This is a genomic window from Hellea balneolensis DSM 19091 (assembly GCF_000428525.1).
Lineage (GTDB): Bacteria > Pseudomonadota > Alphaproteobacteria > Caulobacterales > Maricaulaceae > Hellea > Hellea balneolensis.
Map to the genome: position 1 here is coordinate 1 of NZ_AUAC01000010.1, position 57671 is coordinate 57671.

The 57671-nt window shown below is 46.0% G+C and carries 38 protein-coding genes, 3 tRNA genes and 2 pseudogenes (1 of these 43 running past the window's edge); 11 read left to right on the top strand and 32 right to left on the bottom strand.

Annotated elements, in window-relative coordinates; genetic code table 11:
• Both F569_RS18260 and F569_RS0114030 read right to left on the bottom strand, forming a co-directional pair.
• Nucleotides 1-474, bottom strand: a pseudogene (locus tag F569_RS18260) (hypothetical protein); the annotation flags it as partial.
• A 130-nt stretch (nt 475-604) separates the two neighbouring features.
• Nucleotides 605-6295 carry a calcium-binding protein gene (locus F569_RS0114030; RefSeq protein ID WP_162143788.1) on the bottom strand — a complete coding sequence of 1897 codons (5691 nt, stop codon included), beginning with the start codon at nt 6293-6295 and terminating at the stop codon, nt 605-607.
• A gap of 620 nt (nt 6296-6915) precedes the next feature.
• Between F569_RS0114030 and F569_RS0114040 the strand changes: the two genes are divergently transcribed.
• The gene (locus tag F569_RS0114040) at nt 6916-8265 is read left to right on the top strand and encodes a DUF6538 domain-containing protein (RefSeq protein WP_034389094.1); all 1350 of its coding nucleotides are present in this window, start codon (nt 6916-6918) and stop codon (nt 8263-8265) included.
• Between the two features lie 7 nt (nt 8266-8272).
• Here the strand turns inward: F569_RS0114040 and F569_RS0114045 are convergent, their stop codons facing one another.
• The 3 genes from F569_RS0114045 to F569_RS0114060 form a co-directional block, all read right to left on the bottom strand.
• Nucleotides 8273-10882 (bottom strand): DEAD/DEAH box helicase, encoded by a 2610-nt coding sequence (locus F569_RS0114045; protein WP_026942721.1) that lies wholly within the window; start codon nt 10880-10882, stop codon nt 8273-8275.
• Nucleotides 10883-11114: 232 nt separating this feature from the next.
• On the bottom strand, nt 11115-11636 hold the full coding sequence (locus F569_RS19135) for a hypothetical protein (RefSeq protein ID WP_051279916.1): 522 nt from the start codon (nt 11634-11636) through the stop codon (nt 11115-11117).
• A gap of 114 nt (nt 11637-11750) precedes the next feature.
• Nucleotides 11751-13682 carry a DUF3363 domain-containing protein gene (locus tag F569_RS0114060; protein WP_084169043.1) on the bottom strand — a complete coding sequence of 644 codons (1932 nt, stop codon included), beginning with the start codon at nt 13680-13682 and terminating at the stop codon, nt 11751-11753.
• A 353-nt stretch (nt 13683-14035) separates the two neighbouring features.
• Between F569_RS0114060 and F569_RS19930 the strand changes: the two genes are divergently transcribed.
• Together F569_RS19930 and F569_RS19935 are read left to right on the top strand one after the other, a co-directional pair.
• Nucleotides 14036-14593: a hypothetical protein gene (locus tag F569_RS19930; RefSeq protein ID WP_233353690.1), complete on the top strand. Its 558-nt coding sequence runs from the start codon at nt 14036-14038 to the stop codon at nt 14591-14593.
• The gene (locus F569_RS19935; protein WP_233353691.1) at nt 14587-14934 is read left to right on the top strand and encodes an HNH endonuclease; all 348 of its coding nucleotides are present in this window, start codon (nt 14587-14589) and stop codon (nt 14932-14934) included. Before F569_RS19930 ends, F569_RS19935 begins: the two co-directional genes overlap by 7 nt.
• A 17-nt stretch (nt 14935-14951) precedes the next feature.
• Here the strand turns inward: F569_RS19935 and rtcA are convergent, their stop codons facing one another.
• The 6 genes from rtcA to F569_RS0114095 all read right to left on the bottom strand — a co-directional run bounded on the left by rtcA (nt 14952) and on the right by F569_RS0114095 (nt 19811).
• Nucleotides 14952-16016 carry an RNA 3'-terminal phosphate cyclase gene (gene rtcA / locus F569_RS0114075; RefSeq protein WP_051279917.1) on the bottom strand — a complete coding sequence of 355 codons (1065 nt, stop codon included), beginning with the start codon at nt 16014-16016 and terminating at the stop codon, nt 14952-14954.
• Nucleotides 16017-16090: 74 nt separating this feature from the next.
• Nucleotides 16091-17323: an RtcB family protein gene (locus tag F569_RS0114080; RefSeq protein ID WP_034389077.1), complete on the bottom strand. Its 1233-nt coding sequence runs from the start codon at nt 17321-17323 to the stop codon at nt 16091-16093.
• Nucleotides 17324-17376: 53 nt separating this feature from the next.
• Nucleotides 17377-17454 (bottom strand) — tRNA-Pro (locus F569_RS0114085).
• Nucleotides 17455-17463: 9 nt separating this feature from the next.
• A tRNA-Asn gene (locus F569_RS0114090) sits at nt 17464-17540 on the bottom strand.
• Between the two features lie 77 nt (nt 17541-17617).
• Nucleotides 17618-17755 (bottom strand) — tRNA-OTHER (locus F569_RS19610).
• Between the two features lie 469 nt (nt 17756-18224).
• The gene (locus F569_RS0114095) at nt 18225-19811 is read right to left on the bottom strand and encodes a vWA domain-containing protein (protein WP_026942727.1); all 1587 of its coding nucleotides are present in this window, start codon (nt 19809-19811) and stop codon (nt 18225-18227) included.
• A 288-nt stretch (nt 19812-20099) separates the two neighbouring features.
• Here F569_RS0114095 and rtcR point away from each other — a divergent pair, with 288 nt between their 5' ends.
• On the top strand, nt 20100-21686 hold the full coding sequence (rtcR, locus tag F569_RS0114100) for an RNA repair transcriptional activator RtcR (RefSeq protein ID WP_026942728.1): 1587 nt from the start codon (nt 20100-20102) through the stop codon (nt 21684-21686).
• On the opposite strand, the gene F569_RS0114105 is transcribed toward rtcR, so the two are convergent.
• Nucleotides 21683-21973 carry a HigA family addiction module antitoxin gene (locus F569_RS0114105; RefSeq protein ID WP_026942729.1) on the bottom strand — a complete coding sequence of 97 codons (291 nt, stop codon included), beginning with the start codon at nt 21971-21973 and terminating at the stop codon, nt 21683-21685. The two genes, rtcR and F569_RS0114105, sit on opposite strands and share 4 nt — an antisense overlap.
• Before the next feature lie 11 nt (nt 21974-21984).
• Nucleotides 21985-22266 (bottom strand): type II toxin-antitoxin system RelE/ParE family toxin, encoded by a 282-nt coding sequence (locus F569_RS0114110; RefSeq protein ID WP_026942730.1) that lies wholly within the window; start codon nt 22264-22266, stop codon nt 21985-21987.
• Between the two features lie 353 nt (nt 22267-22619).
• Here F569_RS0114110 and F569_RS0114115 point away from each other — a divergent pair, with 353 nt between their 5' ends.
• From F569_RS0114115 to F569_RS18275, 3 genes and pseudogenes are all read left to right on the top strand, one after another.
• Nucleotides 22620-23774, top strand: a complete 1155-nt coding sequence (locus F569_RS0114115; RefSeq protein WP_026942731.1) for a tyrosine-type recombinase/integrase — start codon at nt 22620-22622, stop codon at nt 23772-23774.
• 74 nt (nt 23775-23848) lie between these two features.
• The gene (locus tag F569_RS0114120; protein ID WP_026942732.1) at nt 23849-24769 is read left to right on the top strand and encodes a hypothetical protein; all 921 of its coding nucleotides are present in this window, start codon (nt 23849-23851) and stop codon (nt 24767-24769) included.
• Nucleotides 24766-25467 (top strand): annotated as a pseudogene (locus F569_RS18275) (IS6 family transposase). Before F569_RS0114120 ends, F569_RS18275 begins: the two are co-directional and overlap by 4 nt.
• A gap of 34 nt (nt 25468-25501) precedes the next feature.
• On the opposite strand, the gene F569_RS0114130 reads toward F569_RS18275, so the two are convergent.
• From F569_RS0114130 to F569_RS0114170, 7 genes are all read right to left on the bottom strand, one after another.
• The gene (locus F569_RS0114130; RefSeq protein ID WP_026942733.1) at nt 25502-26563 is read right to left on the bottom strand and encodes a hypothetical protein; all 1062 of its coding nucleotides are present in this window, start codon (nt 26561-26563) and stop codon (nt 25502-25504) included.
• Entirely contained in the window at nt 26563-27126 is a 564-nt protein-coding gene (locus tag F569_RS0114135) for a hypothetical protein (protein WP_026942734.1), read from the bottom strand. Before F569_RS0114135 ends, F569_RS0114130 begins: the two co-directional genes overlap by 1 nt.
• The gene (locus F569_RS0114140) at nt 27123-28712 is read right to left on the bottom strand and encodes an RHS repeat-associated core domain-containing protein (RefSeq protein WP_026942735.1); all 1590 of its coding nucleotides are present in this window, start codon (nt 28710-28712) and stop codon (nt 27123-27125) included. The genes F569_RS0114135 and F569_RS0114140 overlap by 4 nt, the downstream gene beginning before the upstream one ends.
• Nucleotides 28713-28907: 195 nt before the next feature.
• Complete coding sequence (locus tag F569_RS0114150; protein WP_026942737.1) at nt 28908-29771, bottom strand: RHS repeat-associated core domain-containing protein; 864 nt, start codon at nt 29769-29771, stop codon at nt 28908-28910.
• 455 nt (nt 29772-30226) lie between these two features.
• Nucleotides 30227-31396: an amidohydrolase gene (locus tag F569_RS0114160; RefSeq protein ID WP_034389080.1), complete on the bottom strand. Its 1170-nt coding sequence runs from the start codon at nt 31394-31396 to the stop codon at nt 30227-30229.
• Nucleotides 31396-32247 (bottom strand): alpha/beta fold hydrolase, encoded by an 852-nt coding sequence (locus F569_RS0114165; RefSeq protein ID WP_026942739.1) that lies wholly within the window; start codon nt 32245-32247, stop codon nt 31396-31398. Before F569_RS0114165 ends, F569_RS0114160 begins: the two co-directional genes overlap by 1 nt.
• A 17-nt stretch (nt 32248-32264) precedes the next feature.
• Complete coding sequence (locus F569_RS0114170) at nt 32265-34463, bottom strand: TonB-dependent receptor (RefSeq protein ID WP_034389082.1); 2199 nt, start codon at nt 34461-34463, stop codon at nt 32265-32267.
• A 166-nt stretch (nt 34464-34629) separates the two neighbouring features.
• Here F569_RS0114170 and F569_RS0114175 point away from each other — a divergent pair, with 166 nt between their 5' ends.
• Nucleotides 34630-35640 (top strand): helix-turn-helix domain-containing protein, encoded by a 1011-nt coding sequence (locus F569_RS0114175; protein WP_026942741.1) that lies wholly within the window; start codon nt 34630-34632, stop codon nt 35638-35640.
• A gap of 236 nt (nt 35641-35876) precedes the next feature.
• Here the strand turns inward: F569_RS0114175 and F569_RS0114180 are convergent, their stop codons facing one another.
• The 12 genes from F569_RS0114180 to F569_RS0114235 form a co-directional block, all read right to left on the bottom strand.
• Nucleotides 35877-36536: an aspartate/glutamate racemase family protein gene (locus F569_RS0114180; RefSeq protein ID WP_026942742.1), complete on the bottom strand. Its 660-nt coding sequence runs from the start codon at nt 36534-36536 to the stop codon at nt 35877-35879.
• Nucleotides 36536-37483 carry an L-histidine N(alpha)-methyltransferase gene (locus F569_RS0114185; RefSeq protein ID WP_026942743.1) on the bottom strand — a complete coding sequence of 316 codons (948 nt, stop codon included), beginning with the start codon at nt 37481-37483 and terminating at the stop codon, nt 36536-36538. The genes F569_RS0114180 and F569_RS0114185 overlap by 1 nt, the downstream gene beginning before the upstream one ends.
• A complete protein-coding gene (egtB, locus tag F569_RS0114190; RefSeq protein ID WP_407637024.1) occupies nt 37480-38685 on the bottom strand; it encodes an ergothioneine biosynthesis protein EgtB in 1206 nt (401 codons plus the stop codon). The genes F569_RS0114185 and egtB overlap by 4 nt, the downstream gene beginning before the upstream one ends.
• Nucleotides 38672-39442 carry a nuclear transport factor 2 family protein gene (locus F569_RS0114195; RefSeq protein WP_026942745.1) on the bottom strand — a complete coding sequence of 257 codons (771 nt, stop codon included), beginning with the start codon at nt 39440-39442 and terminating at the stop codon, nt 38672-38674. Before F569_RS0114195 ends, egtB begins: the two co-directional genes overlap by 14 nt.
• Before the next feature lie 118 nt (nt 39443-39560).
• Nucleotides 39561-41528 (bottom strand): thiamine pyrophosphate-binding protein, encoded by a 1968-nt coding sequence (locus F569_RS0114200; protein WP_026942746.1) that lies wholly within the window; start codon nt 41526-41528, stop codon nt 39561-39563.
• Nucleotides 41525-43057 carry a glutamate synthase-related protein gene (locus F569_RS0114205; protein WP_026942747.1) on the bottom strand — a complete coding sequence of 511 codons (1533 nt, stop codon included), beginning with the start codon at nt 43055-43057 and terminating at the stop codon, nt 41525-41527. Before F569_RS0114205 ends, F569_RS0114200 begins: the two co-directional genes overlap by 4 nt.
• Before the next feature lie 144 nt (nt 43058-43201).
• Nucleotides 43202-43606 carry a DoxX family protein gene (locus tag F569_RS0114210; RefSeq protein WP_051279918.1) on the bottom strand — a complete coding sequence of 135 codons (405 nt, stop codon included), beginning with the start codon at nt 43604-43606 and terminating at the stop codon, nt 43202-43204.
• A gap of 22 nt (nt 43607-43628) precedes the next feature.
• A complete protein-coding gene (locus F569_RS0114215; protein WP_051279919.1) occupies nt 43629-45422 on the bottom strand; it encodes a GMC family oxidoreductase in 1794 nt (597 codons plus the stop codon).
• 339 nt (nt 45423-45761) lie between these two features.
• On the bottom strand, nt 45762-46865 hold the full coding sequence (locus F569_RS0114220; protein ID WP_026942750.1) for a DUF917 domain-containing protein: 1104 nt from the start codon (nt 46863-46865) through the stop codon (nt 45762-45764).
• Nucleotides 46862-48421 (bottom strand): hydantoinase/oxoprolinase N-terminal domain-containing protein, encoded by a 1560-nt coding sequence (locus F569_RS0114225; RefSeq protein WP_034389085.1) that lies wholly within the window; start codon nt 48419-48421, stop codon nt 46862-46864. Before F569_RS0114225 ends, F569_RS0114220 begins: the two co-directional genes overlap by 4 nt.
• Before the next feature lie 81 nt (nt 48422-48502).
• Nucleotides 48503-50674 carry a TonB-dependent receptor gene (locus F569_RS0114230; protein ID WP_051279920.1) on the bottom strand — a complete coding sequence of 724 codons (2172 nt, stop codon included), beginning with the start codon at nt 50672-50674 and terminating at the stop codon, nt 48503-48505.
• Between the two features lie 131 nt (nt 50675-50805).
• Nucleotides 50806-53280 (bottom strand): helix-turn-helix transcriptional regulator, encoded by a 2475-nt coding sequence (locus F569_RS0114235; protein ID WP_026942753.1) that lies wholly within the window; start codon nt 53278-53280, stop codon nt 50806-50808.
• Nucleotides 53281-54247: 967 nt separating this feature from the next.
• Between F569_RS0114235 and F569_RS0114240 the strand changes: the two genes are divergently transcribed.
• The 3 genes from F569_RS0114240 to F569_RS0114250 all read left to right on the top strand — a co-directional run.
• On the top strand, nt 54248-54463 hold the full coding sequence (locus tag F569_RS0114240; RefSeq protein ID WP_026942754.1) for a hypothetical protein: 216 nt from the start codon (nt 54248-54250) through the stop codon (nt 54461-54463).
• Nucleotides 54464-54872: 409 nt separating this feature from the next.
• Nucleotides 54873-56288 (top strand): hypothetical protein, encoded by a 1416-nt coding sequence (locus tag F569_RS19140; protein WP_051279921.1) that lies wholly within the window; start codon nt 54873-54875, stop codon nt 56286-56288.
• A gap of 103 nt (nt 56289-56391) precedes the next feature.
• A protein-coding gene (locus F569_RS0114250) for a TonB-dependent receptor domain-containing protein (RefSeq protein WP_026942755.1) crosses the window boundary here: on the top strand, nt 56392-57671 show its 5' portion. Its footprint extends 1198 nt past the window's final position; 1280 of the gene's 2478 nt are visible here — the first part of the coding sequence; its start codon is at nt 56392-56394; its stop codon lies beyond the right edge, outside the window.

Sequence of the window (57671 nt, forward strand, 5' to 3'; positions counted from 1 at the left end):
ACGCGTGTAGATTATATCACTACCGCCAAGACCACGGATAATATCATCGCCATCACCGTTTTCAGTGTAAACATAATCATTGCCGTCAGTCGCCGTAATGTCATAGCTCTCAAACGCATTAATATTTATCCCAACAGTCGTCGTCGTGTAATATAGAGCATCATTTCCGTTACCAGTAGTGTCACTTTGAAGGCTAAAGCTGATACGGTCTAACGTCAGTCCATTCGGAGCCGCGCCGCTATAATCAAGAGTGAGGCGGTCTATGCCGCCAAGGCCATTTAGGTTAGTTGTCAAAAACCCTGCATCAATAACATCATCGCCCTCAGTAGGCTCGGTTGTATTGAATAAGGGCCCAATGACAGGTGCTTCATTGATCATATTGACGGTTAGATTAGGATATATGAATGCGTTCAGACCCATCTCAGAAATCAGATCTAAATTTTCAGCAAAAAGGTTATCAAAGTAAAACCGCAATATACGTCCCCAAAAGCAATCTATCTTAAGTCACTCTTATGCATAATTACGCCATCACTTCAACGGGCGAAACAATTTTAGAAATTATCGCGCTTAAGCTTGTGGATCCGTTTGGCGAGCTAGGCTAACCCTAAATCAAGGCATCCATATCAAAGACATCAATCGGATCACCTGCGAAGGCGTCTGGGACAGTGAGCGGCGCCGCGGCGGGCGGGGTTCCGCCAAAGTCGAAGTTAGAAGCATCAAGGTCGCTAAGGTTATGCCCAACGATGGTCAGCGTGTTGCCTCCGCCAAAGTTAAATATCACATTCGCGCCTGCATCAGAGCCCACAGCCTGCAGCTCGGCCCATGTATCAAAGGCTGGATCACCGCCGAGAATGTAAATCACTTCGTTTAATGTGAAGCCGCTTATAACATCTGCATCATTGCCATTTGTTGTATAGCCAAAGCTATCAACGCCAGCCCCGCCATTAAGACTGTCATTACCGGCCCCGCCGTCAATATAGTCATTCCCGCCATTGCCTAGCAGGACATCATCACCAGATGAGCCGCGCATGACATCATCAAAGCTTGTGCCTAAGACACGCTCAATAGAGACATAGGTATCACCCATAGCCTCGCCCGTCAGGCCAGATGCGGTCATATCAAAGCTAACCCCTGAGCTCAGGTTGAGATAATTGACCGTATCAAAGTCAGCGCCCCCGTCAAAGCTATCCGCGCCCGCTCCGCCATAGAAGAAGTCATTGCCGGCCCCGCCGCTCATAATGTCATCACCATCTTGGCCAAAGAGCACATCAACGCCGTCCCCGCCATTGATGGTATCATTGCCCTCACCGCCTAGGATACGGTCATTACCGCCCGCGCCATTGAGAATGTCATTACCGTCCTCACCATAAAGGCGGTTATTACCCGCATCACCTGTCAGGCTATCATCAAAATCGGAGCCAAAGACCCATTCAATGCTGTTAAAGCTATCACCCGCAGCCTCACCGCCCGTGCCGCTAGTCGCCAGGTCAAGCGTCACCCCTGCAGCCGCAGCCGTGTAATAGGCACTATCGATACCTGCACCGCCAATGAGCGTATCCGCGCCTTCCCCGCCAAAGAGACGGTCATTACCCGCTCCGCCGTCCAGCGTATCATCACCGTCCTCGCCGCGCAGCTCATTCACACTCGTATTACCTGTCAGGCTATCGTTGAAAACAGAGCCGTAAACCGCTTCAATACCAAAATAGGTATCACCTGCCGCGTCGCCCACTGTTCCGCTTGAAGAGAGAACAACCGTCACTGCAGAGGCCGCATTATCATATCTGGCGATATCAAAGCCTGTCCCGCCGTTCAGTTGGTCTGCTCCTGCCGAGCCATAAAGCGTATCATTGCCCTCTTGGCCGCGCTGGATATCATCCCCGTCCCCTCCATAGATACGGTCAACCCCGCCCCCGCCATTAATTGTGTCATTGCCGTCCTCGCCGTAAAAGAACTCATTGGCGTCAGAACCTGTGATGACGTCATTGAAATTGGATCCGTAAACGCGTTCAATAGATACAAAGCTATCGCCATATGCTTCGCCTATCGTTCCGCCACTTAGTAAGCTCAATGCAATGCCCGCAATAGAGTCTCTATAATCGGCACTATCCAAGCCCTCGCCACCATCTAATAAATCTGCACCAGCTCCCCCAATTAGTGTGTCTGCGCCTAAACCACCATATATTTCGTCATCACCACCCAGGCCGCTAATAATATCGTTACCATCAAATGCATTGATAACATCATTGTCCAAAGTGCCGGAACCTATGTCGTTCTGATCAGTAAAGTTTATGACAGGAGTTAATGTGCTAATGTCGTAATCTTCATCAGAGAAACGCAAATATTCGATAAAGATTACGCTATCGACACCGTCATCGCCTACATTATCTGTGATAGTGTAAGTCAATTCTATGGTATCAAAGGCGATCGAGTAATTTGAAAACTGTCCACTATAAACCGCATAATCCCTTCCTGATCCGCCATTAATGATATCATCACCCAACCCGCCAGTAATGAAGTCATTATCATTATCACCGCGAAGAACATCGTCTCCTGCGCCGCCATCGATTAAATCGATGCCTCTATAGCCACGAATTTCATTAGCAAAGGAATTTCCTGTTAGTGTGTCTTCCATCTGGGAGCCGCGTAAATCCTCCATGTTTGTAATGGTATCTCCGGTAGAAAAACCGCCAAATGCTGTGACACTTCCATCGTCATTTAATGTGAGGCTGACTCCTTCCGGATTGTCCGATGATGAATAATCGACGGAGTCTTTACCATCACCACCATCGATGAAATCAACCCCAGCTCCACCGAGAATTCTGTCGTTTCCTCCTTGTCCAAGAATTGTAGTAGCATTTGTGGTTCGAGACCAAATCGTGTCGTCACCATCTCCGCCTTCAACTCTTACTAAAGATGCATTTAAATCAATTCGGTCATCATAGTTTGTCCCTATAAGAGCTTCGATGTCTTCCCTACCTATGCTGTCACGGATATTTCCTGTATATACATCTTCGCCATCGCCCCAGATTTCTGAAGTTGAATCAGAATAATCTAATGTGTCAAATCCGTCGCCTCCGTACACATCATCTTCACCGCCAACAGCGAACATTATGTCATCTCCATCATCTCCATCTAATATGTCGTCACCCTCACCGCCGTACAGAATATCATTATCGTCCCCACCTGCTAATCTATCAGAACCGTTCCCACCATATATTATATCGTTGCCACTGTTACCTTGAAGCCAAAAGTCGTCACCATTACCCCCAAAAATTATGTCATTACCTTCATCGCCATAAATACGGTCAACGCCGTCACCTCCAACAAGCCTGTTGTCAAAATTGTTACCCCTAATGACATCATTGAATTGTGTTCCGATTACACCTTCAACATTAACAATGTAGTCGGCACCTGTTTCATCGGAGACTAACTCTCGATCTTCTAAATCGATGTCAATTTGTGATGCTGAATTTGAAAAATCGACAGTATCAAAACCATCTCCTCCATTGATTGTATCGCGCACTCCGTCATCATCAATGATGAACAAATCATCACCATTATTACCATCAAGATCATCGATGCCGGTTCCGCCAATCAACGTGTCATTATCATTTCCACCAATTAGTTGGTCAACGCCATCTCCACCCGAGAGATAATCATCACCATCTTTTCCAAGTAGAAGGTCATCGTCTGTTCCACCTTCAAGGACATCGCTGCCAAGTCCGCCATCAATTTCGTCATCGCCACTCCCACCATCGAGAGAGTCGTCACCATTTTCGCCCTCAATAACATCATTTCCATGCCCTCCGAGAATTCTATCATTCCCGTCGTCACCTTCTAACGTGTCGTTATCTCGTCCGCCATCAATGAAATCCTCGCCATCTCCACCACGAATAAAGTCTTCATCATCTCCTCCGTAAATTTGATCGTCACCCCCACGTCCACGAATGGTGTCATCACCATCTTCACCGTTGATGGTATTCTCAAAGTCATCTCCAAAGAGACGGTCATCATAGTCGGAACCTGTGATGTTTTCGATAGACGTTAGTGTGTCATGCCCTACATCTGCGGAGGAGCTAATTTCAAAACCTTCACCGTCTTCTAAATCTACTTCTACTCCACTATCCGCTAATGTATATTCAACAGTGTCTGAACCGTCGCCACCGTCGATGATGTCATCTCCATCATCGCCTCGAAGACGATCATTACCTTCATCTCCGGATAAAACATCATCTCCGTCACCGCCTCTCAGAAGGTCATTTCCTTCTCCTCCGATTATAAAGTCGACTCCATCGTAACCTCTCAGTGAGTCATCACCAGCCAGTCCCATAAGGATATTATTTTCATCATTTCCGTAGAGTCTGTCGTCAAAATAACTGCCGCCCAAGTGTTCGATTAACTCTATTGTCGTTCCCTCAACAGAATCACCTTCGACAGTCATGTCACGAAGATCAACTCTTACGTATTCAGTTGCATGATAGAAAAGAACAATATCGGAGTCGTTTCCTCCGTTAGCCAGATTTTGGCCATCCCCAAGAACAATAATGTCCTTTCCGCCGAACCCATAAATCGTATCCCCACCACCATATCCAACGAGCGTATTGTTTTCGTCTGACCCTGCGATGATGTCGGCAAAGTAGGAACCATAAACATTTTCAATAAAGAACAGGCTATCTCCACCTGACCCACCGGAAGAGGACCCAATAACATCATTATCATCGAAGTTTAAGTCTAGGAGGACGTTTACTCCAGATGTCGAGTCCAAATAACTTACAGTATCATTACCAAACCCTCCTTGTATTTGATCATCACCACCTCCGCCTTGAAGAAGGTCGTCCCCTTGTTGGCCGATCAAGTAATCATCACCGTGACTACCAATCAAAACATCGTTTTCTCGCCCGCCAATTAAAGATATTCCGTCTTGTGCACGATCTCTTACAGAAATGTATGAACTGACATCTGCATCCGCTTCGTAAGACATATTTGAGTCATCGTTACCATACTGAATTCGCGCATAAACTCGTGTAGATTGCGGTGTATTCCCATCTATATCATCTTCATCAACTTCGATTGCAAATCTGCCAACATCGATTCGTAAGTCACCTGAACTAAAGTCGTATAAGTCCTCTATTGTCAGAGAGTCATTACCGAAGGTGAAAACCACATCACCATTAGCTTGAATTACAGGGTCTGCAGTAAGATACCATTCGGGATCAAATTCTACTCTGTCACCGACTGAATCAGCGGCGCTATCATCAAGAATTGTATCATTCCCGTATCCACGGCCAAAAATAAATGTATCAGCACCTTGCCCGCCTTGAAGGAAATCATCTCCGCCTCGCCCATCCAAAACGTCGGATCCGACGCCGCCTTCCAAATAGTCTGAACTACTTCCTCCCGTAAGCGTATCATTGCCGTTGCCGCCGATTATAGCCAAACCATCATTACTCGCATCAAATATTGAAGGCTTAATATCGTCGTTATCTATCGAACCATATATTATGCGTCGACCATCTGTATCGTGTGGCGAAATAATGCCATCTGCTCTTAACCCCCCGACGATCAAACCTACTCCAAAAGCGATTCCTTGCAAATTATAAGGCAGAGAAAAATTTGAAGCGTGTTCGTTTACGTCATTTTGATAATCTTCATAAGTGTAAGCATATTGAGAGCTGGTTTCCCCAATATAGTTAAAGTCAACTGTTCGCCCTATCCCATATGGGTCGATATCTCTTTCAAGGACAGGATTTCCAATACGGGCCAATCCGTCAGTTGAGTCGAAGTCGAAGTTATCCGTTCCAAAAGGAGTTAAAGAATAGTTTTCAATATACCTCTGGCCGTCCGGATAGACTATAAATGCAACATCATCTGCTAAAGCAAAGGAGGTAGAATTATTTAAAAATATTCTTTCGTAGAAATCATCACTAGTGGCTCCAAAGTTATATTGCTTAACAATAATTCCGAAAAATGACAAATCCTCTGAAGAGTTTATTACCTCAGCTGAATTGGAGCCAAACTTAGATTGAATTTTCTCCAATATATGATCTCTCATTTCCAGTTTCGTATATCTACCAGCGTCGAGATTGATATCCAGATCCTTGGTTATCTTAAAAAAATACTCAACCAAGCTTGATTCTGAACCATATGCATAGCGGCCAGCTCCGTTAGACATATATTCATTAACGTCTATATCGATTGAATATGGGGATTGAGAGTTGATTATTGGAGGACGAATGTAGTCAGATGAGGCCAGATTATCTGGAAGTGAGTTCGTGCCATATAGATATTTGATCACTACTTCTTGTATAGTTGGGAGCGCCATAATTAAACCAGTGATTTAGTTCGTAATAGTTACTATCTATCGTGTTTTAAAATGTTCGTACAGAAAAATATATGTTCATCTAGTTTTATTGGTACAATTCTCTCACCCACAAATCGCCAGCTTCACTCACTTATCCCAACGAACGCCTCGATCATTGGCGCAGCGAACTTCATTCTTTTCAACTTGAGCAATGGCGCCTTCAATCGCGCCTGGGGGCAATAGGCTACATAGGCTACTTCCATTGGCGAGGGTAGAGGTATACTACGAGCAGGCATTCCAGCTTTTGTGCCTCGATGACGGGGTTAAAATTTCAGTGGCCGGTGATGCAGGTGATAACAATCGGATTTATCATTTCCCAAAACATGTAATTATTTTGGGGGCATTATTGGGGGCACTTTAATATTTGAATTAAAAATAATGATTATGAATCAATAGCTTAAAATTGAAATGCACTGCCGTGTGGGGCACCATTTTCTTAAAGTCGAAAGCTAATAAGTCTCTGATAAGACTTGTATTTTCCTTAAGAAACCTGTGCCTTCCTCAAAGTTGTTGACATTTTGGGCCACAAATTGGGTTACAAAATGGGCTACATTATGAGCGAGATGAGACACCTCGATCAATATCTGAAACAGCGCAAAGGCCGCTGGTATTACGTGCGCCGCGTCCCGCTGCGCTATGCGGAAGTCGATAAACGCAGGCTGATAAAGTCAGCGCTTAAGACATCCTCGCGGGAAGTCGCGCGTGTGCGGCGTGATGCGCTGGCAGAAGCGGATGATTTCTACTGGTCATCGCTTGCTACATCACAAGCGAACACTTCCAATAGCTCCGCTGTCTCTCGATACCGTGCGGCGAAGGCACGGGCCTTTGCGCGGGGTTATATCTACACGCCTGTCGAAGAGTTATCCGTGCAGAATGATATGTCAGAAGTCATTGATCGCTTACGCGCCTTGGAAAGCAGTCTGGGTACACGGCAAGCCGTACCAGAAACGGATGCTCTGCTCGGCACGGCTCCCAAGGCCTCTATCCCGATTAGCGAGGCCTTCGAGCTTTATTGCGATAAGATCAGTATTGGAGACCAAAAGGGTAAATCACCCGACCAGAGACGCAACTGGCGCAAGGTTAAAGCCCGCGCTGTTCAAAACTTCATCTGCCTGCGCGGCGACAAGCCTATGGCCGAGATTGACCGCGCAGATGGGCAGGCATTCTTTGAGTGGTGGGGCGCGAAAGTTGACCCGAAAGATGGCTCGCGGCCTCGCAGCGGCAATAGCGCCAATAAAGACCTGACAAACCTGCGCATCCTCTTTCGGTCATACTGGACCTATGAAGGCGAGCCCAAACGCGACAATCCTTTTGACGATCTGCGGTTCAAGAATGTCGTCTATAAAGACATTCCACCCTTCTCGGTCAATTGGCTGCAAAACAGAATTCTAGCCAAAGGCGCGCTCAACTCTCTGAATGAAGATGCACGCCTGATTGTCTATGCTCTGATTGAAACGGGCTGTCGTCCGAGTGAGATAGCGAACCTACGGCCAGAACATATCATTCTTGACCATGACGTGCCGCATTTGAAAATCAGGCCTACGGCAACCCGCAAGCTTAAGTCCAAATCCGCAAGGCGTGATATTCCGCTGCTAGGCGTATCGCTCGAAGCCATGACACAAAGGCCCAACGGTTTTCCACGTTACCGCGATAAAGGCTCACTCCTATCGCAAACTCTGATGAAACGCTTCAAAGCGGAAGGATTGTTCGAAACGCCAGACAACCGCATCTATTCCATTCGCCACGCCTTTGAAAAGCGGATGCTGGAAGCAGATATAGATTACGGCCTACGCTGCATTCTCATGGGCCATCATAATACGCGGCCAAGCTATGGCGATGGTGGCTCGCTAGAATATCGGCGAGATCAGATTGCGAAGTTTGCGATCCAGCACTCAATTTCGTAGGAGCGTTTTATTTATCAAAATCAACGGCTTCCAAATTCTCATAGGCGTTGGATTTTTTGAAAAATTCTGATAATTTTTTCGCCGACAAACTATGGTCCTCTAGAACTGTCTTGGCCCTGATACGCCACTCCATATCTCCTGCTTCGGTTAAATCAACTCTGAGAGATCGTATTTGAGACAATGCTTCTTTTGCCCAGATGATAAAATCATCTAATTTCCATATTGATACAGACTTTAAGGATGGCATACCGCCTTTATCAACCTTAGAAACTGGTGTGACGAGCACGGCAAACTTTTCTAGGCCTTTGGCTATTTCGATATTTTCTTCGATCCAAGCAGGATGAGAGCTTACTTGACGAGCTTTCGTCACCGAGAGCACTTTGTCTTCGCCTGCATTTGCATGGTCCTCGAAAACAAAACAGCGGCTCTTTGATATCCAATAGGGGTCCGGAGAGCCATGCACTTCAATATTGCCAGAATAAAAGCCTAACAATTTCCCAAGTTGTTCATGAGCATCTTCAAAATGCTCCATGTCGGTTAGTCCATTAAGAATTTTTGCTTCGAATTTCTCGTATCTTGCATCATGTTTGCTTCCAAAGCTCAATAAAATACTCTCTAAATTATCAATCTGAGTATTTAGGTCAGCGTCGTCTTGGCCTGCTTCGTCCGTATCATCCACAAGACCAATGTTTGATAAATCTGACAGCCAAGAGATTAGGTTTGACGCTTTTTTTGCCGATGTGAATTGCTCCCGAACCGCAGCCATTTGAGATATTTGTCCAGCATTGTGAGCCAAGAAAGCGGCGCTGCCACCCAGATAGTACCACAGACCCCGATAGCCTTTCAGCTCTGACCCGTTAAGAAGCCCAGATGACACCTTCTTTGCAGCCTCAAATGCTTCTTTGTAATCATGTTGCCACATAGCCTTCTGATAATCGATCTCATAGCCAACAATATTCTCTAGGCTATCTAAAGCTGGAAACGGTTTTTGGTCATACTTCTCAATGTCTTGAATTATCTCAGCATTCACCTCTTGCCATTCATCACTATGCTCAATGAAGAGATCGAAATTCTCATGGTGATCCTTCTTTTCAGCTTCCATCGAAGTTTCGATCCCAAAGTTTAACTCAGCTTGTAACTCCGAAGGGAAATGTTGAATAAGGCTTCTATTCGTAAGTTGATTTTGCAACTCTCTGCCCGTTACGAATACAGCTGAGTAGTCTTGTAGGGATCGTGTGCAACGACCAACAGCTTGCATAACGCGAGTTTGTATTCGTTCGCTAAATAAAATCCTTGCTCCCATTCGAGACATTATGAAGTTTTCTTGCGCGTTCATCGCTCTTGGAAGACCGTCTACACAAAGATACCGGCATTCATCATTCGGGAAGTCTACGCCGTCGTATCGATTTGCCATAACAACTGCGGCGTCATCTTTGTGCAAAAAGTCGTTCTTCGAATTTTCGATATCCCCAACACTTAATACGTTTTTCTCCCCAATCCGACTTTGTACTGCGGCGGCTATTCTACTGCATTCTTTGCCGCTCGGAGTAATAATCACGCCACGCCCGGCTTTTTGCAGCAAATCAAGTCTTAACTTGTCCGCCTCATCTGGCGTCATCGTCATTTCTGGAAAGACAAAAAACTTTCGACCTATGCCCTGCTTCTTGAAGTCCTCTGGCGTAGGTAGCCTGTAAATTTTCTTTCTTCCTGTAAGTCGTTCTAAATCTCCGCCGTTTCCTAAAGTGGCAGACATAAAAATGCGTTGCTTGGGATTAGAGAAAGCTTCTAAAGTCCATGTGGGTGGGATAAGAGGCCTTATTAGAATGGTATTGGACGAAAGATAAATCTGACACGCCTCTAAATGATCCATAATCATCAACCATGGAAACTTTTGGTCAGTTCCATAAATATGCACATTCATGACTTTTATGAGGTCATCTTTAACCTCTAAAAGCTTTGGAGTTGGTAATTTGTCATACCAACTAGCATCGGAATGGTTTGTCCATCGACCCGATAATCTCGCGTAATCTAGTATTGAAATCACTGGCTTCAAGCATGCGACAAGCGCATCGTGCAGAGGTTTGTGTTTTTCGTTGTGGACATCGATTTCGACGGACCATGTTTTTGCTACATAATTCTCCGATGCATGTGCATCATCTACAATGATTATATCCGCATCTTGGAAAAATGATTTTGCATTAAAAATGGCGCTGAAAGTTGTTACCGCTACAGACTTTCCAGTTTCGTAGGCTGTTACATCTTTGGCTGTGAAGTTTTTCTTGGTTCCAGTGAAAGCTACCATATTTATTTTATGGTCATCTTTTGCCTGCTTACACGTTTGGTTTACAAGTTGGATAGTGGGGCAAAGATAGACGACTTTCTCGCCAAATTTACGTCGCCGCCATTCGGCTATTAGGACGCCTACTAGCGTCTTCCCGCTACCCGTGGGTAATTGCATAGCTACATCAGGTTTGTTCAAGCCGGACTCTAGGTAGGTTTTCAGTATTTCTTCCTGATGCAACATTAGATCGGCGAACTTCCGTCCCGACAGGGACTTAAAAAGATCATAAGGTGTGTCAAAGACGGATGATGAGGTTATATTTCGTTTAAATGCCATCTGAGATAGATGGTACGATTCTCAGGTTTTTCAATAGCTATTTGTTTGTGCCCTTAGCACGGGCTGTGACCAGTTTCCTTCTATCCAGCGTTCAACTCGCCCACGCCGACTCTGCATGTCTGCCAACTCTCGTTCCAGCCGCTCAAACAAAGGCCAAACCGCATCGCCCTGTGTGTCAATGATCCGAGCAAGGACACCAAGCCCGTATTCTAAATCTTCGACCGTTAGAGTTTTATTCATCAAGCGGAGCTTCCGCTTCAACATCTGTTTGTCTTTTGACCTCTCCCGGCGCAGGCTTGTGCAATAGCTCCAATTCCTCTGCGGTAAAGAATGCGCTCTCGTCCGAATAGACATCGTCAAATGTTCCAAAAAGGCTCTTTGAAGTACGTTGAAGCCACGCCTTCAAATTCTCGACAAGATCATCGAATAGCTTATCGCCGCGCGCAATAGCGGCGGCCTTCTCTGCTTCTGGCAGCTGCGGAGTGACGCGCATCGTGTAAAGCATAAATGCGGCCATAACTTCTGACTGAATGGCCAGCTTTTGATTAATCCGTTCACTCTCCCGCGTCATGCGGTCGAGCCGTCTGATCATGGCGCTGTTATGTTCGAGATTATATTCTTCCGAGAGATAGACCTTCAACGCATTATTCACCGTGTCTGAGATCGACACATGCGGGCGGGTCGTTGCGAACTGAAGCTTAGCGTAAGTGTCGTGATCGACATAGGCACGGACGCGCGGTTTAGATGTGGTCATGGTTGTCTCCTGATGGAGATCATAAAATGCGCTCAAATCGATTTTTGGACTAGGTCAGTAAATCGAACAAATTGCTGGCAAATTTCAAGAGAACTCAGGTTTTTGAAAGTTTCGCTAAAGCGACAAGCCCCGATCCCGCTGTCTATCTCTCACATCCCAACTAATGCCGCCGCCTTGGCTCGCACGGCCTATGATGCTCAGCCCCCTGCGCCGTTCCATGATAGGCCGCCACGGAACAAGCGTGAACTCTCGTGATTTTTCTATGACGGCAAACTTACCGCTTGGCCGTTCAATCGTCCCTTTGAAGACCCCTTCAATGTGGGACGCGCCTGATGACGAGGCGTAAGGCTTGCCCATCTGGTTTTCTAAAGCATTTCCGGCCTCCTTGACGTCCATATCCTTAAGCTCGTTAATACAGATTTGAAGCAGTCGATCTTTGTCTCTAATTCCAAATCCCATTTGCCTTAACGCGGCTCGGCGCTGTGCAGCGGCATCTAGTAGCTCTCGACTGGTCCGTTCTTCTTCAAGGCTTCCCCGTTTCAATTGCTCGTCGAGCCATGTCGCGCCGCGCGCGGTTGTCATTTGCTTGATAGTCAACACGCTGTCCCGTACCAGCGGGGCTGGCAGCCGCTTGGCGAGCTGTTCGTGATAGTCTCTCACGCGATCCAGATAATCGTCAGGGATATCCCAAGCCCCACTTTTGTTTTTGCTCACGACATTAGCGCGACCCAAGGCCTCCAACCGCCGCTCATGGGCTCTGGTATATTCCTCGGAGTTATTCTCTACGAGATGGACATGAACGGGCGAGAAGACGCCCTCATGTCGCTCGGCATGCGCAACGATGTTTCTATCGGCCTGTATAGGTTCAGGATCAAAAGCCTGCACCGTCACGGCCTGCCCGACTTTCAGCGAGCTGAACACCTCATCTTCCTCAACCTTGGCGTAGAGCGGCTTGCCTCGCAAAGTCTCGATCACGACAAAGCTGCTTTCGCGGGTATCATCCTGCCGCCCGAAGCGCTTCACAATCCCGGCCTGTGACAGTGCATTCGGCGCAGCAGGATCAAAGATGGCATCCGCACCTAGCCTGATTTCAGCGCTTCGTTCTCCAAAGGCGCGGTGCAAAGTTTTGATAATGTCGTTCTGCTCGCCCATCTTTGTGAGCGTCTGGGTGAAGTCTGGCTTAATGGTCCACTGTCCGCGTCCTTCATACTCCGCCAAGCCCATTTGCTGGAGCGTCTTGATGCGGCGCGCCATGAGTTGTTTGCGCCAGAGTTGGTTGGGTCTCACGGGTTTGCGCAAGTCGAGGGTTTCACCCTCACGCGCGCGGTCAATCATCTTGTCTAAATCGGTCTTGTGTTGCGCCTCGATTGCGCGGGCGAGTTTGGCGCGTTTCTCCAACTCACTCTGCGGACCAAGCTCTAGACTTGCAATCTCCTGCGCCCGCTCTCTCATGCCGCGTGAAATATAGTCTCGCGGGATGACTAAGTCTTTGCCGTCATCCCGTACGCCGCGCACGAGTAAATGGGTGTGCGGCTGGGCCGTATCGTAATGATCGACTGCGACCCAATCGAGCTTTGTGCCGAGATCACTTTCCATGCACGAGACAAGTTCTCTGGTATAAGACTTTAGGTCAGCCATTTGCTCCGCGTCTTCTGGCGACACGACAAAGCGAAAATGATGGCGGTCGCCTTTGCAGCGATCCCGAAAACTCTCGGCATCGACATCATGCAAGAGCGAACCGTAAAGCTTGCCGGGGCTAGCGTCCTTCTGCGTGGCGTCCCGTTCCAAATAAGAGAGATGATCTTTGAGCTTTGCCGCGCCTGTTCCTGACATGCGTTTGATAGACGCCTGAACAATAACACGGCGGTGAAAACTACGCTGAACGGTTTGGCTTGGGCGGCTGCGATACCTGCTCGACCTGCTGCCTTTGCGTGGCGTTAGCGAGTCCAGAAAACTCTGTGGGCGTTTAGGCCGAACACGCCTCTCTCTTGAAGCTTTTCGTCGCCCCATTTGAACGCGAAAATCATTGTCTCTGTCTTGGCTCATCTGTCTGCTCACTTAAGGGTTCAGACAGTCTAATTAGGGGTGGGCCTACCGTAAGTTTCAAGAGTTAAAGGGAAAAATAACAAACGGTGGGGCTACGCCTTCCAACAAAAGCCCCACCAAAAACGATGTGCAGACAAAGGACTAGCCAATGGGTGGGCCGACCTGTTTTATCTTGCCCTCACTAACGTACCCTCAAATCCACCTTTTCTATTTAATTGCCGCCATCGCGTCTATGTCGTCTGGCGGGCCTGCCGGAGCCGCCCCCACACGAGCGGAGGCAGGCGCGCCAGACTCGGCGCAAAGCGGCGAAAATTGGCGTTTGACTCACTCAAGAATATAGCAATCATGATGTAATGTTTGGCGTTTTTATTCACCGCGAAGATTCCCGTTATGACGATCATCCGTCAGAGCGTTACCAATTTCCGAGCAGCTATCTTAGCCGAGCCATGCAGTTCGAACGGGGCTGGGTTCTGTTTTATGAACCAACAAAAGTCAGAGAAAGTCGCGGCTATTATGCTGTCGGACGCGTCGAGAAAATCGTCCCAGACCCTTCGAAAACGGACATGTATCTCGCCCTTATCGAGCCTGGAAGTTACTTTGAATTTTCCCAAAATGTGCCCTTTAAAGACAACGGGACACTTATGGAAAAAGGCTTGTATAACGACGCCGGGAAAATCTCGGGACGGGCCCAAGCAGCCGTTCGGCCTATCTCTGAAAGTGACTTTAACCGCATTTTAGATGCTGGGTTAAGCGATTTAGGTGTGACTTTACCACGCATAGACCAGACGGATTTAACCGTGTCTCATTTAGAGGAAGCCAAGCTGCATTTGAATATGAGGTCAGCCGAGAACGACGAATTCTATCGGGTAGTCGCGCTATCCGCTCACCCATTTTTAGAAAGCTTGTGCTGAATGCCTATGACGAAAGATGTGCGTTCACGGGCTTGAAATTCATCAATGGAGGCGGGCGGGCAGAGGTCGAAGCCGCCCATATTCGAGCGGTCGAGCATAACGGCCCCGACTCTGTACAAAACGGTATTGCGCTATCGGGAACTGTTCACTGGATGTTTGATCGCGGTCTATTGAGCCTCGCAGATGACATGGAAATCATGGTCTCGCGTCACGTCAATGACACCGCATCTTTAGAGAAACTCATCCACAGTTCTTTCAAAGCAACACTTCCACATAATGAGCGAAATGCTCCTCATCCAGCGTTTCTAAAATGGCATAGAGAAAACTGCTTTAAAATTTAAATAGAACTTTCGGATTGCTAAGTGCCGTTGTCTCCAGCTTGTTTTGTGACTTCAACCTTCCAGCATTTTCGTCCTAGCTGAGTCATTTTAAACTCCACATCTAAGAACATTTTTATAATGTCCATATTTGTCCTAGTGTGCTGCGTGATGTCGGTTGTCGTAAAAACTCCGCCATCGAACAGCGACATTGGTAAGAGCAGCTGGTCAGCCAAGTGCTCTCCAACTGCCGTATGCAAAGATCCAAGACTATCTTTCGCCGGAAGATATTTTTGTGCTTGTTCGGCAACTTTTTTAGCAACGGCTTCAGCTCTCACGCCATGTTCACCCAATCCAATGAAGACTTCTGTGACATGCTCATGCTCCAGAAAAAGCGAAATAGCATTGCCTGGTCCAGGGCCATCAGCATGAATAATTTCACCCTGTTCAGGCTTTAAATTCATAGATTTTAGAAGCGTTTTCAACTCACGATTGGCAATATCTCTTTTCAAATTCGCAACGATTGCAACTGCGCTTTCCTTCAAACGCTCACCTCTATCCTCTAGTGATAATGCGTGGGTTTCAGACATCGGCTTAACCGACATTCGAATAGCGCCACCGCCCGCTGGATAAAAACCATAGCTTTCCAACTCCAATGCCGCTCTACCACCCATCTTCCGAAATTGCGGCAAGAAGGCTTGGTCTAAAAAATCAAATGTTGGAGCCCATTGATTGTGTGTTCCGCCTGTAATCCGAACGGTAGAGTCACTATCTGCATGGGACAGTATCGGCAAAAGGGTTTGAGCAACAAGGTTAGTTGCGCCTGCGGAGCCGATTGAAAATTCATAATCCCCACCTTTAATTTTCCCGGCGTGGAAAGCTATCTCAGATGAGCCCAACTCTGCGCCTTCCATTTGCGCATCACAGATTTCTGCGGCTGCTTTGAAGGCCGTTAAATGCTGACGGAAAAGTCCAGGTTTTTTGCGCTGACCTCGAACATCTTCAATGCGGACTGGCTTTCCAGTGATAGCGGATAATGACAAAGATGTACGCAAGACTTGTCCGCCGCCTTCACCTTCGCTGCCGTCGATTATGATCTCTCTCATTTTCATTCTCAAATTATCTTAAACGAAGGCCCCGCAAATGCGAGGCCTTCCTCAACTTAGTTTATCTGGCTATGTCAGCCCTTCACACACACAACTTGCCGCAATGTATGCATGATCTCGACGAGATCTTTCTGGGCTTCCATAACATCATCAATAGGCTTGTAAGCGGCTGGCGTTTCGTCGAGCACACCAACATCTTTCCGACATTCGACGTGTTTGACAGCGTCCAAATGCTCTTCCATCGACACACTTTTCTTGGCTTCAGTTCGAGACATCACCCGCCCGGCTCCGTGGGAGCAAGAGCAGAATGATTCCTCGTTGCCAAGGCCACGCACAATGTAAGACCGTGTGCCCATAGAGCCTGGGATGATACCCAAGTCACCCTTTCGGGCACGCACGGCACCCTTACGTGTGACATAGACATTTTCACCAAAGTGGTTCTCTTTCGTAACGTAATTGTGGTGGCAATTTACGGCCTCCACTTCTGCATCGAAAGGGACAGGCAAGACATCTCGCGCCGCTTTGATGACATTTTGCATCATCACAGTCCGGTTCGCGAAAGCGAAGTCCTGAGCCCATTCCACGGCTTCAACATAATCATTGAAATGATCTGTGCCTTCCGGGAAGTAAGCCAAATCCTTGTCAGGGATATTGATGAACCACTGCTCCATGTCTTTCTTGGCCAGCTCGATAAAGTAACGTCCTATTCGGTTGCCGACACCCCGAGAGCCAGAGTGAAGCATAAACCAGACACGGTCTTCCTCATCCAAACAGGCTTCGACGAAGTGATTGCCTGTGCCCAGCGTACCGAGATGATTGCGGTTATTGGATTGACCGATGACTTTGTGCTTGTCCACAATTGTATCAAAGCGGCCTTTAAGACCCGCCCATGCGACATCGGCTGTAGCTGGTACATCATGCCAAGAGCCTTTGTCCCGACGACGACCAGATGTCCTGCCATGCGGCACGGCGCGTTCGATTGCAGAGCGTAAATGGCCGATGCTATCCGGCAAATCATTCGCTGTAAGGGTCGTACGGCACGCCATCATTCCGCAACCAATGTCCACTCCGACTGCGGCGGGGATAATAGCGTTTTTTGTTGGAATGACAGAACCGACCGTCGCGCCAATACCAACGTGAACGTCTGGCATTACAGCTACATGTTTAAATATAAACGGCATTTGCGCTGCCCGTAAAAGCTGCTCGCGTGCACGATCATCTACTGGGACGCCGCGCGTCCACATTTTCACAAGACCGCCGCCTTCGGCTGTCATCACTTCGAAACCGTCTTCTGTTTCGTGTATCATCTTTCTTCTCCTCGCGCTCTTCTAACGCACATCTCGGCCATTTGGCCATTAATTGGTCGGGGCAGCAGGATTTGAACCTGCGGCTTCTCGGCTCCAAACCGAGAGCTCTGACCGGACTGAGCTACACCCCGTTTTAAATCTGGCTCACGTGACAGGACTCGAACCTGTAACTACCGCATTAACAGTGCAGCTCCCCTACCTGCAGGGACCCACGTCAACGGTATGGGCGACAAATTAATTGTGAAACATTCGTGCTCTACCAAACTGAGCTACAAGAAAAGTTTTTGCTTTCTTGGCGGGACTCGAACCCGCGACACCGACAGTTGCAATGTAGTTCCACAGTCATTCGCCCGACATTCTTATTTTGGCCTCTTCGACAAATTGACGACAAGTTAGGAGTGAAACGGTGCATCATGCTCTACCAACTGAGCTACTAGATCGTTCCGGCAAACCGATTACAAAATAGGCGGGGTTCGAACCCGCGACCTTGATATTCAATGTAGTTCCACAGGCATTCGTCGATATGTCTAAATGACGACAAGTTTTGCTAGAGACATGTCTTCCGCCACATCATTTCTGATGGAAGGACTTGAACCTTCACTTCCTTTCTCAAGGAACCGCTCTCGCGGCGCGTCTACCAATGTAGTCTCTAAGGCATTCGTCAAAATCTATATCCAAGCCATGGCAACAAGTTTTGTGAAGAGCCGCAGGAATTAAACCTGCCTTTACGACGTGCCGAAGCGACGTCGCTTTCAACCGATGTAATCTTCACAGCATTTGCCATGTGAATGAAGAAAGAAAGTGGACGCGACAAAAATTCGAGCGAGACTATACATACCTAAAATGTAGTCCTTATAGCACTCGGCATTCGCGGCCACTTCATCTCTTCCAGACTTGAGCCTTAGTTTATACTCCTTATGTTTGTTTTTTCGATTTCAGCCACAAAGTGGTCGGAACCAGAATTTCCTTTTGTAAACTGTCCGATGACATCAAAAACGCGGTCGGAAAATCCACCAATATTCAAGATATCTGCACGGCTAACAGCCTGAGTTGTTGTGTTCGGCACGATGTCGATACAGATCATCTGCGCCTTTGGGTTACGGGCCTTAAGCCGCTCCCATTCACGCATCAAAGCTGTTGACCGTCCACCTTGTGCGCTGGCCCAGCTTTCATTGTCTGATACGATGATCAGCAAATCGACGTTGCCCCGACGCCGGTTCAAGTGAACCAAAGGCGCAGCGCAATTTGTACCGCCGCCGCCAATAGTTGAAAGCTTTGCGGCATTGGTCAAAACATCATCTTTTGCATTCAGCTTCACATCTGCCACGCAGACCTCGAAAGGCAGCACTTTGGCTGTTTCGCTATTGCGCAAGACAACAGACGCCATGAGGCCAGCAACATCAATGCAGCGGACTGCTGATGTTGCGCCTTTGCGGTAACCAGAAACTGACCAGCTCATAGAGCCAGATACATCCGGGCAAACAACGACATTGCCGCCAAAGCTCGGAACATTTTCCAGTGAAATCTCAAGCGCTTCTTTCAAAGCCTCTACGATTTCGCTCGGCAAATCAGACTTCTGAGACGCCATATAGGCAGCCATGATCTGATATGGGAACACTTTGGCCCGGCGGATAGCGTCAACATCGCTCAAACGTTTCGCAATCGCCTTAACGGCTTTGCGGCGTTTGAATACGCCGTGACGAGCAAATGTGTTCAAGTTCATGCGAACCATATGCCATCCACCTCGCTCAGAAATCTGTGTCCAGTGATCTGCATTAAGCTTTAATGCCGTCAGCATCTGAAACGGAACGTCCGGAACAACCTTACCGCCGCGCTCTTTAAAGACTTCAAAGTCCTTGATAGATTGCGGCAGTTTCGAAAATTCGTGCTCGCGTCCAATTAAGTATGCAAACAAAGCTTCACGGTCAGCCGTCAAAGGCTTTGGATGAACCATCTTAATGACGTCGGCCAATGACGGGTCATTACCGACACAAGCTTTAATCAAATCACGGTCACTCGCCTTTAAAAGCCAGTTTTGAACCAAACGCTTAGGCGCTGTTCCAAGAGACTTACGTCCAACAACGCCAGAGCGCATGATTTGGACAAAGTTTCGGAGCATCTTACCGTTATCAATGACTTGATGAAAAACAGGCGCAACGAGATCGGAGCGCATTTCGCCCATACCGTTAGGCACTGTCAAACATGCGAGCAACAAGGCTGGCATATCTTTCATAAAGCCGCTCTTACGCGCATAGATAGCTGTTTTCGCAATGAACTCAGGCTCTAAGGTCTTAGTCAATTCCAAGACTTCAGAAAGCTGATCTTGCGCAGACGCATAGAATGTTCCGTTCAGGCAGCCAGTCACCGCAAGCTGCGCCAGTTTCTGGCGCGGGCTTAGGTCAAAAGCTTTTCCGCCCGCAGCGTTTAAGACTGTCGCGGCTGGGAGTAACTTTCCTCGCACTGAAGCAAACATTGATTTGTTCGCCATTTTAATCTCCATTCTTCACTCCGGCGGCTCTGCCCATATTGACAAAGCCGCCGACTATTTTGCTGTTGTACGCAGGACCCCTATTGGCCTGCCTATCTTTTCCGTCTTTCAACAGTGATGAAGATGCGATTGGTCGGACGAAGTGAGAAATGCTTTTTTGAGGAAAATCATTACCTCATTGTTTTTATTTGATATTTTATGGTTTTCTTGAAGATATCCTGCTAGGTTTTCTCATGAAAACTTGTTTTTCATATATATTTTTAGAGTTGTTTATATTACTGTATATACATGAAGAAGAATGTCGCGATAGGATTTTTAGGAATCAACCTCGATAACGGCAAGGGCGTTGCGCGCTGGGAACGGTGGCGGCCTTCTGTTGACCTCTGCCGTCAGGATGACTTTCTTATCCACCGCTTTGAGCTCTTATCTGACCCCAAACACATGGCCATAGCGCAGCAAATTAAAGACGATATTGCACTAGTCTCTCCCGATACAGAAGTCGTCATCAACGAAATGGAGCTACATAATCCGTGGGACCTCGAGGAAGTTTATGAAGCTTTGTTCGATTTTGCTTCGCTTTATCGCTTTAATACGGATGATGAAGACTACCTCCTCCACATCACAACTGGCACACATGTCGCCCAGATTTGTCTCTTTCTTCTGAATGAAGCGCGTTATCTGCCGGGAAAGATTTTACAGCTCTCGCCGCCACGTAAACGCGATAAGGGAGGACCAGGCAAAGTCTCTGTCATCGACCTCGACTTATCGAAATATGACCGTCTTTCCGAGCGGTTTGAGACGGAACGTGAAAGCGATACCTCGTTCCTCAAGTCTGGCATACCAACGCGCAATGCGGCCTTTAATGCTATGATTGATGAAATCGAGCAAGTCGCCATTCGGACCACGAATCCTGTTTTAATCTCCGGCCCCACGGGTGCAGGTAAGTCACTCCTGGCGCGGCGCATATTTGAGCTAAAAAAGCGTCGCCATCAGATTGAAGGTGATTTCGTCAGCGTGAATTGCGCAACGCTGCGAGGGGATACCGCGATGTCATCGCTCTTTGGCCATAAGCGCGGAGCCTATGCTGGAGCGATTAAGGACCGTGCGGGCTTGTTACGAACAGCCCATAAGGGACTTATATTCATGGATGAAATTGAAGCGTTGGGTCTTGATGAACAGGCGATGATATTGAGCGCTCTCGAAGAACAGAAATTTTATCCCGTCGGCGGCGACCAAGAAGTCAGAAGTGAGTTCCAACTGATCGCTGGCACGACAGCTGACTTGACCGAATTAGTCGCGCGCGGAATATTTCGTGAAGACCTGCTCGCCCGCATTGATATGTGGAGTTACACCCTGCCAGGTCTGAAAGACCGACGTGAGGATATCGAACCAAATCTCGAATTTGAGCTTTCGAAATTTAGCTCCAGTAACAACCGGAAAATGACTCTGAATAAAGAAGCTCGGCAAGCCTATCTTAAATATGCGCTGTCTGCGGATGCAAAGTGGGCGGCAAATTTCAGAGACCTTGCCGCATCAGTCACACGGCTATGCACTTTCGCTGATGGCTCCCGGATTCAATTAGAAAGCGTCGAGCGCGAAATCGAGCGGCTAAAAAAAGGCTGGAGACTTAAATCTAGCGACCCCGCAGAAGAAACACTTCTTACAGTTATGACACAAGAAGAATTGAGCGAGGTAGACCCGTTTGATCGTCCATCGTTGGCCAATTCTATAAATGTGTGCCGCCAATCGGATAATCTGAGTGATGCAGGACGTAAGCTCTTCGCTGTTTCACGCGAAAAACGCAAAACACAAAATGACTCAGACAGGCTGAAAAAATATCTGGCGAAATATAATTTGAGTTGGGCAGATATCTAAGCCGCAACTAGCGGCTCAATCCCTGACACATCAGTGGTCGCCTTAACCGCGACCAAGTCATGATTGACTTGCATGTTCATCCAGTAGGCTGGCGTTGTTCCAAAAGCCTTAGACAAACGCAACGCCGTATCAGGTGTCATGCGTGTTTCACACTTTACTAAGCGCTCAATACGAGTACGCGGAACACCTAAGCGTTTAGCCAGCGCGATGGCACTCATCTCAAGCGGGGTGAGATAGAGTTCTTTTAGCACTTCGCCGGGGTGCATCGGGTTTTGTAACAAGCTCATATCCATCTCCTCTAATGATAGTCGACAATCTCGACATCAGCGGGACCATTTGGCGTCCAGCGAAAACATATCCGCCACTGCCGATTAATTCTTACAGAATGTTGCCCGGCTCTATCACCCTTAAGGGCTTCCAAATGGTTGCCCGGCGGAAAGCGCAAGTCCTCCAATTCAACAGCCGCATCTAGCGCTGTAAGCATGGCTCGCGTACGTTTCACCAAGTCAGACGGGAAACCTTTCCCGAATGAACCCGCCATGGCGCGTTCCGCTAACTTGCCTTTTACACTCTGTATCACTTCAATTATGTATCACATAATGATACATAATGCAATCTTCAATATTGCAGAATTAACTAGTTCAAAAATGGGACACAAAACAGCCTATTGGGTGGGCTACTTTTTGGATTCTTGACCGCCCTAACCAATTGTTTTAGATAGAAATTACCAAAATGTTCTACTCCGTATGGGGGCACCACTTAAACATCCCAAGCCATCCTGTAAAGACCTAAAAATCATTGAAAAACAATGACTTTTGTGTATATTACCTCCTAACAGGTCACATGTTGTATTTCCAAATCCTAAGGAATTGGGGGTCTTTTAGGGGGTTCAATTTTTAGACCCCCGCTAATTTGGGGGTCTTTTTTAGGCTTATGCCGTTAACAGATGCAAAAATCCGAGCTCTGAAGCCCAAAGCTAAGCCTTACAAAGTCTCTGACTATGATAGCTTGTTTATTCTGGTGACTGCCAAGGGCTCAAAGCTCTGGAAATTTAAGTATAGGTTCAACAAAAAAGAAAACCGCCTATCCTTTGGTAAATTCCCTTATGTGACCCTCAAACAAGCTCGACAATTGCGAGATGATGCCCGCTCCCTATTAGAACAAGGCATTGACCCGTCTCAGGAACGTAAAAAAGACCAAAATGAAGCCAAGGCACAATCAGAGCACAGCTTTGCCAATATCGCCGCGAAATATCGTGATAAGCTGGTTAAAGAGGGAAAGTCTGCTGAAACTCTGAAAAAGAAGGATTGGTTTATCAAAATGGCCAATGCAGACTTTGGCAATCAACCCATTCATGAAATCAGCGCTCAAACCATCTTAACAACGCTTAGAAAGCGAGAAGAAAAGGGTCACTATGAGACTGTAGGACGGCTGAGATCAACAATCGGGGCTATTTTCCGTTACGCCATCGCGTCGGGTATTGCTGAAAATGATCCAACTTATGCTTTGAAAGACGCCACAATAAAACCAACCGTGAAACATCGCGCGGCAATAACGGATAAACCAACGCTCAAACGTTACCTTAAAGCGCTGGAGGTTTATCACGGCAAACCCGAAACATGCATAGCCTTAAAACTTCTCATGCTTTTTGCCTCAAGACCCGGCGAGATACGAAAAGCTAAATGGCATGAATTCGATATTGAAAATAAAGTATGGAGCCTAGATGCCGAACGTATGAAAATGCGACGCCCACATCATGTGCCATTATGCCAAGAGGCTCTCAACCTTCTGTTAGAACTCAAAGAAATAACGGGATGGAGTGAGTGGCTATTTCCATCGCAAAGCAATTCTAAAAAGCCAATTAGCGATAGCACCCTAAACCAAGCCCTGCGGCGCATTGGATTTGGGCCTGAAATCGTGGTTGCACATGGCTTTCGCGCGACATTCTCTACATTTGCGAATGAAAGCGGGCTTTGGAACCCTGATGCTATTGAAGCATATTGCGCCCGACAAGATCGGAATGTTGTACGAGGGATATATAATCGAAGCCTATATTGGGAAGAACGCGTGAAAATTGCAGATTGGTAGTCTGAATTTTTGAAATAAAGTAGCCTTCAAAGATAAATGTTCAATTTTCACGCTATATGGCCCACAATACACGAATGAGGAATCAATACATTCGTAAAATTCTATATCAGCTAGTAAACGAACCTACTCTAATAATATTAGCAACCAGCTGGGATATTGAAGAAATTGACGACCCAAGCACGGCCACAGACCCTATTTTTCTTTCAGAGGACGACCTGTGGGATGACAATGTTGATAGCATGGAGCCAGCAGATCACATTGCTACAGAGTTAGCTTATGATTTCTTAAACGCTCTCAGCACGGAAAGTCTTCAACAGAAATGCCTTGAAATAGATGAAATTTCGGATGTCGAGTGGGAATTGGCCAGCGTTCATGAAATTCCGATTGCTCTTGATAGGAAGGACCTTAAATATTGGGGAAAAAAATTTAAATGGTCTCCGTTTGAATCTGTTATTCTTTCTATGGGGTTTTGTCCTCAGCCCGGATTAGTAAGCCGACTTAAAAACTTATACGAACATACTGCTTTTTCCCGTTCTTGGTATCCATTCTTCTTAGAGTTCTCAGACAGATACATATTGTTGGATGCAACAGGTGTGTTCGAAAAAAACCCTACTCCACTTGAACTTATAAAATGGATGAAAAAGTTGGAATTAATAATTCCCCAAAAACTTGAATCTTGTGTGGCATATTTTCAAGGATCACAAAGTGATAAAACTGCTTCATCACCAACTACCACTGCGGCACCTGTAGAACGCTCTTCGGAAACAGAGAGCATAATAAACCCTAAGAAGTTATCCAGTTTATTGACGTTAATCCATGCGATGGGTTCCAACAAACCCTATAGATATGACCAAAGTGATATGAAAAATGGCGCAATCAAACGAATTGAAACCGCTATTGTAGATTCGGGCTTAGATCTTTCAGAGCGCACAATTAAAAAGGGCTTTGTCACGTTAATGCCAGTTTTCAGATATTCCGCTAAGCACAAGCGATGAAAACCTCAATCTATTCTCGCCATCGCTTCCATCCGGACATTATTCGGCGTGCCGTCTGGATGTAATTCCGGTTTAACCTCAGCTTCCGGGACGTAGAAGAGCTGATGATCGAGCGCGGTGTCGACGTTTCGTACGAAACCATCCGCGGATGGGTTGACAAGTTCGGGACCACATATGCAAAACGGATAGAGTCTCGATCCGAACCACCCTCACCTGTCTGGCATTTGGATGAAGTCTATACCAACATAAATGGAAAGATGGTTTATCTTTGGCGAGCGGTTGATGACGAAGGAACGGTATTGGATGTCGTCATTCAGTACCGCTGCAACACCAAGGCGGCCACTCGATTGCTCCGCAAACTGCTTAGAAACCAAGGCATAAAACCAAAACGGATTGTGACTGATAGACTTGGTTCTTATGGAGCAGCCCTCAAACTCTTAGGTCTGAAAGAACTCCATGACGTAGGAGGTAGGAAGAATAATCGCGCAGAATGCTCTCATGTTCCAGTACGAAGAAGAGAACGAAAATCTCAGAAGTTTAGATCGGTCAGGAACGCTCAAAAACTGCTTTCAGCCCACAGCCAAATCTACAATCTCTTCAATCTCCGACGCCACCTTATCTCAAGAAACACACTCCGGAAATTCAGACAAAAAGCTAATTTAGAATGGAATTTCGTGACGGCATCAGCGTGCGTTTAGAAACGCAATTAAAGAGAAATAACGGCCAGTCCACTTAACGTGACAAAACCCCGGGGAACATGAGGGCTTGGGTTTGGGCGGCCATGGCTGTGATTTGGATGCCAAAGGGTGTGGTGATACCTTCATCCCAAACGATGTCTCCATCGGCATTGGTCGCAAATTTGGGCCGTCCCAGATGATCACTATGCAGGAAGGTGACATTGCTGCCCCCTGCCGGGTCATTACAGCCCGTGGCGAGCAGGGCGTCCAACTCCGCTTGTAAGGTCTCGCGCTGTGTGGTGAGCACTTCATTACGCTCTGTCAGAAAAACAATGCGCTCTTCATGCTCTGCCGTGCGAGTCATTAAGACATCATTTCGCTCTGTCAGTTCCCCTATACGGGTCTCATGCGCGGTGATGCGCGTGGCTAGCTCAGCATTGCGAAGCGTGAGTTCTTCAATCCGCACCTCATGCCCTGTGATGAGGGTGGCCAGTGCCGCATTTCTGTCCGTTAGAAAGACAATGCGCTCTTGATGGGTGATGATTAAAGCTTCGAGCTCTGCTATGCGCTCGGCGCGGGTGTCAGGGTTAAGCGCCGCGATACGGTTTTGCTTATCGACAATCAGCGCTTCCAGCTCTGTGATGCGAGCAGCATTATTCGTGATACGGGACTGCTTATCCTCTATCAGATCAACAAGCTGGGTGACACGCGCCGCATTATTATCAATGCGGCTTTGCTTATCGGTAATAAGCTCGCTAAGTTCCGTAATACGGGTCGCATTGGCCGCGATACGGCTTTGCTTATCCGCCGCCAAATCACCTAGCTCGATTATCCGCGCGGCATTATTATCAATGCGCGTGGTGCGATCGGCAATATCCGCCTCAAGCGCAGCAATCTCATCCGTGCAGTCCTCTGTGGGCGTATTATCATTGGCCGCTCCGAAAGTGGCCACAGGCGTTAAGCCAAGCCAGACATATTCACGCAAGGTTTCGCCTGTGGCGGCATCGGTCTCAGATATCAAGCGGTCTTCCCCGTCATAATGATAATGAATGGCCGCTTCGCCCGCGACGGCTTTGACAATGCGCTGCTCGGACATGTCGTAAGTATAGCAAGCCATCAGCCACGTCGGTCAATTATAATTTGGTTCTCTTTAGGACGTTGAGGAATAGTTACCATATGAATGGTACAGTTGTTTGTATACTCCTCTCCATGAATGTCGGTTCCTTGAATTATAACTGAGGATTCTTTTTCAAATATTGTGTCAACTGCTGTGGTTAAATTTCTAATATCTTTAAGAATAACTTCGGTGCTTGAACCCTTTATATCAAATATTGTTCTATAAATATCACTTAAACTGGGGGACGCTTTCTCACACGAAAACTTATTAGAGCCAATTTGCTGAATGACTATTTTATCTTGAGTTATATAAAATTTTGAAACTCCGGGCGCATCGAGATAATAACCATCTTTAAACCAAACTTTTGCCCATAAATTATCTTCAAATTGTCGTTCTATGTAGTAACTTTCAACATGATTGAGGCTATTTAGTTGATTTACTAGTTTTCGAGCGGCACGTGTATCATCCCATTCAAGATAAAACAGGACGCACAGGCCACTTATAAGAACAAGAGCAATTAATACAAAAATTGAGGCAATAAAACGGATGAAGCTTTTTTTCATTCTGTATATCCATTTCCTCTTCTAATATCAGCAGGCCCAAGTGCCCCTCGTAATTGAACCGCAATAGGAAATTTAGAAAATAGCTTTTGACAGTCAGGATTATTAGAGCCTAGAGCGACTATATAATCATAATTACTTTCTTGATAATTTGACCGCCTTAACCCTGTTTTATTACCCAACCATGGAAGAAACCCAGAATTTCGACGGCCTGATGCAGATACCCTCATAGTTCCAAAAAATTTGATTATGTTTGTTGAAGCCCCGTACTGATTAGTAGAATCAGACGGCATAAATATAAAATCAACGTCTTTACCATTCGGAGGCAACTCGTTACCGCAACCGCATTGAATTTCCTGCAGACCTGTAAAGGGGTTTTTGGTATCTCTCGCCCATCCATCAATTTGTCCACCTGGTTCTATAATTAGCTTACCTTGAGGCCATTTTCTGTCTGTCAATCCTTCTGAGTCAATATAACTCAAAGGATTCCCGCCGACATAGGCATATCTATTAAGTCCACCCGCCAATCCTATCGGGTCGCTTTGCAGATACCGTCCCAGCGTCGGGTCATATGTTCTGTGCCAGTTATGGCTTAGCGTCACGCCTGCGCCTGTGGTTTCCAGGTCTTGATATTGACCGGGGAACATCAGGGCTTGGGTTTGCGCGGCCATGGCCGTGATTTGGATGCCGAATGGCGTGGTGATGCCTTCATCCCAGACAACCTCTCCATTGGCATTGGTCGCGAATTTAGGACGTCCCAGGTGATCACTGTGGAGGAATGTGACATTGCTGCCCCCTGCCGGGTCATTACAGCCCATGGCGAGCAGGGCGTCCAACTCCGCTTGTAAGGTCTCGCGCTGTGTGGTGAGCACCTCATTACGCTCGGTTAAAAAGACACTCCGCTCTTCATGCCCAGTTATCAGGCTTGCAAGTTCTGCATTTCTATCGGTGAGTTCCGTAACACGCGTCTCATGCGCGGTTATCAGAGCCGCAAGCTCTGTATTGCGCGTGGTCAGCTCTGTTATGCGCGTTTCATGCGCGGTAATAAGCGCGGCCAATTCCCGATTTCGGGTGGTCAGAAATTCAATCCGCTCCTGATGGGTGATGATGAGGGCTTCCAGCTCTGCGATGCGCTCGGCGCGGGTTTCAGGGTTAAGCGCGGCGATATGGTTTTGTTTATCGACAATCAGCGCTTCCAATTCTGTGATACGGGCGGCATTCCTGTCGATGCGGGACTGCTTATCCGTTATCAGCGCGCCAAGCTCTGTGATACGGGCGGCATTATTGTCGATACGGTTTTGCTTATCCGCCGCCAAATCATCCAGTTCGACTATCCGCGCCGCATTATTATCAATCCGCGTGGTGCGGTCGGCTATATCCGCTTCAAGCGCGGCAATCTTATCCGTGCAGTCCTCCGGATTATTATCATTGGCAGCCCCGAAACTCGCGATGGGCGTTAAGCCAAGCCAGACATATTCCCGTATGGTCTCGCCTGTGACCGCATCGGTCTCAGATATTAAGCGGCCTTCGCCGTCATAATGATAGTGAATGGCAGCTTCGCCCGCGACGGCTTTGACGATACTCAGCAATTATTTTGTGAGTTTTGCATACAACAAAATTGTTCCTATCAAACACCCCAGCATAAACATTACTACAACGCCAGAAATTAATGAGTCCAACAAGCTGCGTTTATAAAAAAAGAGGTTTATAAAAAAAATTGCGGCAAAAGGTACAAGCAAGTATTGAATTACATTAATAATATATTTTTTTACATTCAAAATAAATCACCTATTTCGAGCTTCATTAAAAGCTGTACTACCAGTATATCCACCAATCGATACTAACGGTGGAATATTGTTACCGGCGGTATCAGCATATGGTCCGCTAAAAGGTTGCATTAAGTTTCTATTTGAGGAACTCTTAATATTGTTCAAATTTCGGAAACTGGACCTAATACCATTTCCTATTTTTTGGAAAGAACCACCAAGTATCCCACCAATTAGTGCTTGCTCTGTTATACTTTCTAGTGTGGCACATTCCTGTTGAAATTCAAAAACTGCGCCTGTTACGGCACCGCTTAAGATAGCCTTACCAAAAACACCCTTAACCAATGCGCCTGCTGGCCCACCTAATCCACCAGCAACACCGGCAGTTAAAATTGATCTGCCATCAAGGTTACTAAATGCTGGGTTCCCGTTTGCTATGTTTCCAAGCACTTGACCGGCGAAATCAACACCTGCCCCGGTAATAATTCCTCCAACAATGAGCGGTAATATTAGCCCGCTTGGGTCCACAAAGCTCACCGGATTACCCCCCACATAAGCATATCTATTCAGCCCGCCTGCAAGGCCTATCGGGTCACTCTGTAGATACCGCCCTAGCATCGGGTCATATGTTCTGTGCCAGTTATGGGAGAGGGTCACGCCTGCGCCTGTGGTTTCCAGGTCTTGATATTGACCGGGGAACATGAGGGCTTGGGTTTGGGCGGCCATGGCTGTGATTTGGATGCCGAAGGGTGTCGTGATGCCTTCGTCCCAGACAATGTCTCCATCGGCATTGGTCGCGAATTTCGGACGGCCCAGATGGTCACTGTGGAGGAAGGTGACATTACTGCCCGCTGCCGGGTCATTACAGCCCGTGGCGAGCAATGCGTCCAGCTCCGCTTGTAAGGTCTCGCGCTGTGTGGTGAGTTATTCTACCCACTGTTTATCTATCCAAGGAAATGAGAAAGTTGGGTGTGCCGCGAGTTCAATTTCAAACATACCATAAAGTCTAATCTTACAGTCGTAAGGAATTATTTTATATAGACTTTACACATTATATCGATCTGGAAGAGTCATCTTTTTCTTGATATTGAGATCGTGTAAGTCATTGATAGGACTCATAGTCTTTTTGAGAAAAAATGCATCTTCCTCAAAGATACCTTATACACCTCTTCGCTATGCCCATGTCGATAAACGGAGGCTGAAGACATATTCGCGGGAAATCGTCAAACCAAAATAGGACTCGCTTGCAAAGGCCTATGGTTTTGATTGGTCGGCCCCCGCTCTTTCATCGGTAAAAAGCTCATGCGCACTGTGGACGCGCAGATAATCCTTAAAAATCATGGGTGCTTCGAGGACATAGCTAGCTCTATAATTCTGACGAATGCCGCGATGCCATATTTTGATGCTTCGTCATTAAAGTTATAAGTAGGTGTGTGAATAGGGCTTGAGTCTTCACCATTTCCGAGCAGAAAGTAACACCCTGGAAGTTTCTCTAAAAAGAAGGCGAAGTCTTCAGACCCCATAATTGGGTCGAAGTCTATATCCACATTGTCCTCACCAGCGACATCAATTAGCGCCTCAATAACAATATCTGTATTTTGCGGAGTATTTATCAGCGCGGGATAGCCATCTTGATAATCACACACGATCTTTACATCATGAGCAGCGGCAAAGCCCGCACATGTTTTAATAACACTCTGTTTTAGAGTCTGCCGTGTATCAGGAGATAAGCTTCGACAAGATCCCATGATTTTCACGAACTCCGGAATGACATTATAGGTGCCCATGGCTTCGAAATGCCCAACACTTAAAACAGCAGGTTCGGTTGCTGCAATATTTCGCGACACAATCATGTTTAAAGCCATGACAAGCTGACTAGCAATAAGAATGGAGTCTTGGGCGAGTTCAGGGAACGCACCGTGACCACCTTGCCCTGTGATCGAAATATCGAATTTATCGAATGAAGCCAGCATAGCGCCCGGGCGAACTTTCATCTGCCCCACAGGTAGACCTGGCATATTATGCAAGGCGTAAATGGCATCGATTTCATAATCTTCCAATAAACCCGCTTCGATCATTGCGCGCGCGCCCGCTTCATTTTCCTCGGCGGGTTGGAATATTATATGCAATGTCCCTTTTAGATCTGTCCGTCCCGCCAAAGATTTAGCTACGCCCAACATGATCGCTGTATGGCCGTCATGGCCGCAAGCATGCATGCAACCTGATGTTTTTGACGCGTAGGCCACGTCATTTTGCTCTTCTATCGGAAGGGCATCCATATCTGCCCGCAAGGCGATACTCGGACCTTTTCCGAAGATAATCGTACCCACGACGCCTGTCTTAGCAATATTGGTTTTAACCTTATAGCCAGATTTCTTAAGCTCTGTGATAACAAGTGTAGAAGTTTCTATTTCTTCAAACGCCATTTCGGGATGCGCGTGAATGGCCTGCCTCCACCCCATGACTTCATGTTCGAGAGCTCTATCAATCAACGCGGTCTTTCCCATTAAACTGACCGTCCGGAAAACACATTATTTGCAAACTCAGACAAGATTTCGTTGAATTTTTCAGGGACCTCGATGAAAGGCGCATGCCCAACCCCCTCCATAACGATGACTTTTTCTTGCCATAAATTGCCCCACCTTACATTCTGTATAAAGGCTTGCGAAGCGAAAGCATCTTGGTCGCCATGAATGACGCAAAAAGGTTTCTGCCAGCCTGCGACAACGGTCTTCTGGTGGCATCCTTGCTCTCCACTAGACCAATGCGCGCCCACATGTGCTCCCATAGCGGGATCTGTACGTGCAGCGAGGTCTAGATAAGTGTCTGGTAGCGGCGTCAAAGAGCCATAAAGACCGCTGACATATGTCTTCACATCTTCCTCTGAACGATCCTCTTTCAACGTCACAGCCATTGCAGCACTAGGTATGAAAGCCGACTCAAAATCATCCAAACCCGGTCCTATGGGCGGCGTACCAAAAATCATAGCCCCTGACAGATCAAAGCCCCGACCGGCCATTTCTATAGCAATGTGCCCCCCAAGCGACCACCCAACGATTAGAGGGGACGTAATCCCCAAGGCATCCTGTACTTTCTTAACAAGAAGGGCGAAAGCGGGAAAATTATAATCAACTTCAGGATCATGTGAGTTTGAAGACTCTCCGTGGCCCGGCAAGTCAATCGAAAGAACGCTATAACCTTTTTCGCTAAAAAACTTTAACTGTCCTTCGAAAACATCCTTAGCAGCAGAGTTTCCATGGATAAATATAATCGTGTTTTTACTGCGTGTGATATAGTTGAATGCGACATTTAACGTTCCGATTTCTATCGACCCATTTTCAGTGATTAACCCTGACATATTACTGGTTCCAAAGACTAAAAATCATAACGTAATGTTGCACCGTAAGTCCGCGGCGCTCCAAATGATTGTGTTGTATTTACGGTAATAGCGGATCGGTCATCTGCAAAATTGACATAGGTTTCATCCGTCAAGTTTTTCGCCCACGCAATAAGGGACCATTGATCCGTTTGGAGACCGGCACGCAAGTTTACGAGCGTTCTATCATCACCACTCAATCGTCTTTCATTCTGAGGTTCGAAAAAGACTTCACTTCTGTGATTGACGTCAACGCGCGCAGTTAATGACCCAAAACTTACAGGATATGTAAATTGGCCGCCTACTGCTGTCGTTAATTCTGGTGCGAGGTTCAGTCTATTGCCCGCACAATTAGATACCGGCGCTACAGTTATACCGCCGCCAACAGGGCAGTTTTCAAATGCGTCATACGTTGCGTCGAGATACCCAAGGCTTGCATTTACATCAAAATAATCATTTAAACTCGTAACAAGTTCGGCTTCAAAGCCGGAAATAGTCGCCTCCGCAGCATTGGTTAAGGAAACGCCACCGCCCACGATTTGTGAAAGCTGTAAATCTTTATAATCAGTGGTAAATGCTGCAAGGTTCAAGCGGGCGCGGCCATCTGCAAACGTGCTCTTTAAGCCGACTTCATAAGCTGTTGCAAATTCAGGATCGACTTCTAAGTTTGATACACCCGCTGTCACAAAATCTGTGTTAAATCCAGCGCTTTTAAACCCTTCTGCATATCTTACGTAGAATGTGTTATCTGGATTTACATCATATGAAAGAGAGACTGTGGGTGCGAAGTCGCTATCCGTTCGCTTAATCGCAAAATCAGTATTGCCAAATAAACCTGTAAAATCTTGCTGAACATGCGTTGCATCTTTAGTTTCGGAAACCCAACGGCCTCCGACCTCAAGATTTAAATTTTCCGCAATCGCATAATTCGTATTAAAAAAGATCGCTATACTCTCGGAGTCAACAGAACTCGTCAGAAGAATTGGAACTGGGTTTGGTACAACGGTCGCAAAAGCAATCTCAAACAAATCTCTCCCGCCAGCAAAATCACCGATCCCGCTTGCGTCTTGATTGTAATAATAAGCGCCTACGACATAATCAAGCTTGTCACCCAAGTCACCGCTATAACGGATTTCGGCAGACAGGGCTTCTGTGTCTTGGCTAAAACGATCCGGAAAGATTTCCAAAGATGTCTTGTCATCGTCCAGTGAGGCTTGAAACTCGGAGCTTCTATAACCCAGAACGATGTCAAGGTCACCGTCGCCAACAGCCACATTACCTGTGAGAGACGCCCCCCAAATGTCGCGCTCCAGTGAGTTTTCAAACTCATTATTTGTGGTGAATGGCGTCGTCAAAGAGGCTTGATCTTCTGCGGTCCCAAATGGTGCAAGGCCGAACTGACTAACCTCAAAAAATGAAGGGTTGCTGTCATCTTTTAGGTAATCTGCGGAAAGTATAAACTCTGAACTGTCTGATGCTGCAAATTTTATTTTCCCGCGTAATGTTGTCAAGTTTGCATCGTCAAGATCTTTTCCGTCAGTCAAATGTTTTACGAAGCCGTCTCTTGATGTGTAACCACCTGAAAGTGATGCGCTTACAGTATCAGAAATTGGCCCGCTAATATGTCCCCTTAGACGTGCATGATTATAGTCCCCATACTGCGCCTCAACAACGCCAGTCAGCGTTTCGCTAGGGTCTCTTGTAATAATATTGATGGCGCCAGCGATCGTATTTTTCCCGAACAGAGCGCCTTGCGGCCCCCTAAGTACTTCGACACGCTCAATATCGATTAAGTCCTGATTGAAATTTTCCGGACGTCCCATATAGACCCCGTCCACATAAAACCCGACACCGGTTTCAAGCCCCACGAAACGCACAAGCGTGGAGATACCCCGAATACTAATAAGTCCTTGAATAGAACCACCAATACCGCCTGATTGCCCTGCATTTGGAATAACATTCAAAACCTCATCAAATGAATCAATGCCAGCGCGCTCAAGCTGCGCTCCTGTTACAGCACTAACAGCTAAAGGAGCCTGCTGAATCGTTTCTTCTTTTTTACGCGCTGTTACGATGATTTCATCAGTAATACGGCCTGCTTGCGCCTCTGAACTTTGAGCTTGCGCGAAAGAAGGAGACATTGATAGCGATATGACAGACGTCGCCATCAACCATTTCAACTTTGTTATTTTTAGCATAATATTTTCCCTTCAGTCTGTTCCCTACCAGTCGGAAAATCACTCAGTTTCTTGATAAATGTCTTATGCCTACTTCAGATTTCATTATGCGAAACGCATTATTTTATAATCGAATTATCAACTCAATACTTGATAGCGATCACAAATATATGGTCATATAAACTTCATGAACACACACCGAAAAATAGTCTTTAATTGGGAAAACTTCGACTCAATAGCTCCAAAACTCCTAAGTCCGAAAGCCACTAAAAGTCTGGAAGTCCAAAGCGATTTTGGGAAAATTAGTCAAGTTGAAAGCGATGACGAAACATGTTCTGGAAGAATTGAGTTCTTAAACTTAAATCGTGATTTGAAGATTATCATTGTTGATAGCGTATGGTTTCAGGATCACAAATTTCATATCTGTGATGGAACATACGTTCGGTTTAACTTCAGCCTCTCGATAGATATTGAGATGCAATTATCAAAAGACAAATCCGTGAAAGTTGTGACTCCATCTTGGCGTATCATTAACAATAAACCAGATGCTGAAGTCATCGAACGTATCCCAAAAAATAAGCGTTCAGCTTGGGTCACCATTTGCTGTAAAAAAGAGCTCATAGAGCAAATATCCGGCGATGCGTATGATAACTTACCGAACCTTTTACAGGACGCATTCGAGTTATCCGATACGATTAGCTTTCATGAATATTATGATTTCACGTCAAGATTAAATGCTATCACAGCAGATATTTTGAAGACCCAGCTAAAAGGCGTGATGCGCATGGTTTACATCGAGTCGAGATGTCTTGAACTTATTTGCCATGCTTTAGACTTTTTGATTTATTCTCCTACGAACTTACCAAGCGTAAAACTTTCTAGTAAAGACTCTTCAGCACTCGCAGAAGCGCATAATATTCTTCTCTCAGAATATGCACCAGCACCAAGTATTACAGAGCTAAGCCGGAGGTTAGGGATAAATAGAAATAAACTATTTTATGGATTCAAAATTAAATATGGAAAATCCGTTTCTGATTTCATTCAAGAACAGAGGTTAGAAGAAGCCAAACGTCTTCTTCAACAAACAGATATGTCTATTACTAATATAGCCGCCAAAGTAGGATTTGGGCACCAAAGTAATTTTTCTACGGCCATTAAAAGGCATTTCGGATTAACGCCTAAACAATTTAGAAATTAAAATTAAGGGTAAAAATGGTGTTATATCCTTATATCTAAGCCGTCACATATAGCCCAATTCAGACACATCCATAATCTCGCATACTGCACTCAATCATGATTGACTTGCATGATCATCCAATAAGTGGGCCACGCCAGACCTTGGATAGACGCAAAGTCGTATCTGACGCCATGCGCATTTCACGTTTTACAAAGCGTTTAGAAAAATCGGATAAATCATAGCGCTTTATCAGAACTCTAGGCCTTCGCTTTTCTGAATGCTGCACTAATTTGAATGCGGGCCATATCGTAAATCGCTTTATTGCGAGAGTCCAAAGGAATTGAAAGTTCTGTACAAGCTACGACAACTGGGTGTTTAAGACTGTGCGTTTTGATATAGTTTTTATAAAACTGAATGTCATCGTTTGTTTCGCGGCCCGTATATATCTTTTGTCGAAGATTATCAATTTTATCTTGGTCTGCCAAGCTTGGAACTTGCACATGAATTCCTGAAAAATGCATTAAGGTCGAAATATAAGGGGCCTGCATGCTGTACTTTGATCCCAGTAAAAATATATCTGAGTGTTTTGATGCCTGCAGTTCTCGTATTGTCTCTCTTACAGGGTGAATTAAGTTTGGGATCGCTAACTGATCCAATGTTTCATGTAATGTAATATTTGGGACAACTATGATCTCAGAGTTTATTGTTTCAAAATATGGCCTGAGAACCGGTTTCAGTGAGTCAAATTTATTTGGCAGAAAATTATTTACCTCGCTAAAATCCACATCAATTAAGTTTAATTCGGGCTCTGTATTTTCTGTGTTCTCGATTTCAAAAAGTTCTTTAAAACACTTAATATAAAAAGACGTTGTGCGCGTCCCTAAGCGTAAAAAATCGATAGTTTTGCATGAAGACATTAATGGAGTTCCAAAATGTAATCCGCAAAATAAGAATTTTTGTCCTTAAGGACTCCTTTAATAGTAAAACCCGTTCCACTTAGAATATTACCTATGATCACTTGATCATATTTACGTGAAATCTCAGTTTGTATTTTCTCATCTTTTGCAAATATGAATGTTTTTTTTAGCGCTCCAATATAAACATCTTGATCTTTCTCGCTCTTCAAGTAGCTTTTTGCAATTCCGATCTCCTCATCATACTCAGCTATATGTGAAAATTGATCTAACTTGAAGTTTGCGTTCAGCTCTCTATTGATGCGATGCAGTAAGTTTAGGTTGAATAGAGAGGTAATGCCTTGAGAGTCGCTATAGGCTGGTAAGACCACATTTGAAGGTTTAATGAGGTCTACGCCAAGTATAAGCTTATCCCCCTCATTTAAATTTTTGCCAAGGGCATAAATAAATTCACGGGCGGCCTCATCAGGCATATTGCCCAAATTTGAACCCAAATATAAAACAATCTTTTGTTTACCCGCCTTATTTAAATATTGCAGCGTTTGGAAATAATCTCTGTTCTGGGATTTTATTCTAAGGTCTGGTAATTCTAAGCTCAAAACACGCTCAAGATGCGCCAAAACATTTGCTGAAATATCTACAGGAACATAATCAAAATCGAACCTTTCACCCAACAATTCTGCAAGAAGCATTTTCGTTTTGCTGCCATCTCCCGCGCCAAGTTCGATAACATCAAAAGGCACCCCTTTTTGAACACCTAAAAGATTAACAATATCACCTGTCTGAGATGTAAATATATCCATTTCAGCCCTCGTCAGATAATACTCAGGCAAATCCATAATTTGCATAAACAGCTGATCACCTTTCTTGTCATAGAAATACTTTGACGACAGAAATTTTGGGGATGACCCTAAACCTGCTGCAACATCTGCTAAGAATTGTTTATTCATATATATCTCGAAAGGCGAATACCCGAATATTGCCACTGAGAATGCGGGTGAAAAAAGTTACGGTAGGTTACCCGGCTATGATCCGGTGCCGTGGCATTTGACGCGCCGCGTAATACCATCTGATTTACCATGAATTTGCCGTTATATTCCCCGAGTGCACCGTCAGCGATTTTAAAGCCCGGATAAGGCGCATAAGCAGACGATGTCCATTCCCAGCGTGCACCCCAATTTAAATCGTTTGCAGCTACTTCCCATTCAAATTCAGTCGGAAGGCGGTATCCTTTCCACCGCGCAAAAGCTTCGGCCTCATAATAGGATATATGTGCGACAGATACGTTTAAATCGAGCGGCTTTAATCCCGCCAAAGTATAATGATGCCAGCGACCCTCTTTTAATTGCCAGTAAAGTGGATGCTGAATGCTCTCTGACTGAACCCAGGCCCAGCCCTCATCTAACCAGTAAGAAAAATCCTTATAGCCGCCAGCTTGCATAAAAGCGAGATATTCACTATTCGTGACCAGAGATTTTGAAATTTTGAAATCCTGCAGATACACTTTGTGTCTACCCATTTCATTGTCAAAGCAAAATCTGTCTTCAGACTGCGCCGCATCAAAACCAATGTCATAAAGACCCTCTGAAACAGACACCCATTCAGTTTCCGCATCTCCGCTTGTGTCACTTAGATAATCGCAGCTTTCATCATAAATGGGCCATGTCGGATTTAAGCCGAAAACATATTTCAAATCCGTGATTAAAAGTTCTTGATGTTGCTGTTCATGGTTCAGCCCGATTGTCACAATATCAGCCAGCTCTTGCGTCAGCTCCGCCCTCAAAAGCTCTCTCATAAACTTATCAACATGTTCTCGGTAAGCGTAAACTTGTGCCACTGTTGGACGTGTAATGACGCCCCGCATAGTGCGTTCAAACGGACGTGCGACGCTCTGATAATAGCTGTTAAAAAGCAGGGTGAAATCAGGGTCAAACGCAGGGTAATTAACCAGATGCGTTTTTAGGACCATGTCCTCAAAGAACCAAGCCGTATGCGCCAAATGCCATTTGGGCGGACTGGCAAATGATACAGCTTGAGGAACGTAATCCTCTATGTGCAAAGGCGCACAGAGTCTTTCTGTCGTCGCGCGGACTTTATTATATTGTTCTAGAAATGTGATCGTAATTAACCTGAAATTCTTAAAATTTACCAGTGTTAGCCCATTCTTCTCTTGGCGGAATAGGTTCCATATTGTCCCAATGCTCGATTATTCTTCCGTCTTTGAGACGGAATATATCAAATAGAGCATACGCCACACCGTTCATTAAGGCCTGAGAATAAGATACAACATGATCGCCTTGGCCAATAACTTTGAAGACAAAGTCATAGGTAAAATCTTGGGTCTCTAGAAAGTCACGCACGGCATCAATTCCATCCCCTACATTTGGATTATGCTGAATATATGTTTCTGTGGAAATGTAATCTTCTAGCTTGTCATAATTTTTGTTTTGAAAGACATCTACAAGAAATTGTCGCACCAAAGCTTTATTGTCTTCGGTCTTATCTAAATCTTTTAGCTCGAAATCACCCAGAATGACATCATGACCTGAAACCGTATCTTCGGGTTCAACATAGGCTGCAATAACGTCCCAATGCTCAACAATTTTCTCATCTTTATCCGTATCAAACAAATCGGTCGTAACCCATTTTGCTGAGCCATTGTCAATATCCTGATGAGCCGTGACGAACACATAAGGGCCATCCTCAATTGCGCGAATAATCTGAATGTCGCGTTTGCTCGTACGCTTAAGGAACCCCTCGAAAAATTCAATAAAGCCGTCAGCGCCGTCGCGCACGCCGGTACTGTGCTGTGTATATCTATCGCCCGTATAATCGTGGACGCGCTGGATCTCTCCATCCCTGATACCCTTTAAATAGAGGTTTTTAGCATTCTCAAGCTTCTTACTCATTTTAATTCTCTCCTCAGATCATCTCTAGTATTACAGTAGTTTGTTCAAAAAATAGAAAGCGCGTTCTTTTTACTGATCCCGTGTGGTCGCTCATCTTAGAGTCCAGCTCTTAGGGTTCTTAAATCAACTCTGCGTCGGTCATAATCTCAACCAAGGCTGGCCCCTTAACCGCAAGCGCCCGGGCAATGGCCGCCTCAACTTCGAACCCTTTACTGACCCTTTCCCCATGGGCGCCGCAAATCTGAGCAAATTTGGCAAAGGACGGATTGACTAAATCAGTTTCCCAGACGGGCCATTCTCCAGACCGTTGCTCTTTAGAAATTTTACCTAGCTCTTCATTATGAAGCAGCACATGGGTTATATCCATTCCATATTTAACAGCTGTAGTCATTTCCATCGCATATTGACCAAAGCCCCCATCACCTGAGACAGATATCACTTTTCGGCCACGTAAATGTTCAAAATCCTTAGTAGCGGCCCACGCTCCCATCGCTGCTGGCAAACCAAACCCTATTGATCCCAAATATCCAGACATCATCACATGCTGCCCCTTGGTTTCAAAGTAGCGGCCAAAAGAATAGGTATTATTTCCGACATCTACCGCGAATAGTGCGTCTGCAGGGGCCACACGAGACAACGCTTCAAATATAGCCACCGAATGCGCACCTTTAGTGCCTTCTTCGGCAAGGCGCGCCTTTTTCTCAGCGCGCCACATTTTCCAACGTTCCGCCAGTTCTTTGATTTGATCTGGAGCCTTCGCATTACGCTTAATTTGCGGAGCAATCGCCTGACAAAAAGCCCCAATTTCACCCCAAATGGGAAGGGTTACGGGGTTAAATTTTCCAAGTTGCATCCGCTCATAATCCACTTGGATCGTTGGATTACCAGGGCTAATGCCTGTGTGATTAGAAAATGACGCGCCCAGTACGAGCTGTAAATCACACTCATTCATGAACCAACTTGCTATTGGGGTTCCAGAACGTCCCAAAACCCCGCCTGCATTAGGATGGTTATCCGCAATTAGACCTTTACCTTTAAAGGTTGTTACAACAGCCGCGCCAATTATTTCGGCTAAATCAATAATTTGGTCACGCGCTTCCCATGCTCCGTGGCCGATAATGATAAGTGGACGCTTGGCCTTATTTATAAGCCTTACTGCCTCGGCAACATCTTCATCATGTGGCTTAACTATAGGCCTAGAAACTCGGCCCTTAGGACCAGTAGCGGCTGAGTTGCTAGGCAATGTCTGTATGTCATCTGGGAAAATCAGGTGTGCGACATCTCGCTCGATAAGTGCTGTCTTACACGCCAGTGAGGTCAGTTCAGCTGGTCTTGAAGTTGATAAAAGCGTTTGGGAAAATCGCGATACAGCTTGAAAAGCAGAAGATAAGTCTATGTCCTGAAATGCACCTGGTGCCATCACCTGAGTTTGCACTTGCCCCGTCAGTGCCAATACGGGTGAGCGATCCACTTTTGCATCCCACATGCCTGTTAAAAGATTTGTAGCGCCCGGACCTGCGATCGTCAGGCATGCTGCAGGCTTACCCGTGAGCTTACCATATGCAGATGCAGCAAAGGCTGCGGCTCCTTCATGGCGAATGCCAACATAGCTCATCTCACCATCTATCACTCGTCGCCTCAGTGCATCGGCTAATCCCAAATTCGAATGCCCGACCATACCGAAGACACGTTTCACGCCCCAATTGACCAATGTTTCGGCGACCACATCGGTCATAGTGCGGATATGTTTTACCTCAGGCTCAAGCCCGATAAATACTTCACCATCGCGTATCTCTACGGGATAAAGAGTCTGGCCTTCATCATCATGACCACCCGGCGATTTTCCTGTCAGCGGGTCAAAGTCCCAGCCATGCCAAGGACAGCGAAGCCAGCATTTATTGTCTTCACCTTTTTCAATCGTGCCTTCGCCCAAAGGACCACCTTGATGGGGGCAATGATTATCCATCGCCGCCCATTGCCCGTCAAAATGCGACAGGCAAATAAAGTGATCATCTGCGGAAACAGTTTTGACGCGACCCTCGGGTAGGTCTGCAGGTCCAACACTAACCCAGTTTAAATCACTCATGCGACGCCGCCAAATTGCACGCCCGACAGCTCCGCCATCGACTTCTGCCATGTGGTCAGGTTTGTTGTCTCGAATTTAGATAAATGATCATGACCACATGCGCGTGCCAAGACTTGCATAAGCTCAATAGTCGCCCCGAAATAACGGGAAAGGTTTTCAGCACCGTTCTGAATATCTAACAACTTGCGGAGTTCAGGTTTTTGCGTCGCAACACCCACTGGGCAATTATTTGAATTACACATTCTGGCCGCGATACACCCTACCGCTTGCATCGCTGAATTTGAGACTGCGACAGCATCAGCTCCCAAAGCCATCGCTTTAACAAAATCCTCGGCCACACGCAGTCCCCCCGTAATAACAAGGGTCACCTCACGTCCAGTTTTGGCGTCTAAATGTTTGCGAGCACGTGCCAAAGCCGGGATTGTGGGTACGGAAATATTATTACGAAAAATAAGTGGCGCTGCACCTGTACCGCCTCCACGCCCGTCCAATATGATATAATCCGCACTGGCCTCTAGGGCGAAGTCGATATCGGCCTCTATGTGATTAGCAGAAAGCTTAAACCCGATCGGAATCCCGCCAGATCTTTCTCGGACCTCATCAGCTAATTTTTTAAAGTCCGCGGGTGTATGAAGGTCAGGAAATGTCGAAGGGGAGATCGCATCTTCTCCCACTTTTAAATCACGCACCTCAGCGATTTTTTCATCCACTTTATTCCCAGGCAAATGTCCTCCAGTGCCTGTCTTGGCGCCTTGCCCGCCCTTGAAATGAAAAGCTTGAACATTTTCTACTTTTGCAATGTTCCAGCCAAATTTCGCGGATGCAAGCTCGTAAAAATAGCGGGAATTCTCAGCTTGCTCTTCGGTTAGCATTCCGCCTTCACCGGAACAAATACCAGTCCCCGCTAATTCTGCGCCGCGTGATAAGGCTATTTTAGCTTCCTGCGAGAGAGCTCCAAAACTCATATCTGAAACGAAGAGCGGGATATCAAGCTGTAATGGCTTTTGCGCGCGCGGTCCAATAATGACGGAAGTTCCAACTTTCACATCATCCAACAAAGGCTGACGCGCCATCTGCGCCGCAAGAATTTGTATATCATGCCAATGCGGTAAATCTTTACGTGGGACACCCATCGCCCCCATCTCTCCATGATGACCAAGTTTACTTAGGCCCTCCCGCGCCAATTTATGAATATATGCTACTGTGGGTTCTTCTGGAGTGGGTTTGGCTTTGGGACTTTCAGATGTCGGCTCTGGGGCCTCATCTCCTACCTCTTTATTTTTTAATTGCGCATGCGTGCCATCGCAAAAGGGTTGATTAGCTGTCGCTTTACACCGACAGAGCGCTGCCTTTTCGGACTTCTCTGCTGTAAACTTAACGGGTTCCAAACCCGTCCCAGCATGGGAGCCGTCACAAAAAGGCTGATTCTTTGACCGCCCACAGGCGCACCAAAAATACTCTTTCCCTTGCTCCAATTCGGTCATGGCGGGTGATTTTGCTGCGATAAAGGGTCTGTTATTTTGCGACATTATGAGCCTCCTGCGAGTGCATTTATAGTTTAATAATGATCAGGCTTACGAACCATACAGACACCCTGCCGTAAGAAAGACCTTTTATGAGACCATTTCAAACGGCATAGAATATATAAGGCGTTAGGTGTGAAAGGCTCCACTCTAAACCTTGTCTTTTGATTTCAACGCTGAGTCAAAGCTCCATATGCCTGGTCCCTGCGTTGCGATGACAAGGAAGATAAAGCAATACAGGGCAATCACCTCTCCCCCATTATCGATTGGAAAAAAGCTATTAAAGCCATGCGCCAACCAATATCCTACAGCGCACATTCCGCTGCTGATAAATGCGGTAGGCCTTGTAAATAAGCCGATAACAATGAGAAATCCACCAACCAGTTCTATACCGCCCGCCGCTATTGACATTGGGTTAAGCCCAAAAGTAAATTCTGAAGGAAATCCCAAAAGCTTTTGTGTGCCGTGAGACATAAATAACAGACCTGTTATGATACGAAATATAGCATAGACAGGCCCACTCAAGCCCGAAAGAAATGTTTGAAAAGCCGACACAATATACTCCTTGTTTTCTATATTAACCCGTTGCTTTAATCATTTGAGCGACGCGCTCTGCCACAAGAATTGTCGGCGCCATCGTATGCCCCGAAACAAGTTCAGGAATAGACGATGCATCAACAACCCGTAATCCTTGGAGTCCTTTTACGCGGCACTGAGTATCCAGAGCAGCTGTGTCATCATCATCACGTCCCATACGAACAGAGCCAACCGGATGGTAGATAGACTCTGCGGTCGATTTTATAAGTGCCGCGATCTCATCATCACTCGCGTTAATTGAAAGCTGCAAAGTTGACATATCCGTATATTCACTCAACGCTTTAGTTTTTACATGCTCAAGCGCGATACGAAAACCTCTGATATAGGTCGCCATGTCTTCAGGGTCAGACAAATAGGCAGGATCGTAAATCGCTTTTTTCATAGGGTCAGCTGACGCTAAACGAACAGATCCTTTGGATTTAGGTTGAACCAATCCGACCATAATATACCATCCCGCACGAGATTTATCATCGCGCATACTCATTGGCGGGTTAATCGCATACATGAATTCGACATCGGGATGGGGAACGTCAGCTTTAGTTTTAACAAATGCAGAACATGTATTTTCAGCCAAAGCCAGAGGGCCATAGCCTGTCTTACGCCACTCTTCGAGCTGCTTGGGGTCAGACGGGTCCGCATATATGGCCACGCCTTTCCCTTTGGGCGTCAAAGCTCCAAATTGAGTACGTAAATGATCGGCTAAGTTTTGGCCAATAGCGGGAAGGTTCTCAATTACGTCAATGCCATGCTCCCGCAAATGTTCTGCCGGGCCCACGCCAGAGAGCATTAATATTTGAGGGCTTCCAATAGCTCCAGCACAGAGCAAAACCTCTTTATGCGCTTTGACTACAACGCTTTTTCCATCTTTTGAGTAAGATACGCTAATAGCGCGCTTACCCTTAAAATTAATTCGTGTGACATGCGCATCGGTAAAAACCTTTAGGTTTGAGCGTTCCCGCGCTGGATCAAGATACCCATTTTCGGTATTCCAACGACGCCCCTTAGGGAAAATTGTTTCCCATAGATCAAACCCTATGGGGTTTGCTGCATTACGATCCTTAGTCTCCCCTACACACGCTTCAATAGCAGCCTTACGAAACACATCTGTCATATCCGAGCCGCGCGGTGTGTCTTCAAGATGCATAGGACCGGACGTGCCGCGATATTTTGTATTCCCTTTTTGGCTAGACTCAATTTTTTTGTAGGTCTCAAGAATTGTGGCCCCATCCCAACCCGGTAAATCCCAGCTGTTATAATTATTCTTTGTACCGCGAGACCAAGATCCTACATTAATAGCGGCGCAGCCTCCAATCACTTTACCACGCGCCTGCATAATTTCACGATTATTCAATCCGGCTTGTTTGGCCGACATGTACCCCCAATTCGTTGTAGGTCCCCACATACCCCCTGCGCCGGCCGCATATTGCCCTGTTTCAAATGTATTCTCAGGGCCCGCCTCCAATACAATGACACTTACAGTGGGGTCTTCAGTTAATCGCCCGGCCATGACCAAGCCGGCCGTGCCGCCGCCAATTATCACGTAATCATATTTGGTATCGTTAATGGCCTGTTTTTCCAGATTGTTTTCCTTGCTAGAACTTTTCGCGTTATTTTTTTTGTTAGATTTAGAAGTTTGACTTGTCGCGTTTGCCAACGAGGTGGAATTAGTCGGGCTACATGCTTGGGCGGCTGCAACAGTCACTGTCGCCCCGACAACCCCAGCAGCAGACACAAATTTACGGCGGGAGATATTCTTTAGGTGATTAGAATTCATAAGTCTGCCCTCTGATGTGTATTTTTAGCAAGTCTGATATTCAAACCTTCAGAGCTAATCTCGAATTAGCCTCTAGATAGAAACCACTTCAAGGCCACGAAACTTAGCTAAGCAGTAAATACACAATTCAAATCATCCTAATCTTTTAGGTGTTGAGCATGGATACTTCGCGCAATCCATAAGATTTAAATGACTTCATCATTATATTTAAATTTAGCTATAAAAATTGATTTGTTAATACTATGTATTTGGAACAGTCTGTTCTGAATATAGAAACTATTAGAACTAACTTATAACTACTGGATCGCAAAAAATAGCCATAATTCACCCCATGGAAACTTACTCACGCGTTTGAACAAGCTGCTCGATAGGTACGAAGGGTTCATCGAGACCAAAGCATTTTGGACCGAAAACTTTCAGTGCCTCAGGAGACCGCATAATCGGGGCCGCACTTGTGCCAATAACTTTGACCCGTTGACCATAGCGTAAAGCCTCAGTAGCAATCGGTTCAGCTGTTTCGCTGTCTACAATGGCAATTAAATCTGGAACAATTGTAGCGACCCTACCATTTCGATACGCGACAAGATGTTCATTCTGAAAAATTACTTCCATTCTGTCATTAGGGTCTTCTAAAGCCTGCAAATGACAAAAACCCACATTCCAACCCTTTTGGGTTTTCCGTGTAAGATCAACGATTTTACCCTCAAAAACCACTGCACAGTGTTTAAAATAGTCTGTTGTTCTGAGATAACGCAGCAAACTTTCAATGGCATCATTACGTTCATTACCTTCGCGAATGGCTTTGCCGATTCCGACAGCTAAAGACAAAGTCCCAGCTACAGCGGTCTCTTTGGCTTGTTTGCCTGTCATGGGGTATAGTGAAATCATTCCCGAGCCACCCCATTCCGTTATAATGGGGCGTGACGCTTGTTCTGCTTCCAGAGTTGTGACGGTTTCTATAACCTTGGTCTCGCCATGTTCATTGGCCAAGCTCATGGGTGTGCAAGATACACCGCCAATATTGAATGTCACCATTTCTAAAGACGGGAATGCCCGGCCCATACCGTCAGCATTCAGAACTGGTAACCCCCGATAAGCCGCATAGGCCACAGGCACTGTTGCGTTTACCCCGCCTATTTCAGCAGGAATAATTATATCCGCTTTGTATCCAAGCTTGTTCTCCAAAGAACGGACGGCCAGGTCCAAATCTTCCATAGAAAACATTTTCTCAATCAATATTGTGGGGGCCCCCATCATTGCGACGCAAAAGATTTTGGCCTCATCCGAAACATCTGCCAAATCCATGATAGTGGGTTGTCCATGCTCAAGCAAAGCTTGGCGGATAAACAGTTTTCCAAGGTAAGGATCACCACCGCCGCCTGTTCCCATAAAGGCAGCGCCATAGGCGAAGTCATCGAGATTATGAAGACCGATAAAGCTCATGACATGGATCCGATATTCAGATGACCTGCAACTTTGACTTTGAGCCTGACTGCTTCGCCGGGCATATAAGGAATGGGTAGCTCTTCCATATCCGTAACCTCTATACCCTCGGGTTCTGCACCTGCATTAATGGCGACTTTTTTTGCTTGCGAGATAGCCATCTCAATTGACTTATCGCGCCCTAAATCTTCATAGGAATACACACGGTCAGTTTCGCCGCCAATTTGAGCAATTGAAGCCCCTATCGCATTCGCGACATCTGCGTTCTTTGGAATAATAACTTCAGATATACCGGGAATTTCGTTATGAATTAAGACAGACCCGCCGCCTACAAGAATAAGCGGTACAGGTTTTGCGCTCGTCTTCATGCGGTCAACGCCCTCTGCCAATATGGAATGAATGTGTTCAACTGCTGCTTTAATTTTAGCCTTATCAAGATGGTTGACCTTAGCCTTATCTCCAAAATTGGCATATCCACTGGCAACAGCAATATCGCTTGCCGTGAGCGTTTCTCCCCCAAAAACCAGGGCTTCATGTGATAGCTCATAGCCTACGGATTGAGGGCCAATTGAAATAGGGTTTGTTTTAACAATAGAGCCCCCACCCAAGCCAATGGCAAAAATGTCAGGCATACGAAAGTTTGTTCGGACGCCGCCAATATCTACACTTACAGCGCTCTCTCTTGGGAATCCGCCCGACAAAACACCTATATCCGTTGTAGTTCCGCCAATATCTGCCACAATGGCGTCCTTGAGCCCAGAGAGATAGGCTGCGCCGCGCATAGAGTTTGTCGGGCCAGAGGCAAAAGTGAGTACAGGATATTTCTCAACATAATCCGCACTCATTAAAGTCCCATCATTTTGAGAAATAAAGAAAGGGGCAGATATTCTGAGTGCCTTTAATGCTGCTTTGAAGGATTGCACCACATGTTTTGAAAGAACTGCAAGACTCGCATTCATTATGGCGGCGTTCTCACGCTCCAATAGCCCCATTTTTCCAATACTCGATGATAAGGTTACAGAACACTTAGGCAGAACAGAGTGTATAATTTGCGCCGCGCGTTGCTCCATTTTATCATTCACCGAGGAGAATAACCCTGTAATGGCTACTGTTTTGATGTCTCGTGCTTTAAGTTTTCCCGCGACCTCATAAAGCGCCGGCTCATCTAATTCTGAATTAATCGAACCATCATAATTATAGCCCCCTTGGAGACTGTGAATATGCGTTCCGATAACGTTTCTAAAGTCTTCAGGCCAATCAATTAGAGGTGGCACTCCTTTGGCAGCAGGCTCTGCAATACGAATAATGCCAACAGGTAATAAATTTTTGCGCTCAACGAAGGCATTTGTAAAATGCGTCGTGCCAATCATAACGCATTTTATCATATCAGGCGTTACAGAAGATTGTTCAAATACGGACTTAATAGCGGCAATAATTCCGCTACTTACATCCGAAGTTGTAGGCATTTTTTGAGTGGCTACAACCTCATCTTCTAGCATGAGAGCGGCATCCGTATTGGTTCCCCCCACGTCTACACCAATCCTATAATTGCTCATGGTTATTCCTGAATAGACTTATCGATTGTAAAAATTGGGGCGCCCACAAACACCCCTGAGCCAATGAACTTCATAGCTTGATTAAAAATTATATTTCACATCAAGACCATAAGTTCTTGGCCTAGCTTGAAAGCCCAAATCGAAGCCCCCGCCTGCAAAAGCAGATGGATTAAAGTCAGCATAATACTCTTCATCAAAGAGATTCTTTGCCCAAAGAGAGGCTGTCCAAGTCTCAGATCTAATCGAGGCGCGCAATCCTAATAGATCAATAGGGTCGCGCACATCAAGATTATCAATTTGCCAATATTTCTTACCTTGATGTTCAAAATCAGCTCGGAGCACGCCTGTCAAATTGTCGGTTAATGGCGTTTCAAATTGAGCGCCTATGTTAAGTGTAAAGGCTGTTGTTTTAGGAGATTTACTGCCGATGACGTTGGCCGTGTTGACGCCCGCATTTGTTAGAAATGTTTCTAGGTTTGTATTACCAATATCTTTGATTTCGGAGTCGGTGACGCCAAGTCCGCCGTAGAGCGTAAAGTTATCAGTAGCATCAAATGCAAAGTCTGCATCAAAGCCAACGATATCAACTTCACCTAAGTTAGAAATAATCTGAGACCCGGACGTTACATCCACGAAGAAAAATTGAAAGTCTTCACTCTCAGACATAAAGCCTGCGACATTTAATGTGCCGCGACCCTCCATAAATTTTGACTTCAAGCCAATCTCGTAATTTGTGAGCGTTTCATCTTCAAAGTCTTGCAAAATCACACCGGGAGCATTGAAGCCGCCTGAGCGAAAGCCAGTGCTGTAAGTTGCGTAGCCTAGGATGTCATCTGTCATGTCATAGCTAAGCGTGACTTTGGGTTGGAAAGAATCAAACGTCGCTGAACGATTAGACCCAGCTGTACTTGGATCAACTTGATTTCGTTTATCTTCATCATAGCGAGCGCCAACCTGCAGTGTCGCGCGGTCTGATAAATCAAACTCAACTTGTCCAAAAGCAGCCCACGCTTCGTTATCGTTGTCCTCTGTGCGATTCACTAATGTCAACGCAGCATTGTCAAATTGCGCAGCAGAGTTGTCGAGGTCGACGATGACTCGCGTTTGAAGGCTACGATCGGTTTCGAGATAATAAAGTCCCGCAATCCAGCGGAAGGCATTTTCATCCGGTGACACAAAGCGTAATTCGTGACTTAACAGTTCTACGTCAAGATCTTGGGCTTGGCCAAGGTTAAACCCGCCAAATATGCCAGATGGGTTTGTCGGGTTAGAAAAGTCTAAATCCGCTTTATAATCTTCAACGAGGTCTGTGTAGCCAAGAATGTAGGTGGCTTTGGCGAATGGTAGATCGACATCAATTTTGCCCGATAGATCTGTGACATCCCCCTCGGTCACGCCCGGATAATCAGACGTTGGCGAGAAGACATCATTGGGTCCGCCATTGCGAAAGAGCGGAACTGCCCCCGTATTGGCACTATTATTTACGATCGTATCGTAACTGGAGCCTGCTTCGAAATCATTGAATGAAGCCCGCAGGTCGATACTCACTGAATCTGACGGCATTATGCTGAGCTTGCCTCGAATTGAGTAATCATGCGCAACATTGTCAACGTCATCATTCAGGAATGTATTTTCAATTAGCCCGTCAGTTTCATAGTAAGACCCTCCAACACGAAAGAGAATTTTGTCTTCAACAATTGGGCCGCTTAATCCTGCCTCGGCGCGGTATCCTGTACCGTTGGAAATGCCGCCGCCAACGAAACCTTCCAGCTCATTCGTCGGTTGTTTGGTTACAATATTGATCGCCCCGCCAATGGCATTGCGGCCATAGAGGGAACCTTGAGGGCCCTTTAAAACTTCAATTTGCTGGATATCAAATAAGGATTGCTTGAATTGTTTTTGGTTATTCTGTGGCACGCCATCAATTATGATTGCAACCGGCGAGTCTGCATTATTAACTTGGGTCACACCCCGGATAACCACAAAACTGTTGAGATAGGTAAAGCTGTCATCAAAGGTCACATTAGGCGTTAACCCGACAAAGTCTTCTGTTGTTTTAATACCCGCATCTTCGATAGTTTCTGCCGTAAAAGCCGTCACTGCTGTCGGAACACTTTGCAAGGTCTGATCACGAAACTGAGCCGTTACCACAATTTCGTCTTCCGCAGTCTGTGCGATAGCGTTACTGGGCAAAGTGCAAACTGCTATTATTGAAGCTGTAAGCGCTAGCTCCGCCTTAAACCGGTATGACATTCTAATCCCCTTAATCGAAAAAATCTTGGGGGAGACTGTATTTTAATGTGCCATACATAAAGAGTATTTGAATGACAGGGTGGTAGGAATTATTAGTAGGTATCTATTTTGTATAGACAGTAAAATACCTACTAATTTATATCCAGTATATCTTCAGCTTTGGTGACAGCCGTCTTTCGGTCATTAGTGCCTGTTTTTTTGAAAACATTCTTCATGTGAAACCTGACAGTGTGCACGCTAACATCTATTTCTAGGGCAATCTCTTTATCTGACAGTCCTGCCGACAAATACCGAACAATTTCGCGTTCACGCGGAGTAAAGGCTTTTGTTTCGGATGGATAAAGCCTGGCGATTGCCTCCAACGCTCGGTCTGCATAAAACTTCCCATCCTTGTTTGTATTACATGATTGCTGCAGTTTTGATGAAAGCGCGATCGGTAGAATATATCCAGTTAGCTTTGTCAGGCGAAGAAGGTCTGAGAGATCATCTGAAAACAAGGTCACAGAATTAGCCAATCCGTAAATTTCACAGACCGAATTGTTATAACTACGCCCATATGCGATCAGAGCGCTAATGTATGGCTTAGCTTCTTCGGCTTTCCCACAGAGATTGAGATAAAGTGCATGTGCTGTGACGACGTTCACATATTCGCGCCACATTAAATATTCTAGCATTTTTGGGTCGTCGAATACCACCTGCAAGTTTAGCTTTTTCGCAAGACGGTGAGCCTCTGCGACGTCAACTGACCTGCACGCTAATTCCAGTCGAAGCGTGTCCACGTAACGTGTCACGCGTTTCAAACCTTTAAGTTTTACATCTAGGCTAATCCCATATAAAAACTCGGCAGCCTTCTCATATCCCGCGCCAAGATACTTCAGATAGGTCTGTGATCTAATAGCAGCAGCATAAACATCAAACCAAGCCTCACTTTCATTCAAACGCTGCGTAATGCCAGAAAGTTTTCGCTTGGCGGAAAGAAAACCACCCGTCTCACAATCAAGCTCGGCACCAAATACCTTCCCAATAAACCTAAGGCCTTGGTCTTCAGAGAAAAACTTCCGCCGCCGCTTTTCCGCTCGCGCGTAAGACTCCTGAGCAAAGTCCAATTTCCCTGAACCATATGCTGCTCCGCCCCGGTGGAAGTCTAAATAGAGAATACCGTAGTCAGAACCAGATTTCTCAAAGGCGCTTTCCGATAAAGCTGCTTGCTCATATACAGTTTTAAAATCCCCGTTTTGCAGGGCATGCAAACACATAATGGTATGAAGAGCCCCTTCTAGTGCCTCATTACGTTGCGAGCTATCAGGCGCTTTTGGATGAGGCTGCGCTAGGGCAATTTGCTCTTCAAGACTATGGCAACCATAACCTGCGAGTAATGATCCCATGACCCGGCTTTCATTTAACAAGGCCGCATTATCGCCGCCCTCCCGATCCTTTGTAAAATCTTCGCTGATGAACCTTGCGGAATTCCAGCATCTATTCGCGTGCTCCAACTTACCTTCTTTTACATGAAGCAGAGATTTAATCAGCATCAACCGTGGATAAGCTTCGCAGAGCTGATCGCTAGTAAAAGACATGACTTGGCGGATTCGGTCCAGTCCCTCATTGAGCCATAAAAATAAACCGCCAGCTTGTTCAATAAGGTCACACACATAAGTCGTCTCTCCCGAACGTGAGGCATGACCTAAGGCCGTAACCAAATCTCCTTTACGCCAATAATACTGACAGGCTCGAAGGTGTAATTGCTTCATTTTATCTGGATCCAGCTCCCAAGCTTGCCGTTGCAAGACCGTCTTTACACAAGGATGCAGGCCGCCATTATCTTTTGACCCCGACCAGACAGGAAACAAGACCTTAACGAGAGTTTCCAGCTCATGAGCTGAAATAGAGAGCATATCTTGGGCATCTTCAAAGACGAAAGGTTCAACACTCGATAATTCTCTTGCCCTTGAGAGGCAATCAGGCGGTAATGCTGTTAAGACCTCTTCTTCCACGAGTTCCCAGAAAACCCTTAAGTCCAAGTTGAAAACATCATTGATTTGCGTATGGTTTCCTGCACCTGCAGATTTCAACGTAGAAACTGCAGCAGGCCACCCCTCAAACCTCTCAAAGAGCAAAGTCGAAACGGTTTTCTTACACCTTAAAAATTGTGTTGTTTCCTCCAGCGTAAAGGCTAGGTCGTCTTTGTCGAGTGACGCAAGTTTACCTTGCAATCGGAAGGCGGCGAATCGTAATTTAGAGCAATACCGCCGGATGAGCACGACATGTAACACCTTCGGGCTATGAACCGCAGCCTTTACAAGCGATTTTAGAACAGGATGAGGCAGTAAATGGGCATCATCAACAAATATCCAAAATGGAGCCTCTCGATTTCTTTGCCCCTCAATCCAATTAAGCGTAACATCAGAGTGCTGGCTTTGATCTACCCACGTAACCGCCGCGTGTTTGCGCTGGCGCAATAATTCAGCCCAATGCCGAGCATAAACTGTTTTTCCAAATCCAGATGGAGCCTCAATCAAAATCGCCGGATAGTCAGCCAGCCGATTAAACTCAGCCTCGAGCCTAGGGGCAATGTAATAGTCATCTATACTGTCTGATTTGATCATCTATAATTATTTACACGAATAATCGGAAATGAATAGCTGTACAAATTTACCCAAAATAAAGTGACCCGCCTCTTTTAAATCATGACCCATTGCTAAGCTTCGTTAGTTCATTCGGTCGTCACAGCACTTTAACATTATAAATTACAGACATTACGACAGAATAAGACTCTTTCAAGAATAAACCGATGGCGGATATTCAAGATCGATGAGATTAGGGCTCTGGCATAGCGTACAACAAAATCTATGTCTTATGGCTGCATTCTAGCGAGTAAGAGACGGCGATTCTGACTTGACTTACTATTGACGTAAGACCCTCTTTGCCGCTCAAGCGCTTCAAAATACGTTCCATTCGTAAGCGTAGATAAGACAGTCTCATTTCGGCCCGTTAAAACGTAATCGACGGTTTTGGGTCTCAGACTAGACGTGACATTATTCAGTCAATTTAGGTCAACCTTAACCATAGAGACAGCCTTAAGGTTTCGAGTTCGATTGACTTTTTCAGAAGCGATGTGATCATTACTTTTTCGTCGCTTCAAAAAATCAAAAATACATATCCCATCACTAGCATTATTTTAAGATAAGCAATTCAGGCTAGAAATTAGATACCGTCAACACGACAAACTCAACTCTGTACTTAAGGGAAAATCCGTTAATCGAAGCCTATACGATTAAGTTTTACATCGGAATATTTTGCATTGGCGACCGATGTGTTCAGCCCTTTTAAAAATTGGCTACACACAGTCCCTAAACCACGCAATGCCGGCGACTGTGGTTTCTACGTCTTCATAATAACCAATGAGCCCATGGGCGTTTCGAATTACTTGGTAGCGCTGTTAATGCTAACCCGTTTAGGCTAACTTGAGCAATTATGTCAGACTGAAATTTAGCGCCAATTGGAATACTACTCTTTATTAAGCCATGCCGCGAATTTCATCCACGTAATGGAATTTTATATGTATTAAGACTTATGAATTTAGACCTAATCCTAGAACCGTCGCTTCAAACTCGCCGCGAATGTTGTGCCTATATCAAAATCATCCACAATGATTTGCGAGTGTCTGAGCGTTGGCGTGGCTTCATAACCCTCATTCAGGATATTCTGAATCTTGAAGCCAAAGGTGCACTCACCGCCGCCGAAATTAGGTCGCCATCAAATACAATGCCTAATAAAGCGGGCCGGTGACGAGGTTAGCAATCACCGACCCTAGCATCTCCGGCTAGCCGGACATGATTTCTGTATAAGACGCGGGGTTAACTATTAAATTTTGCGGAGATAAACTTCGATAAAAGCAGGTGAAGTCTAACATAAATATATAGGTCTTCTGCCGAATTTTCCATTTCTATATTTCCGCAAACGCCTTACAATGTCTGTAAAACATATCTGGCACAGCTCACATATATTTATAATATTTTTATGACATGCTAATGACAAATAAGGGCTGTTTTGTCATAAAACCTATAATGTACTGTCATCAGATCATTAATTAATTGTCATGAATCTCTGTCATAGCCCTCTCGTTGAGAGGGTCGAGTGGTGAGTCCATATTGGGCATTCTCATTATGAAAATTCTAATTTGAACTGAGAGATAGTCATGAAAAATATCCGTTCCAAGCTTATATTAAGCGTTGCGACTCTTGCCCTGATCAGCTGCGGTAATGAGGGTGTAACTCTAGTAACAGAAAACACTGCACCCGTTGTACCACCGTCCACACCCGCAGCTTCAACACCTATTGAAGATCTTGTAGCCTCCACACAACGCCTTACATTTGCGAATGAAGACCAACTCGGCGGTGAGCAAATTGTTAAAATTAACGGTACAATTACAGACGATCTCGAACTTATTGAAGGTATCAAATACGAACTTGACGGCCGTGTTAATATCGGAATTGACGGCGGCCCGACATGTGAATCGGGCGAAGGCGTTACATTTGAAGTCCCTGCGGGCGTTACGCTCTATGGACGCTCCACAGATGCCTTCTTAGTTGTTAATCGCTGCTCTGACTTGCTGGCGCAGGGGTCATCTACAGCTCCTATCGTCTTTACAGCGCTGACCGACCTTGTCGGCACAGATGATTTGACATCCGTCACTGGCCAATGGGGCGGACTTGTCATCAACGGAACAGGTATCGTCGCTGAAACAGGCAAGTGCCTGGCGGGTACGGGTAACAATACGGGCGAACCTTGCCAGCGCACGGTTGAGGGCGTTGAGTCACCGACAGCTACATATGGCGGCAGCGATAACGGCGACAGCAGCGGTATCTTGTCTTTCATCCAAGTCAAATATGCAGGTTTTGCGGTTACAGAAGGTAACGAGCTTAACGGTATTACTTTCGCGGGGGTGGGATCAGCCACAACAGCGAACAACATCCAAGTTCACAACAATGAAGATGATGGCATTGAAATGTTCGGCGGTGCTGTCAACTTCTCTAATGTTGTCTTGACCGGTAATGATGACGATTCAATTGACACAGACTCCGGTTGGAATGGCGAAATCAATGGCGCTATTGTTGTTCAACGTGCGCCGTCACAAGCCGAACTCGACGCGGCACAAACCGATGACGACATTGACTGGGGTGACAACATGGTCGAATCATCAGGTGATGAATCCGATGGTGCTGACGAAGCTTATACCATCAGAAACTTCACATTTATCAACCTTGACAATGACCAAGGTGATGGCATCCGACTCAATGACGGAACGAATGGTACATTCACGGATGGCACTGTTTGGGAGTCAGGCGGACAGTGCATCCGCTATCAAGGCGATGCGGGTAACGGAAATGCCACATTTGAAGCGTCTGACGACCCGGACTTCAACGATGTGACTTTTAACTGCGTGACACTTTGTCAGGACGACGATGCTGTCTGTATTGCTGCGGTTGATGCCGGCAATAATACTGTTAATGCACCTGCTGACTTCTCGGCTACGACTGTTGAAACAGCACTAGACGGCGTAACGTTCTATCAGCCTTGGGCTTGTGGCTTGCCTGGTGTAGACCCTTGCTAACTGGTGCCTAAGCTCAATTGAGACTTCATTGGGCGCCCTAAGTCAGGGCGCCCATTCTTTATAATAAGGGGCGGTTGCCCATGTCGCATTCTTAGGACCTACCATGTCAAAACTCTATTCTATTCAATCTTTGCTTGTGGGAACTGCACTCACAATGGCTTTCGCCTCGCCGATATATGCGCAATCAAATACGGTCGAGGATGAGGTTGTCGTCACCGGAACATTTATCCCAACACCACAAAAGGCCACGTCTCAAGTTGCCTCTTTTCTCGAACCTGAAGATCTAGCACGGCAAGGCGACTCAGACGCCGCTATCGCCCTTACGCGTGTCAGCGGGATCTCCGTTGTTGGCGGAAAATTTGCTTATGTTCGAGGCTTAGGTGATCGGTATTCTGCTGCAACTCTTAACGGGTCGCCTCTGCCAAGTACGGACCCTCTGCGCCGTACAGTTCCTCTCGATTTGTTTCCAACAAGCGTGCTCGACGGTATCTCAGTACAAAAAACTTATTCCGCCGATGCTCCAGCTGAATTTGGCGGCGGATTAATTAATATGCGTACATCTCGCGCCGTGGCAGATCGCTTTGTTCGGGCTAAACTCAGCACAAGTTTTAACTCTGAAACAACATTTAAGGATGGTTTTACCTATGAGGGTGGAGACTACGATGTATTTGGTTTTGATGATGGTCTGCGTGATTTACCTGATCCTATTCGAGGTGTGTTGGAGTCGGGAGGTGATTTTGATTCCTTTACGCCGAACCAAGACGCTATTGTAGCGAGTCTTCAAATACCGGAATTGACGACGGTGACGGATGATTATAATCCATTTTTTGACACAGGGCTTTCTTTGACAGCCGCACGCGACATGGTTATCGGCGGTAAAGATGTTTTTTTGACAGCGGCCATAGGATTTGATCGCGATATTACGACAAAAAGTGCGCAGCAAAATTTTGCAACAGAACTGACGGATATTAGTGAAGAGCTTCTGGTTGAAAAAGTCGCTGACGTCACAACGGTGAATTCTGTCATTAATGGACTTTTGACCGGCGCTATTGACCTTGATACCGACCAGACCATTTTTGGTACCTTGCTCTATATTCATGACACGGACAAAATTGCAAAAGAGACGATTGGTGTGAACAACGCCAATGGCCGTGATATCAATGAACGCGGCGCAGCTTGGGAAGAGCGAGAGCTTTACTTTAGCCAAATTGGCGGCGAGCATGCGCTCTTTAATTTTGATATTGATTGGCGCGCCTCCTATTCTGAAAGTGCGCGCGATGTGCCTTTTGACAATACGGGTACAGCGTTTAACTTTTCCTATCTTGATGACTGGCTTTATAGTGCGGGGGGTGAAATATCGCGTGATTTTGATTTTGCGTCTAG

Coding starts and splice junctions, on each gene's coding strand:
- rtcR (WP_026942728.1), top strand. CDS start 20,100: ATGAAGAAGAATGTCGCGATAGGATTTTTAGGAATCAACCTCGATAAC.
- F569_RS0114105 (WP_026942729.1), bottom strand. CDS start 21,973: ATGAGCTTGTTACAAAACCCGATGCACCCCGGCGAAGTGCTAAAAGAA.
- F569_RS0114180 (WP_026942742.1), bottom strand. CDS start 36,536: ATGTCTTCATGCAAAACTATCGATTTTTTACGCTTAGGGACGCGCACA.
- F569_RS0114185 (WP_026942743.1), bottom strand. CDS start 37,483: ATGAATAAACAATTCTTAGCAGATGTTGCAGCAGGTTTAGGGTCATCC.
- F569_RS0114040 (WP_034389094.1), top strand. CDS start 6,916: ATGAGCGAGATGAGACACCTCGATCAATATCTGAAACAGCGCAAAGGC.
- F569_RS0114130 (WP_026942733.1), bottom strand. CDS start 26,563: ATGGCTTGCTATACTTACGACATGTCCGAGCAGCGCATTGTCAAAGCC.
- F569_RS0114235 (WP_026942753.1), bottom strand. CDS start 53,280: ATGATCAAATCAGACAGTATAGATGACTATTACATTGCCCCTAGGCTC.
- F569_RS19135 (WP_051279916.1), bottom strand. CDS start 11,636: ATGACCACATCTAAACCGCGCGTCCGTGCCTATGTCGATCACGACACT.
- F569_RS0114160 (WP_034389080.1), bottom strand. CDS start 31,396: ATGGGAAAGACCGCGTTGATTGATAGAGCTCTCGAACATGAAGTCATG.
- F569_RS0114200 (WP_026942746.1), bottom strand. CDS start 41,528: ATGAGTGATTTAAACTGGGTTAGTGTTGGACCTGCAGACCTACCCGAG.
- F569_RS0114045 (WP_026942721.1), bottom strand. CDS start 10,882: ATGGCATTTAAACGAAATATAACCTCATCATCCGTCTTTGACACACCT.
- F569_RS0114080 (WP_034389077.1), bottom strand. CDS start 17,323: ATGATACACGAAACAGAAGACGGTTTCGAAGTGATGACAGCCGAAGGC.
- F569_RS0114095 (WP_026942727.1), bottom strand. CDS start 19,811: ATGGCGAACAAATCAATGTTTGCTTCAGTGCGAGGAAAGTTACTCCCA.
- F569_RS19140 (WP_051279921.1), top strand. CDS start 54,873: ATGAAAAATATCCGTTCCAAGCTTATATTAAGCGTTGCGACTCTTGCC.
- F569_RS0114195 (WP_026942745.1), bottom strand. CDS start 39,442: ATGAGTAAGAAGCTTGAGAATGCTAAAAACCTCTATTTAAAGGGTATC.
- F569_RS0114205 (WP_026942747.1), bottom strand. CDS start 43,057: ATGTCGCAAAATAACAGACCCTTTATCGCAGCAAAATCACCCGCCATG.
- F569_RS0114175 (WP_026942741.1), top strand. CDS start 34,630: ATGAACACACACCGAAAAATAGTCTTTAATTGGGAAAACTTCGACTCA.
- F569_RS0114060 (WP_084169043.1), bottom strand. CDS start 13,682: ATGAGCCAAGACAGAGACAATGATTTTCGCGTTCAAATGGGGCGACGA.
- F569_RS0114215 (WP_051279919.1), bottom strand. CDS start 45,422: ATGAATTCTAATCACCTAAAGAATATCTCCCGCCGTAAATTTGTGTCT.
- F569_RS0114225 (WP_034389085.1), bottom strand. CDS start 48,421: ATGAGCAATTATAGGATTGGTGTAGACGTGGGGGGAACCAATACGGAT.
- F569_RS0114135 (WP_026942734.1), bottom strand. CDS start 27,126: ATGAAAAAAAGCTTCATCCGTTTTATTGCCTCAATTTTTGTATTAATT.
- F569_RS0114170 (WP_034389082.1), bottom strand. CDS start 34,463: ATGCTAAAAATAACAAAGTTGAAATGGTTGATGGCGACGTCTGTCATA.
- F569_RS0114115 (WP_026942731.1), top strand. CDS start 22,620: ATGCCGTTAACAGATGCAAAAATCCGAGCTCTGAAGCCCAAAGCTAAG.
- F569_RS0114230 (WP_051279920.1), bottom strand. CDS start 50,674: ATGTCATACCGGTTTAAGGCGGAGCTAGCGCTTACAGCTTCAATAATA.
- F569_RS19930 (WP_233353690.1), top strand. CDS start 14,036: ATGTTTGGCGTTTTTATTCACCGCGAAGATTCCCGTTATGACGATCAT.
- F569_RS0114240 (WP_026942754.1), top strand. CDS start 54,248: ATGAATTTAGACCTAATCCTAGAACCGTCGCTTCAAACTCGCCGCGAA.
- F569_RS0114165 (WP_026942739.1), bottom strand. CDS start 32,247: ATGTCAGGGTTAATCACTGAAAATGGGTCGATAGAAATCGGAACGTTA.
- F569_RS0114220 (WP_026942750.1), bottom strand. CDS start 46,865: ATGAGCTTTATCGGTCTTCATAATCTCGATGACTTCGCCTATGGCGCT.
- F569_RS0114120 (WP_026942732.1), top strand. CDS start 23,849: ATGAGGAATCAATACATTCGTAAAATTCTATATCAGCTAGTAAACGAA.
- rtcA (WP_051279917.1), bottom strand. CDS start 16,016: ATGAGAGAGATCATAATCGACGGCAGCGAAGGTGAAGGCGGCGGACAA.